This window comes from Ruegeria sp. HKCCSP351 (assembly GCF_017872535.1).
Classification (GTDB): Bacteria; Pseudomonadota; Alphaproteobacteria; order Rhodobacterales; family Rhodobacteraceae; genus Ruegeria.
In genome coordinates, this window is record NZ_JAEDOV010000004.1 from 224,853 (window position 1) to 282,523 (window position 57,671).

Annotated in this window: 53 protein-coding genes and 1 riboswitch (1 of these 54 only partly in view); of the genes, 26 read left to right on the plus strand and 27 right to left on the minus strand. The window is 57.3% G+C overall.

All coding sequences use genetic code 11. The features are described from left to right. Window positions 1–28 precede the first annotated feature (28 nt). The gene (locus I9182_RS10715; protein WP_209598218.1) at window positions 29–1,192 is read left to right on the plus strand and encodes a serine hydrolase; all 1,164 of its coding nucleotides are present in this window, start codon (window positions 29–31) and stop codon (window positions 1,190–1,192) included. 9 nt (window positions 1,193–1,201) lie between these two features. Further along, window positions 1,202–1,576 (plus strand): DUF2237 domain-containing protein, encoded by a 375-nt coding sequence (locus I9182_RS10720; protein ID WP_209505410.1) that lies wholly within the window; start codon window positions 1,202–1,204, stop codon window positions 1,574–1,576. Between the two features lie 28 nt (window positions 1,577–1,604). Here I9182_RS10720 and I9182_RS10725 read toward each other — a convergent pair whose 3' ends face one another. The 6 genes from I9182_RS10725 to rpsA form a co-directional block, all read right to left on the minus strand. Beyond that, window positions 1,605–3,260 (minus strand): Ig-like domain-containing protein, encoded by a 1,656-nt coding sequence (locus I9182_RS10725; RefSeq protein WP_209598219.1) that lies wholly within the window; start codon window positions 3,258–3,260, stop codon window positions 1,605–1,607. 689 nt (window positions 3,261–3,949) lie between these two features. After that, on the minus strand, window positions 3,950–5,197 hold the full coding sequence (gene trpB / locus I9182_RS10730) for a tryptophan synthase subunit beta (RefSeq protein WP_209505407.1): 1,248 nt from the start codon (window positions 5,195–5,197) through the stop codon (window positions 3,950–3,952). 98 nt (window positions 5,198–5,295) lie between these two features. After that, on the minus strand, window positions 5,296–5,940 hold the full coding sequence (locus I9182_RS10735; RefSeq protein WP_209598220.1) for a phosphoribosylanthranilate isomerase: 645 nt from the start codon (window positions 5,938–5,940) through the stop codon (window positions 5,296–5,298). Window positions 5,941–5,945: 5 nt separating this feature from the next. Then, entirely contained in the window at window positions 5,946–6,296 is a 351-nt protein-coding gene (locus I9182_RS10740) for a LapA family protein (RefSeq protein WP_209505811.1), read from the minus strand. 7 nt (window positions 6,297–6,303) lie between these two features. Further along, window positions 6,304–6,588 carry an integration host factor subunit beta gene (ihfB, locus tag I9182_RS10745; protein WP_050603110.1) on the minus strand — a complete coding sequence of 95 codons (285 nt, stop codon included), beginning with the start codon at window positions 6,586–6,588 and terminating at the stop codon, window positions 6,304–6,306. Window positions 6,589–6,858: 270 nt separating this feature from the next. After that, window positions 6,859–8,535, minus strand: coding sequence for a 30S ribosomal protein S1 (gene rpsA / locus I9182_RS10750; RefSeq protein WP_209505405.1), 1,677 nt, complete (start codon window positions 8,533–8,535; stop codon window positions 6,859–6,861). A gap of 633 nt (window positions 8,536–9,168) precedes the next feature. Here rpsA and I9182_RS10755 point away from each other — a divergent pair. Continuing rightward, a complete protein-coding gene (locus I9182_RS10755; RefSeq protein WP_209505404.1) occupies window positions 9,169–9,645 on the plus strand; it encodes a YHS domain-containing (seleno)protein in 477 nt (158 codons plus the stop codon). Window positions 9,646–9,669: 24 nt separating this feature from the next. Here the strand turns inward: I9182_RS10755 and cmk are convergent, their stop codons facing one another. The 10 genes from cmk to miaB all read right to left on the minus strand — a co-directional run bounded on the left by cmk (window position 9,670) and on the right by miaB (window position 20,152). Beyond that, window positions 9,670–10,287, minus strand: coding sequence for a (d)CMP kinase (gene cmk / locus I9182_RS10760; RefSeq protein ID WP_209505403.1), 618 nt, complete (start codon window positions 10,285–10,287; stop codon window positions 9,670–9,672). Continuing rightward, window positions 10,284–11,630 carry a 3-phosphoshikimate 1-carboxyvinyltransferase gene (gene aroA / locus I9182_RS10765; protein ID WP_209598221.1) on the minus strand — a complete coding sequence of 449 codons (1,347 nt, stop codon included), beginning with the start codon at window positions 11,628–11,630 and terminating at the stop codon, window positions 10,284–10,286. Before aroA ends, cmk begins: the two co-directional genes overlap by 4 nt. 68 nt (window positions 11,631–11,698) lie before the next feature. Beyond that, a complete protein-coding gene (locus tag I9182_RS10770) occupies window positions 11,699–12,409 on the minus strand; it encodes a tRNA (guanine(46)-N(7))-methyltransferase TrmB (protein WP_209505400.1) in 711 nt (236 codons plus the stop codon). A gap of 96 nt (window positions 12,410–12,505) precedes the next feature. Next, entirely contained in the window at window positions 12,506–13,687 is a 1,182-nt protein-coding gene (gene metK / locus I9182_RS10775; RefSeq protein WP_209598222.1) for a methionine adenosyltransferase, read from the minus strand. Between the two features lie 5 nt (window positions 13,688–13,692). Next, window positions 13,693–13,741: riboswitch (SAM-SAH riboswitch) on the minus strand. Window positions 13,742–13,771: 30 nt separating this feature from the next. After that, window positions 13,772–15,286, minus strand: coding sequence for an apolipoprotein N-acyltransferase (gene lnt, locus I9182_RS10780; protein ID WP_209598223.1), 1,515 nt, complete (start codon window positions 15,284–15,286; stop codon window positions 13,772–13,774). Next, window positions 15,283–16,170: a hemolysin family protein gene (locus I9182_RS10785; RefSeq protein WP_209598310.1), complete on the minus strand. Its 888-nt coding sequence runs from the start codon at window positions 16,168–16,170 to the stop codon at window positions 15,283–15,285. The genes lnt and I9182_RS10785 overlap by 4 nt, the downstream gene beginning before the upstream one ends. 35 nt (window positions 16,171–16,205) lie before the next feature. Further along, window positions 16,206–16,700, minus strand: a complete 495-nt coding sequence (gene ybeY, locus I9182_RS10790) for an rRNA maturation RNase YbeY (protein ID WP_209505391.1) — start codon at window positions 16,698–16,700, stop codon at window positions 16,206–16,208. A 36-nt stretch (window positions 16,701–16,736) separates the two neighbouring features. Beyond that, window positions 16,737–17,759, minus strand: a complete 1,023-nt coding sequence (locus I9182_RS10795) for a PhoH family protein (protein ID WP_209598224.1) — start codon at window positions 17,757–17,759, stop codon at window positions 16,737–16,739. A gap of 136 nt (window positions 17,760–17,895) precedes the next feature. Continuing rightward, window positions 17,896–18,795 carry an outer membrane beta-barrel protein gene (locus I9182_RS10800; protein WP_245222588.1) on the minus strand — a complete coding sequence of 300 codons (900 nt, stop codon included), beginning with the start codon at window positions 18,793–18,795 and terminating at the stop codon, window positions 17,896–17,898. Window positions 18,796–18,832: 37 nt separating this feature from the next. Then, window positions 18,833–20,152, minus strand: a complete 1,320-nt coding sequence (gene miaB / locus I9182_RS10805; RefSeq protein WP_209598225.1) for a tRNA (N6-isopentenyl adenosine(37)-C2)-methylthiotransferase MiaB — start codon at window positions 20,150–20,152, stop codon at window positions 18,833–18,835. Between the two features lie 122 nt (window positions 20,153–20,274). Between miaB and I9182_RS10810 the strand changes: the two genes are divergently transcribed. After that, complete coding sequence (locus I9182_RS10810) at window positions 20,275–21,138, plus strand: hypothetical protein (RefSeq protein ID WP_209505377.1); 864 nt, start codon at window positions 20,275–20,277, stop codon at window positions 21,136–21,138. Window positions 21,139–21,144: 6 nt separating this feature from the next. On the opposite strand, the gene I9182_RS10815 is transcribed toward I9182_RS10810, so the two are convergent. Next, window positions 21,145–21,942, minus strand: a complete 798-nt coding sequence (locus I9182_RS10815; RefSeq protein ID WP_209598226.1) for a phytanoyl-CoA dioxygenase family protein — start codon at window positions 21,940–21,942, stop codon at window positions 21,145–21,147. A gap of 83 nt (window positions 21,943–22,025) precedes the next feature. On the opposite strand from I9182_RS10815, the gene I9182_RS10820 reads away from it, so the two are divergent. Next, complete coding sequence (locus I9182_RS10820) at window positions 22,026–22,949, plus strand: LysR family transcriptional regulator (RefSeq protein WP_209598227.1); 924 nt, start codon at window positions 22,026–22,028, stop codon at window positions 22,947–22,949. On the opposite strand, the gene irrA is transcribed toward I9182_RS10820, so the two are convergent. Beyond that, window positions 22,927–23,343 carry an iron response transcriptional regulator IrrA gene (gene irrA, locus I9182_RS10825; RefSeq protein ID WP_209598312.1) on the minus strand — a complete coding sequence of 139 codons (417 nt, stop codon included), beginning with the start codon at window positions 23,341–23,343 and terminating at the stop codon, window positions 22,927–22,929. The genes I9182_RS10820 and irrA overlap by 23 nt on opposite strands. A gap of 188 nt (window positions 23,344–23,531) precedes the next feature. Between irrA and fabA the strand changes: the two genes are divergently transcribed. The 4 genes from fabA to I9182_RS10845 are packed head-to-tail and all read left to right on the plus strand — an operon-like array spanning window position 23,532 to window position 26,337. Then, the gene (gene fabA / locus I9182_RS10830; RefSeq protein ID WP_209598228.1) at window positions 23,532–24,041 is read left to right on the plus strand and encodes a bifunctional 3-hydroxydecanoyl-ACP dehydratase/trans-2-decenoyl-ACP isomerase; all 510 of its coding nucleotides are present in this window, start codon (window positions 23,532–23,534) and stop codon (window positions 24,039–24,041) included. A gap of 31 nt (window positions 24,042–24,072) precedes the next feature. Further along, the gene (fabB, locus tag I9182_RS10835) at window positions 24,073–25,302 is read left to right on the plus strand and encodes a beta-ketoacyl-ACP synthase I (protein ID WP_209598229.1); all 1,230 of its coding nucleotides are present in this window, start codon (window positions 24,073–24,075) and stop codon (window positions 25,300–25,302) included. A 5-nt stretch (window positions 25,303–25,307) separates the two neighbouring features. Next, window positions 25,308–26,099, plus strand: a complete 792-nt coding sequence (locus I9182_RS10840) for an enoyl-ACP reductase (protein WP_209505367.1) — start codon at window positions 25,308–25,310, stop codon at window positions 26,097–26,099. A 58-nt stretch (window positions 26,100–26,157) separates the two neighbouring features. After that, window positions 26,158–26,337: a hypothetical protein gene (locus I9182_RS10845; RefSeq protein ID WP_209505365.1), complete on the plus strand. Its 180-nt coding sequence runs from the start codon at window positions 26,158–26,160 to the stop codon at window positions 26,335–26,337. Window positions 26,338–26,370: 33 nt separating this feature from the next. Here I9182_RS10845 and I9182_RS10850 read toward each other — a convergent pair whose 3' ends face one another. After that, window positions 26,371–26,799, minus strand: a complete 429-nt coding sequence (locus I9182_RS10850; RefSeq protein ID WP_209505363.1) for a peptidylprolyl isomerase — start codon at window positions 26,797–26,799, stop codon at window positions 26,371–26,373. Between the two features lie 126 nt (window positions 26,800–26,925). On the opposite strand from I9182_RS10850, the gene I9182_RS10855 reads away from it, so the two are divergent. The 9 genes from I9182_RS10855 (at window position 26,926) to I9182_RS10895 (ending at window position 35,109) form a co-directional block, all read left to right on the plus strand. After that, window positions 26,926–27,612, plus strand: a complete 687-nt coding sequence (locus I9182_RS10855; protein ID WP_209598230.1) for a haloacid dehalogenase type II — start codon at window positions 26,926–26,928, stop codon at window positions 27,610–27,612. After that, window positions 27,612–28,442: an alpha/beta hydrolase gene (locus I9182_RS10860; protein ID WP_209598231.1), complete on the plus strand. Its 831-nt coding sequence runs from the start codon at window positions 27,612–27,614 to the stop codon at window positions 28,440–28,442. The genes I9182_RS10855 and I9182_RS10860 overlap by 1 nt, the downstream gene beginning before the upstream one ends. After that, on the plus strand, window positions 28,439–29,413 hold the full coding sequence (locus I9182_RS10865) for a threonine/serine dehydratase (protein ID WP_209598232.1): 975 nt from the start codon (window positions 28,439–28,441) through the stop codon (window positions 29,411–29,413). The genes I9182_RS10860 and I9182_RS10865 overlap by 4 nt, the downstream gene beginning before the upstream one ends. Window positions 29,414–29,473: 60 nt before the next feature. Next, the gene (gene pcaD / locus I9182_RS10870) at window positions 29,474–30,262 is read left to right on the plus strand and encodes a 3-oxoadipate enol-lactonase (RefSeq protein ID WP_209598233.1); all 789 of its coding nucleotides are present in this window, start codon (window positions 29,474–29,476) and stop codon (window positions 30,260–30,262) included. A gap of 12 nt (window positions 30,263–30,274) precedes the next feature. Beyond that, window positions 30,275–30,991, plus strand: coding sequence for an alpha/beta fold hydrolase (locus I9182_RS10875; RefSeq protein ID WP_209598234.1), 717 nt, complete (start codon window positions 30,275–30,277; stop codon window positions 30,989–30,991). An 86-nt stretch (window positions 30,992–31,077) separates the two neighbouring features. After that, entirely contained in the window at window positions 31,078–32,277 is a 1,200-nt protein-coding gene (locus I9182_RS10880) for a TCR/Tet family MFS transporter (RefSeq protein WP_209598235.1), read from the plus strand. An 82-nt stretch (window positions 32,278–32,359) separates the two neighbouring features. Further along, the gene (locus tag I9182_RS10885) at window positions 32,360–33,454 is read left to right on the plus strand and encodes a Zn-dependent alcohol dehydrogenase (protein ID WP_209598236.1); all 1,095 of its coding nucleotides are present in this window, start codon (window positions 32,360–32,362) and stop codon (window positions 33,452–33,454) included. Window positions 33,455–33,477: 23 nt separating this feature from the next. Beyond that, a complete protein-coding gene (locus I9182_RS10890; protein ID WP_209598237.1) occupies window positions 33,478–34,710 on the plus strand; it encodes a mandelate racemase/muconate lactonizing enzyme family protein in 1,233 nt (410 codons plus the stop codon). 111 nt (window positions 34,711–34,821) lie between these two features. Continuing rightward, window positions 34,822–35,109 (plus strand): metalloregulator ArsR/SmtB family transcription factor, encoded by a 288-nt coding sequence (locus tag I9182_RS10895; protein ID WP_209505346.1) that lies wholly within the window; start codon window positions 34,822–34,824, stop codon window positions 35,107–35,109. Between the two features lie 6 nt (window positions 35,110–35,115). Here I9182_RS10895 and I9182_RS10900 read toward each other — a convergent pair whose 3' ends face one another. Next, window positions 35,116–38,169 carry a cyclic nucleotide-binding domain-containing protein gene (locus tag I9182_RS10900; protein ID WP_348540397.1) on the minus strand — a complete coding sequence of 1,018 codons (3,054 nt, stop codon included), beginning with the start codon at window positions 38,167–38,169 and terminating at the stop codon, window positions 35,116–35,118. Window positions 38,170–38,326: 157 nt separating this feature from the next. On the opposite strand from I9182_RS10900, the gene I9182_RS10905 reads away from it, so the two are divergent. After that, entirely contained in the window at window positions 38,327–38,719 is a 393-nt protein-coding gene (locus I9182_RS10905; protein ID WP_209598238.1) for a DUF3307 domain-containing protein, read from the plus strand. A gap of 179 nt (window positions 38,720–38,898) precedes the next feature. On the opposite strand, the gene I9182_RS10910 is transcribed toward I9182_RS10905, so the two are convergent. The 6 genes from I9182_RS10910 to I9182_RS10935 all read right to left on the minus strand — a co-directional run bounded on the left by I9182_RS10910 (window position 38,899) and on the right by I9182_RS10935 (window position 46,033). Next, on the minus strand, window positions 38,899–40,203 hold the full coding sequence (locus tag I9182_RS10910) for an FAD-dependent oxidoreductase (RefSeq protein WP_209598239.1): 1,305 nt from the start codon (window positions 40,201–40,203) through the stop codon (window positions 38,899–38,901). Further along, window positions 40,200–40,874: a TetR/AcrR family transcriptional regulator gene (locus I9182_RS10915; protein ID WP_209505343.1), complete on the minus strand. Its 675-nt coding sequence runs from the start codon at window positions 40,872–40,874 to the stop codon at window positions 40,200–40,202. The genes I9182_RS10910 and I9182_RS10915 overlap by 4 nt, the downstream gene beginning before the upstream one ends. Then, window positions 40,875–42,413 (minus strand): trimethylamine methyltransferase family protein, encoded by a 1,539-nt coding sequence (locus I9182_RS10920; RefSeq protein ID WP_209505342.1) that lies wholly within the window; start codon window positions 42,411–42,413, stop codon window positions 40,875–40,877. It lies immediately after the preceding gene. Between the two features lie 2 nt (window positions 42,414–42,415). After that, a complete protein-coding gene (locus tag I9182_RS10925) occupies window positions 42,416–44,818 on the minus strand; it encodes an FAD-dependent oxidoreductase (protein WP_209598240.1) in 2,403 nt (800 codons plus the stop codon). A gap of 110 nt (window positions 44,819–44,928) precedes the next feature. Beyond that, window positions 44,929–45,558: a glutathione S-transferase gene (locus I9182_RS10930; protein ID WP_209598241.1), complete on the minus strand. Its 630-nt coding sequence runs from the start codon at window positions 45,556–45,558 to the stop codon at window positions 44,929–44,931. Between the two features lie 19 nt (window positions 45,559–45,577). Further along, window positions 45,578–46,033, minus strand: a complete 456-nt coding sequence (locus I9182_RS10935; protein ID WP_245220535.1) for a class I SAM-dependent methyltransferase — start codon at window positions 46,031–46,033, stop codon at window positions 45,578–45,580. Between the two features lie 275 nt (window positions 46,034–46,308). Here I9182_RS10935 and I9182_RS10940 point away from each other — a divergent pair, with 275 nt between their 5' ends. Genes I9182_RS10940 through I9182_RS10960 form a run of 5 tightly spaced genes read left to right on the plus strand, consistent with a single transcriptional unit; the run spans window position 46,309 to window position 53,533 of the window. Next, a complete protein-coding gene (locus tag I9182_RS10940) occupies window positions 46,309–48,081 on the plus strand; it encodes an ABC transporter ATP-binding protein (RefSeq protein WP_209505337.1) in 1,773 nt (590 codons plus the stop codon). Beyond that, window positions 48,074–49,987: an ABC transporter substrate-binding protein gene (locus I9182_RS10945; RefSeq protein WP_209598242.1), complete on the plus strand. Its 1,914-nt coding sequence runs from the start codon at window positions 48,074–48,076 to the stop codon at window positions 49,985–49,987. Before I9182_RS10940 ends, I9182_RS10945 begins: the two co-directional genes overlap by 8 nt. A 14-nt stretch (window positions 49,988–50,001) precedes the next feature. Beyond that, window positions 50,002–51,030, plus strand: a complete 1,029-nt coding sequence (locus tag I9182_RS10950) for an ABC transporter permease (RefSeq protein ID WP_209505333.1) — start codon at window positions 50,002–50,004, stop codon at window positions 51,028–51,030. Then, complete coding sequence (locus I9182_RS10955) at window positions 51,027–52,181, plus strand: ABC transporter permease (RefSeq protein ID WP_209598243.1); 1,155 nt, start codon at window positions 51,027–51,029, stop codon at window positions 52,179–52,181. The genes I9182_RS10950 and I9182_RS10955 overlap by 4 nt, the downstream gene beginning before the upstream one ends. Further along, complete coding sequence (locus I9182_RS10960) at window positions 52,178–53,533, plus strand: CoA transferase (protein ID WP_209598244.1); 1,356 nt, start codon at window positions 52,178–52,180, stop codon at window positions 53,531–53,533. Before I9182_RS10955 ends, I9182_RS10960 begins: the two co-directional genes overlap by 4 nt. 88 nt (window positions 53,534–53,621) lie before the next feature. Here the strand turns inward: I9182_RS10960 and I9182_RS10965 are convergent, their stop codons facing one another. Then, the gene (locus I9182_RS10965) at window positions 53,622–56,003 is read right to left on the minus strand and encodes a mechanosensitive ion channel family protein (RefSeq protein ID WP_209598245.1); all 2,382 of its coding nucleotides are present in this window, start codon (window positions 56,001–56,003) and stop codon (window positions 53,622–53,624) included. Between the two features lie 391 nt (window positions 56,004–56,394). Here I9182_RS10965 and I9182_RS10970 point away from each other — a divergent pair, with 391 nt between their 5' ends. Together I9182_RS10970 and I9182_RS10975 are read left to right on the plus strand one after the other, a co-directional pair. Continuing rightward, complete coding sequence (locus I9182_RS10970) at window positions 56,395–57,609, plus strand: glycosyltransferase (RefSeq protein ID WP_209505325.1); 1,215 nt, start codon at window positions 56,395–56,397, stop codon at window positions 57,607–57,609. Then, window positions 57,606–57,671: the 5' end (the start) of a glycosyltransferase family 4 protein gene (locus I9182_RS10975; RefSeq protein ID WP_209598314.1), read on the plus strand. It continues 1,182 nt past the right edge of the window; the window shows 66 of its 1,248 coding nt (coding positions 1–66); the start codon lies at window positions 57,606–57,608; its stop codon lies beyond the right edge, outside the window. Before I9182_RS10970 ends, I9182_RS10975 begins: the two co-directional genes overlap by 4 nt.

The following is a 57,671-nucleotide window of genomic DNA, read 5'->3' on the forward strand; positions in this document are numbered from 1 at the left end:
AATACCGGCCAACTAGGGAGGCAATGCGATGAAATCCATATTGAAGTGGGTGCTGCGCATCGTACTGGCGCTGGTTCTGGCCACCACTGCCGTCGGGCTGTGGAAGCGCGAAGAGTTGCAGCGCCTATTGGCCGTAAACTCGTTATTTTCGGAAGAGAAGATCGTTCACAATTTCTCGCATATGGACGAGGCTTTTCTGACCGTAAACCTGCCGCGCGGAGACGCGCCAACCTGGGACCTGCCTTATGGCGAAGGATTCGACTTGCCGGAAGGAACCGACAGCTGGATCGATGAACGATCGGTCACGTCGTTGCTGGTCATGCAGAACGGCAAGATCAGATTCGAGGAATATTATCTTGGCACCGGGCCGGATGACCGGAGGATTTCCTGGTCGGTCGCCAAAAGCTATCTTTCGGCGCTTTTCGGTATCCTGCTGCAAGAGGGCGCAATCGGGTCGTTGGATGACCCGGTCGTCAAATATGCGCCCAAACTGAAAGGCAGCGCGTATGAAACCGCGTCGATCCGCAACGTGCTGAACATGGCAAGCGGCGTGACGTTTGATGAAGATTATCTCGACCCAAATTCCGACATCAATCGGATGGGGCGTGTGGTTGCCCTGGGTGGTGAGCTGGACGATTTCGCAGCCTCGCTGCAAGACAGCTTTGCGACGCCGGGTGAAACCTGGCAATACGTGTCGATCGACACCCATGTTCTGGGCATGGTGATACGCGGTGCGACCGGGCGGAACGTGGCAGACCTTCTGACGGAAAAGATCCTTCAACCGTTGGGGCTGGAGCGGGACGGATACTACATCACTGATGGTGCAGGGGTCGCTTTTGTTTTGGGGGGCCTCAACTTTACCACACGTGATTTCGCCCGGTTCGGACAAATGATCCTGCAGGACGGCATCGCGAATGGAAAACAACTGGTTCCTGCCGAATGGATTTTCGAAGCCACCCAACCCAGCGCACCGACCGCACAAGGAGAGATCGGGTACGGGTATCAATGGTGGATTCCCCGCGGCGCGCATGAAGGAGAGTTTCTGGCCCGTGGCGTCTATGGGCAATACATGTATTTCAACCAGCCCAGGGGCGTTCTGATTGTGTCCACTGGTGCAGACAGGCTGTTCCGTGAACCCGGCGTGAATGATCTTAACATCGAAATGTTCCGCAAGATTGCGGAAAGTCTGTAAGATGCCATTATGCAGAAACAAGAAAGTATCAATGTACTGGGTGGCGTTCTGGCCCCGTGCTCTCGCGACCCTTTGACAGGGTTCTTCCGGGATGGCGCGTGCAATACCTGCCCCGAGGATCAGGGCAGTCATACCGTCTGCGCCGTGATGACGGCCGAGTTTCTGGCATTCTCAAAATATGTCGGCAATGATCTGAGCACGGCACGACCCGAATTCGACTTTCCAGGCCTTCGCCCCGGCGACAGTTGGTGTTTATGCGCCAGCCGATTTTTGCAAGCTCATGACGAAGGATGTGCACCGCAGGTTCATCTGGAGGCGACACATCAACGCGCGCTTGAGATCGTACCACTCGACATTTTGCTTCAAAATAAGGCAAAGACCTAAAGGACCCCCTAAGGGGCGCATGGCTGATTCAGAATGCCATTTGCCAGATCAGGCTGACACTGTAGTTTTCAAAACCGCTTTCGCCGATACCGTCATAGAACAGGTTTGCAGCCAGAAGGCTGTCGTTTTCCAGCCGGTAATCAAAACCCAGATCAGCGCGGGCGCGGGCGGTATCCCCTATCGGTGTCACGCCAGGAACAGTGCCTGAGCCGGATGTTGTACTCCAAATACCAGACAGACCACCGGTCAGCATCATCTGACCACGCGACACCTGGATTGGGTGACTGAAATCCATACCCAGCCGTGCAGTGGTCAGGCTGAAATCCTGCTGTGGGATCAGGTTGCCCAGACTATCGGTATAAGCCTCCTGATCGTCGCTGGCATAGCTAACATCCAGCAGCGGCATAAGCGTCAGGTCACCGCGCTTGAACTCTCCGGTTACGCGCGACTGGATCAGCCAGCGTTCACTATCGAAACTGTCGGTATAGGTGCCCAGTGGAGAAATATCGTTATCAGCCTGACCGTACAGAACGCGCCCTTCGAAAAACACCGGCTGGCTGGGCAGTTTGGCGACGACATAAGGTCCGACCAGCCACCCTGTGCCATCCACGCTGGCCGGGCCGTTTTCGGTTTCGGCATAGTCGATCTGCAACATGGCGCCGATCAGAAGGTTCGAGTTCACCCAGCCATGCGCCCCCACCACGGCCAAGGCATAAGAACTGTCGTAATCGTTTTGAGAGCTCCAGTTCCCGGACAGATTGAACCAGACCGGGTGGGTTGGGTCACTTGCAAATTTCAGAAACCCCGATCCTTGCGTTACCGACGAGTCCAGCGCACCTGATCCTGATTGCTGAAGAAACTGCGTCAGCTCTGGCTGATTGGTCACGAGGCTGTTGGCCCGGGCGTTCTGAAAGGCCTGCACCAGTCGCTGTGTGTCCGTTACACCCTGTTGTGTGCTGACCCTGTTGGACGCAAGGTTCAGGTTCCCGGCGGCATCCGAAAAAACGCCTGCGGGAATAAACAGCTCAATTGTACCGTTATTTTGCGCAGTCAACGTCGCAACATAATTGGATCCCGATCCTGTCAGGCTTGCGGACGCATTGGTAACCGACAAGTCGCCCACCGTGAAATCTGTGCTGGGTTCACTCAGTGTGATCACCGCTTGGAACGTACCGTTCCCGATTGTTGTCAGCGCACCAATTGAGGCCGTCGGCTGCGTCGTGTCTGCCAAAGTCCTAGTGTTGATAATCTGGGTATTCGTGACGCCCGACAGCGCTATTTCATAAAGGTAAAGCGACCCTCCGACGGTTTCGCGCGCGGTGAACATGACCCCAAGATAGCCATCAGCGGCGTAAGTGGAATCGGCTCCATTCTGGCTGAGTATCGTCGCGCCAATATATCCAAGATTGGCCAATCCTGCTGGCGTAATAGCAGGTTGAGTCAAAACACCATTGTTGAAATAGAACGATCCTCCCGGGCCTTCTCCCGAGCCGCCCAACGACATGAACGCTGTCGCAGTACTTTGGAGATTGGAAAAGAAAATCTGCCCGCCGTTAGGTGTTGCGACTGTCTGGGACGGAAACGAAGGGTTGCCAAACGCCAGACCCTCTTTGACGCTTCCCATCAAAAGCGCGGAAACCAAAAGACCCAGGCACGACAGCCTCGTAATTGCGGACCAAACCATATTACCTCCTACAGCACCGCGTGGGTGCCAAACACCAGAGTGCCCGGGGTTAAAATCGCATCCCAAGCAGCGTCATCCTTGCCCCATCTTCGCAGAGACATCCCCAGAACCGGCGGCAAATCGCCGGTTAATGAGAAGTTAATTCAATTGGAAGACGCTGTATAGAACGCGGCAGGAATCAACTGGGGCGTGCGGGACACGTCGTGTTGTTAGAACAACCGGGTTTTGACCAAGGCTAACTCTCAAACAGCTTGAAACACCCAGTATTTACGGTGTCGTCTCGCGGAGAAAGAAACCTAAGGCAGGCTACGCTGGAAACTCGTCTGCAAAGACAGAAGGGACATAATCGCTGAAATTTCAGCAATTTTACAACAGTGTGGCTCCACTTGCCGCACTGACCACCATTTGGAAACCTTCGAGCGCAAGTGGAACAGGGCGATATCGCTTGTGGGCGATTCTTTGACCGGGCTCCGGCGGGTCCAAAAGGATCGCTTGCGAGGGCGAGCATACAGTGACAAAACCGGATGCCACGCCGGGTAGGAGCAACAATCCATCTGCGCCCGGTGAAACAGAAATTGGATCCGAAAGCCATTTCGGAGCGGCACTACAATCAAGGGTGGACCGACGGGTTTTCCCGGCAGCTTGATTGATCGAAATTGTAAACCGGGGCATGTGGCCCCGGTTCGAAATCAACCGACAGTGCGACCCTCGGTGTCAGACATATCGAAGTTCAGGTATTTTGCGACGGTCTGAACATCCTTGTCACCGCGTCCACACATATTCATGCAAATCAGGTGGTCCTTGGGCAACTCTGGCGCGATCTTCATGACATGCGCCAGAGCGTGGCTGGGTTCCAGTGCGGGAATGATACCCTCGGTGGCACAGCACAGCTGGAATGCCTCAAGCGCTTCCTTGTCGGTAATCGAGACGTAAGTCGCGCGACCGACCTCATGCAACCAGGAATGTTCGGGCCCGATACCCGGATAGTCCAGACCAGCCGAAATCGAATAGCCTTCCAGAATCTGCCCGTCATCATCCTGCAACAGATAGGTCCGGTTGCCATGCAGAACGCCCGGGCGACCGCCTGTCAGCGAGGCACAATGCTCCATCTTTTCGTTTACACCTTTACCGCCGGCCTCAACACCGATGATGTTGACGGCCTTGTCATCAAGGAAAGGATAGAACAGGCCCATCGCGTTCGAGCCGCCACCGATAGCTGCAATGATCGTATCCGGCAGACGGCCTTCGGCCTTCATCATCTGCTCTTTGGCTTCCTTGCCGATGATCGACTGGAAATCACGCACCATCGCCGGGTATGGGTGCGGACCGGCCACTGTGCCGATGCAGTAAAACGTATCGCGCACATTGGTCACCCAGTCGCGCAGCGCGTCATTCATCGCGTCTTTCAGCGTACCACGACCCGAAGTGACCGGGATCACCTCGGCCCCCAGTAGGCGCATACGAAACACGTTCGGGGCCTGACGTTGCACGTCGTGGGCACCCATATAAACGATGCATTTCAGACCAAATTTCGCACAGACCGTGGCTGTCGCGACACCGTGCTGCCCTGCCCCGGTCTCGGCAATGATCCGGGTCTTGCCCATGCGGCGCGCCAGAATGATCTGGCCCAGCACGTTGTTGATCTTGTGTGCGCCGGTGTGGTTCAGTTCATCACGTTTCAGATAGATCTTCGCCCCGCCCAGATGCTCGGTCAGGCGTTCCGCGAAATACAGAGGCGAGGGGCGGCCCACATAGTTGGCCCACAGATCATCCATCTCGGCCCAGAAGGTCGGATCATCCTTGGCTTTGTTGTATTCCTCTTCCAGTGACAGGATCAGCGGCATCAGCGTTTCGCTGACAAAGCGCCCGCCGAAGATGCCAAATCGCCCTTGCTCGTCAGGGCCGGACATGAAGGAATTGAAAAGATCGTTGGCCATGGGTGTCTCCCTCGTCGTACCTGTCTGTCATAGGTGGTCGTAGCGGGATTTGCCATGACAAAACGCACCATGTCGCCCCCTTGCAGCGGCAAACAAAATCAGCGTGTCGCGTCGATAAATGCCTGTATCAATACAGCGTCCTTTACGCCCGGTGCGCTTTCAACACCGGACGCCACATCGACTTGCCGCGCACCCGTCATGCGGATCGCCTCAGCGACATTGTCTGGGTTCAGACCACCGGACAACATCCACGGCCTGCGCCAGTATTTGCGACCTGCCAGCAGCCGCCAGTCAAAAGGAAGACCGTTGCCGCCGGGAAGTTCCGAATTCTTCGGCGGCTTTGCATCGATCAGAAGCTGGTCTGCAACTTCGGAATACAGATCAATCGCAGCCAGGTCCTCGGCCTCGGCAACACCGATCGCCTTGATGACGGGCAGGCCATAGCGCTGCTTGATCTCTGCCACACGCTCGGGACTCTCTCCACCGTGAAGCTGCAACATATCCAGCGGAACACCCGCGACAATCTCATCAAGCTGCGCGTCCGAGAAATTCACGGCCAGAGCGACCTTGGCGACGCCGATTGGTATTTCGGCGGCCAACGCCGCGGCTTGCGGTATCGGCGCGTAACGGGGCGATTTGGGAAAGAAGTTGAACCCGACGTAGCGCGCGCCAGCTTCAACCGCAGCGCGCACATGTTCTGGGGCGGTCAAACCGCAGATCTTGACGGACACAACGGTAGACATAAGCCTCAGCTGGCCTCGTCGAGCAGGGCCAGAATATCATCCTTACCCTCGTTCTGCTTTTTCTTGAGCTTCTTGACTTCGCGTTCAAGCTTGCGGACCTCGCCCTTTTTCACGGTCGCATCGCGGCGGTGTTTATGTTCCCGCAGCCATTCCCACATGAAACCGATGATCAAACCGGCGACAACGCCACCGAGAACGACCAGAAAAAGCGGTAAAGAGGTACTGACGTTAAAGCCCAGAAGCTCGGCCAGAGCATCGGGCATCAGTTTCAGTTCCACAGACTGAACATTTGCCAGGGAAACGGAAATCAGAACGATCCCGAGAGTCCCAAGAAAAGCATATCGAAGGTAACGCATCATGAGGTCAGGCTTTACCGTTCAAACGATCCCTGAGCAACTTACCAGTTTTGAAAAATGGTACACATTTTTCTTCGACCTGAACGGTTTCACCGGTACGGGGGTTGCGCCCAACGCGGGCATCCCGCTTTTTCACCGAAAAGGCACCAAAGCCGCGCAGCTCGACCCGGTCGCCGCGCGCCATGGCATCGGTGACTTCTTCGAACACGGTGTTCACAATCCGCTCGACATCACGCTGATAGAGATGCGGGTTTTCGTCAGCGATTTTCTGAATCAGTTCTGAACGGATCATTCGTGATACCCTCCCAGGCAGCCGGTGTGACAGGTCTACTGTTTTGACAGTATAGGAAAAAACCCAGAACGGGGGAACGGATACTCTGCGTGTTGAGGCTTTATTTTGCCATATTCTCACGCGAAATTTTGCCCGACAGACTGATTTACACACTTCAAGCGCGAACATAATCGAGTTTAAGCAGCGTGTTTGGAACACGTTGATTCGCAACAAAAACGGCCCCGCACTTCCATGCGGGGCCGTAAATCATACTTGGGATGCGCCCCGGGCTTAGTCGCCCGACTTCAGCGCTGCACCCAGAATGTCGCCCAGCGACGCGCCCGAGTCGGAAGAACCGTACTGTTCCACGGCTTCTTTCTCTTCTGCGATCTCGCGTGCCTTGATCGACAGACCCAGACGGCGGGTCTTGCTGTCGACATTGGTTACGCGGACATCAACCTTGTCACCGACCGAGAAACGCTCGGGGCGCTGTTCGGAACGGTCACGCGACAAGTCGGAACGACGGATGAACGACTTCATGCCTTCGTACTCAACCTCGATGCCGCCATCTTCGATTGCGGTCACTTCGACAGTGATGACCGAGCCACGCTTCACGCCGCCAACGGCTTCTGCGAACTTGTCACCACCCAAAGCTTTGATCGACAAGGAGATACGCTCTTTCTCGACATCCACTTCCGAGACAACGGCCGAAACCATGTCGCCTTTGCGGTAGTTCTGGATCGCATCCTCGCCACGCTCGTCCCAGGACAGGTCCGACAGGTGAACCATGCCGTCGATGTCGCCCTCGAGGCCAATGAACAGACCAAATTCGGTGATGTTCTTGACTTCGCCTTCGACTTCGGTGCCCTCGGGGTGTGTTTCTGCAAACACTTCCCATGGGTTGCGCTGTGTCTGTTTCAGGCCCAGAGACACGCGACGCTTGGCGCCGTCGATTTCCAGAACCATGACGTCGACTTCCTGGCTGGTCGAAACGATCTTGCCGGGGTGGACGTTTTTCTTGGTCCAGGACATCTCGGACACGTGCACCAGACCTTCCACACCGGCTTCCAGCTCGACGAATGCGCCGTAGTCGGTGATGTTGGTGACGCGACCCTGATGAACCGAGCCCAGCGGGTATTTGGCAGCAACCAGATCCCACGGATCTTCCTGAAGCTGCTTCATGCCCAGGCTGATGCGGTGGGTGTCTTTGTTGATCTTGATGACCTGAACCTTGATGGTTTCGCCGATCGTCAGGATCTCGGACGGGTGGTTCACACGACGCCATGCCATGTCGGTGACGTGCAGCAGGCCGTCAACGCCGCCCAGGTCAACAAATGCACCGTATTCGGTGATGTTCTTGACGACACCCTCGACGGTCTGACCTTCGGACAGGTTGCCGATGACTTCGGCACGCTGTTCGGCACGCGATTCTTCCAAGATGGCGCGGCGCGACACAACGATGTTGCCACGGCGGCGGTCCATTTTCAGAATCTGGAACGGCTGCTTCAGACCCATCAGCGGGCCAGCGTCGCGCACGGGGCGCACGTCAACCTGCGAGCCGGGCAGGAACGCAACTGCGCCACCCAGATCGACGGTGAAGCCACCCTTGACGCGGCCAAAGATTGCACCTTCGACGCGCTGGTCGTCGGCATATGCTTTTTCCAGACGGTCCCATGCCTCTTCACGGCGGGCCATCTCGCGCGAGATGACAGCTTCGCCACGGGCGTTTTCTGCGGCGCGCAGGTAAACTTCGACCTCGTCGCCGACAGCGATTTCAGGGGCTTCGCCGGGATTTGCGAATTCTTTCAGATCAACGCGGCCTTCCATTTTGTAGCCTACGTCGATGATGGCTTGGCCGGCTTCGATCGCCAGAACCTTGCCTTTGACAACAGAACCCTCTTCGGGTGTGTCCATTTCGAAGCTTTCATTCAGGAGGGCTTCGAATTCCTCCATGGATGCGTTAGCCATGTGGCGTTCATTTCCTTTACAGTACGTTTTTGCTGGCCGAGCGGTTGTCTCCGCCGGTCTTGTTTCATGATGCCGTCTGGCGTGACCCGGTGCGCCCCTGAGCAAACAAACACAAAGGGCCGAGGTAACCCGGCCCTGCTCAGAAACGTCATCCGGACGTTGACCGCCCTTGTATCGACAGCGCGCGTATAGGCTGAATCTTGAACCGGTGCAAGTGCAAAGCCTATGGTGCGCGGCAGCGCGCGCAGGAACTCTTGCCTAACGCTGATCCCCCCGAGCGTCATAGCAACCTGAACAATAGCGGGTTCTGACTGAAATGGCTTGCACGGTTCGCGTCGGGTCTTCTTTAGGCGGTTTCTCGGTATTGGGACGCGGGACCACATGGTTGTGTCTTCGAGTGCAGCGCAAGGGTGAAGTGTCTTGAAACACCGCGCGGGACCCGGCACTCAGCTGCCTGTGTCACGAGATGTATCGTGGAGAATTGGAGTGAGAACAGCAATCCATTCGACCGTTTGTACGATCTGCAACATTTGGCGACGTATCTGAGATTAAACGTTCGGCATTCTTTCCCTAATTTTGCCTTGTCGGTCGACAAAGCGGTCGACCCGAAACCAGAACCAAAGGGAAAATATCATGAAATCTCTCATCTTTACCGCCATGGCAACTGCAATTGCCCTGTCCACCCCAGCCTTTGCTGCTGACGAAATCAACGTGTCCAACGGCATTTCAGCCGCCGGTGCGCCGCTGGCCGCCCATGGGGTTGATCTGGTTGCACTGGTCAATGATGGCAACCCGGTCGAAGGCTTCGCCACTCACTCGTCAACTTATGACGGAGCCTCCTACTATTTCACGTCCGCCGCGAACCGAGAAGCGTTCGAAGCAAACCCTGCTGCATACCTGCCGCAGCACGGTGGCTTCTGTTCGTTCGGTGTATCGGTCGGCAAGAAGTTTGACGGTGACCCGGATCAATACCTTGTCGCAGACGGAAAACTGTTTCTTTTCCTGAATGCAGAAACCCGGGCAGCCTTCTTGAAGGATGTTGGCGCCACCGCAAAAACCGCGGATGACCAATGGGCGAATATCAAAAGCGTCGCCGTGGGCGAGCTGTAAGACCTGACCCGTTTGCCCGCGGCGTTAGCGCGTCGCGGGCAGTTTCACGTTGATCACCTCAACGGCTTTGGCCAACGCCGCCTCGATACTCAGATCGGTGGTGTCCAACTGCACAGCATCTTCAGCGGGTTTCATCGGAGCTGTGCTACGCTCAGCATCCCGCGCGTCGCGTTCTCTGACATCAGCCAGAACCTGTTCACGGGTTACGTCAGCGCCTTTTGCACTAAGCTCCAGAAAACGACGCTCGGCGCGCACTTCTGCACTGGCTGTAACAAACAGCTTCACTTCGGCATCCGGACAAATCACCGTGCCAATATCACGACCGTCCAGAACGGCCCCACCTGCCCTGCGGGAAAACGCGCGCTGAAAATCGACCAAGGCTGCGCGAACCTCTGGAAGAACCGCCACTTTGGAAGCTGCCTGTGCAATCTCGGCGGTGCGCAGATCCCCTTGTTCAAGTTCTTCCGCTGTCAGGGCCTGCGCGGCTTCTAGCGCGTCAACCCCTTCCAGGGTTCGCCTTCCGACAGCGCGATACAGCAAACCCGTGTCCAGATGGGCAAAGCCGAAATGCGTCGCCACAGCCTTGGATATTGTGCCCTTGCCCGCAGCCGCTGGTCCGTCAATGGCAACCGTGAAACTCACGTGCGCTCTACCTTTGCACCCAATGACGCCATCAAAGGTTCAAATATCGGGAACGACGTCGCGATCGGGCCGCCATCATCCACACTCACGGGGCTCTGTGCCCCCATACCCATCACCATGAACGACATGGCAATGCGGTGATCCAGAAAGCTTTCGCAGGTGCCGCCGCCTGGAACGTTGCCGATGCCCAGCCCTTCAACCGACCACCAATCGTCACCCTCGTTGACCGTGACGCCGTTGGCCCGCAGACCGCGCGCCATGGCATCGATGCGGTCGCTTTCCTTCACCCGGAGTTCCTTTACTCCGCCCATCATCGTGGTGCCCGTGGCGTTTGCAGCAACCACGGACAAAACGGGATATTCGTCGATCATCGAGGCCGCGCGTTCTGGCGGCACGTCAATGCCCTTCATGTTTGGCGAGTATTTCGCGCGCAGATCGGCAACCGGCTCGCCGCCCTCTTCGCGCTCGTTTTCATAGGTCAGATCAGCGCCCATCTCACGCAGGGTCGTAAAGAGGCCCGCGCGTGTGGGGTTCAAACCGATCCCCGGCACCAAAACATCGGATCCAGGTGTGATCAGTGCCGCGCAAACCGGAAAAGCCGCGCTGGACGGATCGCGCGGTACAGCGATGACCTGCGGCTTCAGCTCCGGACGACCGGTCAGAGAGATAACACGGCCTTCGTCGGTATCCTCGACGGTGATCTCGGCGCCAAATCCAGCTAGCATCCGTTCGGAATGGTCGCGCGTGGCCTCTTTCTCGATCACAACGGTCTTTCCGGGGGCATTCAGACCCGCCAGCAGAACGGCGGATTTCACCTGCGCCGACGGCACCGGAACTTCGTATCGCACAGGGGTAGGGTCCGCCGCGCCAACGATGGTCATCGGCAAGCGCCCGCCGGACCGTCCAACCGATTCTGCCCCAAACAGGGCCAGAGGATCAGTCACCCGGGCCATGGGGCGTTTGTTCAGACTGGCATCACCAGTAAATGTCGCAGTGATCGGAGAGGTCGCCATCGCCCCCATGATCAAGCGCACACCGGTTCCCGAGTTGCCACAGTCGATCACTTGGCCCGGTTCGGCGAAGCCACCGACACCCACGCCGTGCACTGTCCATTCCCCGTTTCCGTGATCTGTGACCTCGGCGCCGAAGGCACGCATCGCCTTGGCGGTATCCAGAACGTCTTCGCCCTCGAGCAAACCCGAAATCCGGGTTTCACCCACGGCCATCGCGCCAAGGATCAGCGACCGGTGCGAAATCGACTTGTCGCCGGGCACCTCTGCCGTGCCGGTCAGCGGGCCGCAGGGATGCGAGGTCATCGGGATGGGCGTGCCGTGTCCGGACATGAGGGCTCCTTTTGCGCTATCAGTGCTCAAGCCGATTAGCGAATTGACGCCCGTTGGTCCAGCGGCAATCAGCCTTTGCGTCGGAAGGTCAGGTAATGAGGTGTCCGACCCTCGCGCAGCGCCTTCTGTTCGTATCGCGTCGAGATCCAGTCGTCCCACGGTTCACGCCAGTCAGAAGGACGTTCCGCCAGCCATTCAAACCCGGTGCGCGGAACCTCTTCCAATGTCTGACGCACGTAATCGGGAATGTCAGTTGCAACCCGGAAGATCGCCCCGGGTTTCAGCACCTTTGCCAGTGGCTCAAGATGTTCCGGCGTCACAAAACGGCGGCGATGATGCCGCGTTTTAGGCCAGGGATCGGGGTATAGCAGGAACGCGCGCGAAATGCAGGCCTCTGGCAGCACGTCGAACAGGTCGCGCGCATCTCCGGGGTGCACGGCAAGGTTGTCTACACCTGCCTGACGGATTTTGCCCAGCAGCATGGCAACACCGTTGATGTAAGGCTCGGCCCCGATGATGCCAATGCCAGGATTGTTTTGCGCCTGGTGCACTAAATGCTCACCACCGCCAAAGCCGACTTCCAACCAAACCGACCTGCCGCCGAATAGACCGTCCAGGTCTAGCGGCCTGCGTTCAGGGTTAGTGTCCCAGTCCACAGCGCCGGGCGACAAGGCCACCAGATCTTCGTTCAGATAGGTCTTTTGACTGGGCTTCAGGGTCTTGCCCTTGAAGCGGCCATAAAAGTTTCTGCGCGGGCGTTGTGGGGTCTCGGTGCTCATGACGGTGGCCATACTGCGCAGCGGAGTACGTTGCAAGAGCGTGCACTGCCCCAAAGAAAAAGCGCGCCCATGAAGGCGCGCTTTGGATTTTTCAGATCAAACTGCGGATTTCAGCGCGTCGACCAGATCAGTGCGTTCCCAGCTAAAACCGCCATCTGCATCCGGTTCGCGGCCAAAGTGACCGTAAGCCGCTGTACGCTGGTAGATCGGCTTGTTCAGTTGAAGGTGCTGGCGAATGCCACGCGGCGTCAGATCCATGATCTGACCAACTGCTTTTTCGATCGCCGCATCTGCAATCTGACCCGTGCCATGCGTGTCTGCGTAAATCGAAAGCGGCTTCGATACGCCAATGGCATAGCTCAACTGAATAGTACAGCGCTCGGCCATACCTGCGGCTACGACGTTTTTCGCCAGGTAGCGCGCAGCATAGGCCGCCGAACGGTCAACCTTGGTCGGGTCTTTGCCCGAGAAAGCACCGCCACCATGCGGGGCTGCGCCACCATAGGTATCCACGATGATCTTACGACCGGTCAGACCCGCGTCGCCATCCGGCCCGCCAATAACGAATTTGCCGGTCGGGTTGACGTGCCATTCGGTTTCGGCCGACAGCCAGCCTTCGGGCAGAGTTTCACGGATATAGGGTTCAACGATGGCGCGGATATCATCCGACGTCAGAGCCTCGTCCAGATGCTGCGTCGACAGAACAATCGAGCTGACGCCGACCGGTTTGCCGTCTTGATAAACGACAGACAACTGAGATTTCGCATCCGGCCCCAGTGCAGGCTCGGTGCCGTTCTTGCGCACTTCGGCCAGACGCCGCAGGATTGCGTGCGAATACTGGATCGGTGCAGGCATAAGCGCAGGCGTTTCTGTTGTGGCAAAGCCAAACATGATACCCTGGTCGCCAGCGCCTTCGTCCTTGTTGTCTGCGGCATCCACACCCTGCGCGATATGGGCGGATTGTTCGTGCAGAAGGTTCGTCACCTCGACGGTTTCGTGGTGGAACTTGTCCTGCTCGTATCCGATGTCTTTCACGCACTCGCGCGCAATTTCGTCGATGCGGCCCATGTAGTCGTGCAGTTTGTCCTTGTCCGACAGACCAACTTCGCCACCGATGACGATGCGGTTGGTCGTGGCAAAGGTTTCGCAAGCCACGCGCGCCTCAGGCTCTTCGTTCAGAAATGCATCAAGGACAGCATCCGAGATACGGTCACAGACCTTATCCGGGTGCCCTTCAGAAACGGATTCCGAAGTAAAAGTATAGTTCTGTCGGGACATAAATGTGCTCCATTAAGGTTTCTCCGCCACGCCAGGAAGCCGTTGTGGCAGACCACAGACGCATACGCCTGCCCAAAGTTGGGGTCAATCTCTAATTGCCCGGTCGCCGCGGATACCAAACAGCGCCATTGCCAAAATAAACAGTAGGACAACAACGACCGGACTGTCCCCGATACGAGCATAAGTCGTGCGACGGTGTGGTTGCGGCAGCACGGCGTCCACATATCCCGCCTCACCCAGAGCCAATGACGCAGTCACCCGACCCAATGGGTCAATCACGGCCGATACACCGGTATTGGCCGAACGGATCATCGGCAAGCCCTGCTCGATTGCCCTCATCCGGGCTTGCACCAGGTGTTGAAACGGTCCCGACCGCGTACCAAACCAGGCGTCATTTGTGATCTGCAATAAGAAGTCAGCCCGACCCGGCGCGCCATTCACATCTTGCGGAAAAATGGCTTCGTAGCAAATCAGGGGCAATGCGTTTCCAAGCTTACCGAGGTCCAACCGGGAGGGGCCCGGCCCCGCGCTGAACCCGTGCCCGGTTGTGGCCGCCAGACCACTGACCCCGAAACGCCCCATCAGATCACCCAACGGGACGTATTCACCGAAAGGCGCCAAGTGGTGTTTGTCATACAACCCTGCTTGACGCCCGGTTTCATCCAGATAGACCAGCGAGTTGAAGATCCTCGAGCCTTCTGCACGCTGAATCCCCAATATCACCGGCACACCCTGCGCGGCATCCGCAACAGTCGACAGAAACGGTTGCGCGCTACCCAACCACGCTGGAACTGCGGTCTCGGGCCAGACAATCAGGTCGGGTCTAGGAAAAGCTGCGGTATATTCAACCTGACGCGCGAAAAACAAAGGCGCATATGCCGGATCCCATTTTTGGTGCTGAGGGGCATTCGGCTGGACCACGCGAACCAGATGCGAACTACCCTGAACGACGGGTCGCATCGACCCATAAGTAATCGCCATCACCGCCATCGCAACTGTAAAACCCAGGGTCCGCGCCAAACCGTTCAAGGGTTTGTCCTGCACCAATGCCGCGCCAATTGGTAACGTTGCGGCAAAGGTCAGCGCGTTCAACCCATACGGCCCAACCAGAGACAGCACCTGAGCCACCGGTGTATCCACCCAGATCTGCGCGGCGCCAGCCCATGGAAAGCCAGTCAGCACATATCCACGCGCCACCTCGGCCAGGGACAAGACTGCAACCAGTAATATGCCCTGACGAATGGGCGTCGCACCAATTCTGCGCGACAGGCCAAAGGCGGCAGCCCAGAACAAGGCCAGTCCGCCCGCCAAGAACACCAACGCAAACGGGGCCATCCAGGCATGGCGTTCAGCATCCACCTGGAACGGTTCAATGATCCAGCCGAGGGCATGGGCAAAATAGCCGGTCGCGAAGGCCCAGCCGACCCAGGCCGCCCGGCCTCGGGTTTCGCTGGTAAGGAAGATCGGCACAATCAGGACCAGAGCCAAAACGGTTGCGCCCCAATACAGATGAGGCGCCTGACCAAAAGCGCCTACCCCGCCAAGGGCGGCGGCGGCCAGCAATCTCAACGATAATGGCCATCCCCGCACTGGGGTCATGCAGCAACGCCCGGCAGCATGACGCGCAGCCGTTTGATACGGCGTGGATCGGCTTCGATCACTTCGAATTCCGGGCCCTCTGGGTGAATGACAACCTCACCCCGCGCCGGAACGCGGCCAGAGAGCATAAAGACAAGCCCGCCCAGAGTATCGATTTCCTCTTCGTCGACGTCTTCATGACTGGTCAGAGACCGGCCAATCTCGGCCTCGAAGTCTTCGAGCGGCACACGCGCCTGTACCACATAGCATCCGGGCTTTTCCTGCACCCAAAGCTGGTCTTCATCCGCATCGTGCTCGTCAGCGATTTCACCGACGACCTGCTCGATCAAGTCTTCGATCGTCAGCAGACCATCAACGCCGCCATATTCATCAATCACCAATGCCATGTGACGCCGCTCGGTTTGCATCTTGGTCAACAAGACGCCGATCGGCATGGATGGCGGCACGAACAAAAGCGTCCGAAGCATAGAGGTCAGATCAAACTCTTTACCCCCACCGTTGAAACCGTGGGTCAGGGCAAAATCCTTGAGATGAACAAAGCCAAGCGGTGTATCCAAGGTTCCCTCATAGACCGGAATCCTCGACATACCACTGCTCCGGAAAACATCCGCCAGTTCATCTTTTGTGATCGTTGAAGGTACCGAGACGATTTCAGCGGTGGGGATGGCAACATCCTCAACGCGCATCCGGCGCAGGTTAATCATCCCGCGTGGCTGCGCCACAGCCGCGTTTTGTCCGTTCACCGTCTGGTCCGGTTGAGTATCTTCGCTCGAAAACACATCAAGGATTCGAGAAAACAGACCGGTTTTCTCTTCCGTTTCAGTACTGCTGTCCTGAGGTTGCGCGCTTTGCGCCGCCCTAGAACTGCCTTCTATATCGCCCATTACCTTGTTCCAACTGATCGGGTCTTGAACCCACATTATACCTTATATGGGTCATCAATACCCAATTTGCCAAGTATCTTGACCTCAATCCCTTCCATCAAGGTGGCATCGGGGTCACGAATGTGATCATAACCCAGCAAATGCAACGTTCCGTGAACAAGCAAATGGGTCACGTGATCATTCATTGCCTTGTTGGCCTCAGCCGCCTCGCGGACGCAGGTGTCATAGGAAATCGCAATATCACCCAGAACAATCTCACCGGTAAAATCAGGCTCTGGCAGGCGTGGTGTTTGCCCTGGCTCGTCCGGAGCCAGGTCTTCCGCAGGCCAGCTCAACACATTGGTGGGCGTCGGTTTGCCGCGAAATTCTGCGTTCAGTTCTGAAATCCGCGCGTCGTTGCACGCCAATATACTGACTTCGCACTGTTCCGGCGCCAGTCCGCAATGGGCCAGAACGGCGTCAATCGACTTTTGTGACAAGACCTCCAGGTCTTGCCACCTTTCGTCTTCGAAAATGAGATCCAGGGTCATCTTCCCGCGCAACAGCCTCGTTAACGGGCTATGTGCTCACGTGGTTTCACAGCCCGCATCGGCCTCATACGCCTCGATGATCGCGGCGACAAGCGGGTGACGCACCACGTCTTTTGAGGTGAAGTAGTTGAAACTGATATTCGGGATCGTTTTCAACAACCTCTCAGCATCCGCCAGGCCCGATTGAACGCCACGCGGCAAATCGACCTGTGACCGGTCGCCGGTGATGACCATGCGGCTTCCTTCACCCAGACGGGTCAGAAACATCTTCATCTGCATCGTGGTGGCGTTTTGCGCTTCATCCAGAACAACAAATGCGTTGGCCAGCGTACGACCACGCATAAAGGCCAGCGGAGCGATTTCGATTCGTTTCTCTTCGATCAGTTTGGCCAACTGTTTTCCGGGCAGAAAATCGTTCAACGCGTCATAAAGCGGTTGCATGTAAGGGTCGACCTTGTCCTTCATGTCACCCGGCAAATAACCCAGTTTTTCGCCCGCCTCGACCGCCGGACGGCTCAGGATGATTCGATCCACATGTCCGCCGATGAACATCGAAACCCCGACCGCCACTGCCAGATAGGTCTTACCCGTCCCCGCGGGACCAATTCCAAAGGCCAGCTCATTGTTGAACAGTGACTGGACATAGGCTTTCTGGGCGTCGGTGCGCGGTTCAACCAGCTTCTTGCGGGTCTTGATCTCGACCGAACCGCCCTTGAACATTTCAAGCTGGTCGCCATCCCGGCTTCCGGTTCCCTGTTCCGAAACACCCATCCTCAACTCGCGATCGACGTCTGCGGCCTCAACCTCGCGCCCACCTTCAAGCCGTGTATACAGCGATTGAAGTACCTCAACCGCCTGTTTCTGAGCATCTTCATCGCCCATCACAACAAGCTGATTGCCGCGGCGCACAATCTGGACCGAAAGCTTTGTTTCGATCTCGGCCAGATTGCGGTCATATTCACCGCACAGGTCAATCAGCAATCGGTTGTCGGGAAATTCTACGAACGCCTCGTGTTGGGGCATTTCATCTTGCGGTGGGGTCAGGGCACCGATGGCCAATCCGCTCTCCTGTCTTGGCTGTTCACCCCGAGCGTAGACAACAAATCTTGGTAGGCGCAAGCCACAGTTTCAAAAATAAATGCTGAGATGTCATAACAGCCGATTTAATGGTGATCGGTTGCCGATTGGATGTACATCAGAAGGTGTAATTCAGCCCGATTCTCAAGCCGCTGTATTTTGGTGTGGACTTAGTGGAGAAGCCAGAACTGAACTGGACGTCCTTTGATTGGAACTGGACATATTCATATTCGCCCGTAATCGACCAATTGCCCGACAACTTATGCTCGGCCCCTATGCTTGCCGAATAGCCGTTCCGCCGATCTGACACCGAGAAATTCTGAACCGAAGTGCCCGATGCAATACTGTTGGTTGTTTCCACATCGCCCCACAGATATCCGACACTGAAGAAATACAGAATTCGTCCGCTGCGGTTTGTCAGACCATTGCGAAATCGGACTGCCAGAACATCCGATATCTCTGTTCCGCCTTGCACATTGACGCCGCCGATCCGCCTGCTGACAGTGTCGTCTAGGGATCCGAATTCATACCCGACTTCAAAGCCATAGACGTAGTCGCGCCCACCTGCAGCTGGTAAGACACCACGCCAGCCGCCCCGGAGGCCCCCGTATGTTCCGGATAAATCCTGATCACCGATATCAAACTGTCCGCCGGGCGTTGTCAGGCCAAACCGATCGTCCCCGCCAGAGCCATAACCGCCGGTAAGTCCCAGGTAAAAAGCGCGGACATCGCTGCTGAATCTTTTCGGGCTGACCACTTCCGGATCGCTTATGTCACCTTTCAAATCACCGGCCATGGATACGCCGGCAATCAGTGTAACAGCGGCAGTTAGCGTCAGTGTTTTCAACCTGCTCAGGCTCCCAAAGCTCTTGATAGTCGACACTCGTACCTCCCTCATCCCGTTTTCCGGGACCGGCATATCGCCGATTTGCAGACGCAGATCCTTGCGCCCAAAAAACCATGGCTCCTCTCGGAGCATAGTTCCAAGCAATAAATCAAGGGTAAATTTTGGAAACAAACACCAACTATGGTGTCCAGGAGGTGTTTGCACCGATCTACAGCAATTCGCCCGCCAGAGAATTCGCCCCCGAGGCAGTGATCCGGACCTCTCTCAAGTCACCCGTGGTGATCTCTGGTCCTTTTACGTGTACCGAATGCAGATATTCAGACTTTCCAACCATCTGCCCGGACAAGCGACCCGGTTTTTCAAAAAGAACGCGGACAGTGCGTCCGACCATACCGTCCTGAATCTCCCGCTGATGGCGCGTGATCAAGGCCTGAAGCCGCTGCAACCGTTCATCTGCCGCTGCCGGATCGACCTGAGCCCGTTCAGCCGCCGGGGTTCCCGGACGTGTGGAGTATTTGAAGGAATAGGCGTAGCCGTATTTGACCTCTTCGACCAAATCCATCGTGGCCTGAAAATCATCTTCGGTTTCTTCGGGGAAACCAACGATGAAGTCCCCCGACATCACGATATCAGGCCGCGCCGCACGAATGCGTTCGACCAGCCGTAGGTAGCTTTCTGCCGTGTGGCTGCGGTTCATCCGCTTGAGGATACGGTCCGAACCCGACTGAACCGGCAGGTGCAGATAGGGCATCAGCTTGTCACAGGTGCCATGTGCCTCGATCAGATCGTCGGCCATGTCGTTCGGGTGCGAGGTGGTAAAGCGGATACGTTCCAGCCCGTCGACCTTGTTCAGCTCCCAGATCAAACCAGCAAGCGTCATGTCACCATTCGCCCCGGCACCGTGATAGGCGTTGACATTTTGGCCCAGCAACGTGATCTCCCGCACCCCGCGCTCGACCAGATCATGGGCTTCGCGAATGATGCGATCCGCTGGGCGGCTGACTTCAGCACCGCGTGTATAAGGAACCACGCAGAAGGCGCAGAATTTATCGCAGCCCTCCTGAACAGTCAGAAACGCCGTCGGGCCACGCTTGGCCTTGGGGCGGTTTTTCAGTTTTTCGAACTTATCCTCTTCGGGGAAATCCGTGTCCAACGCCTTTTCACCCGCTCGGGTCTTTGCCTCCATCTCGGGCAGGCGGTGATAGCTTTGCGGTCCGACCACCAGATCAACCAGAGGCTGGCGGCGCATGATCTCTTCGCCTTCCGCCTGAGCGACACAGCCCGCCACGCCGATTTTCAGATCAGGCTTCTCGGCCTTCAGGCCCTTGAAGCGCCCAAGTTCGGAATACACTTTCTCTGCCGCTTTCTCACGGATGTGGCAGGTGTTCAGCAGAATCATATCCGCATCATCAGGTGTCTGGGTTTCAACATAGCCCTGCCCGCCCAGCGCCTCGGACATGCGTTCGCTGTCATAGACATTCATCTGACAGCCATAGGTCTTGATAAACAGCTTCTTCGGTTCGGACATAAGACGGGCCTTTGCATTCGCTGGACCGGCGTCGTCTATATGCTTCGAACGCCGCTTGCAATGCAGGCGCAATTACCCGAATTTGGCGGAACTTTCCAGCAAGACAAAACCGAAAACAGCCGATGCAATACGATTCCCTAAACCATTTCCTGAAAGCCGGGCAGCCCGCAATGGCGCAAGGCCCCGTTGCTATGGTCTTTGCCGAGGACGAGGTCGAGTTGGAAAGTACTCTGCATCACCATTTGAAGCTTGGGTTCAAATCCGTTATCGCCTTCATGCCTCAGGAGTTCCGACTGGAGCCCGCGTTGACCGACCGGGTGCATCGGGTCACCTTGAAATGCGTTCCCCGAACGGTGGTTTTCGATACCCTGAACAGAATAATTCAGGCCGCGCCCGGCATCTGGATGTACTACTGCTACAACGCCGAATACCTGTTCTTTCCGTTTTGCGAAACGCGCAGCATTGCTGAGATGCTGGCCTTTCACAGCGAAGAACGCCGCAACGCGATGCTGAGCTACGTCATCGACCTTTATGCCGAGGACCTGACCGCTTTTCCCAACGGCGCCGCTCCCGAACAGGCTTTGTTCGACAAAACGGGTTACTATGCCCAATCACGCCACGACCCTGACGGCCAACCGCTGGACCGGCAGGTTGACCTGTCAGGTGGCTTGCGCTGGCGGTTCGAGGATCACATTCCCTATGAACGCCGTCGCATCGACCGCATCGCCCTGTTCAAGGCGCAAAAGGGCCTGATCCTGAAATCCGACCACACGTTCAATGAGCCGGAATACAATACCTATTCCTGCCCTTGGCATCACAACATGACCGCAGCTATTTGTTCCTTCCGCGCTGCGAAGGCGCTCAAAACAAATGCCGGGTCGACTTTTGACATTCCAAATTTTAGCTGGCGCAACTCCGTACCTTTTGAATGGCACTCGCGGCAGCTGCTGGATCTGGGTCTGATCGAATCAGGCCAATGGTTCTGAAGCGCCTCAGCGCTGAAACAGGACCGGAAACCAGTCTTCACGAAGACGCTGCCCCGGTGTCATGCCATGGCCGGGAAAAGGTGGAGAGGTTCTGCCTGGACGCTCTACATACCGCGCGTCATCGCCGACCAGCCGCAGAGAAAAGGCGCGGCGACGGCTGTCTGACTGGTTGCCCCGCGCACCGTGAAGGGTGCGATAATTGAAGGCAACGGCGTCACCGGGGTCCATTTCGAATTCGACGACCTTCATGCCCTCAGCATCCGGGTCCGGCACGGGGATGTACTGCCCTTCATCAGGGAAAAAACCTTCCTCTGAAACCCAGCGGGTTGGCAGCACCTCTTTTTCCCACCGGTGAGAGCCTGCGACGCAGCGCAACGTCGCCTGCCTGACCGGATCCAGCGGAGACCAGAAGCTGATGGTTTGCTGACCTTCAACGAAGTAATATGGGCCATCCTGATGCCAGGGCGTGGCCATGGATGTCCCGGGCTCTTTGACCAATACGTGGTCATGAAATACCTGAACACTTTTCGACTGCATCAGATCCGCGGCGACCTCGGCCGCAGGCGAGTTTTCGATCACCTCGCGGAACTGCGGAATGCGGGTCCAGTTGCAGTAATCGTCAAAGAACAGACCCGTTTGACCCTCTTTCTTGTTTTCTGATGCATACGGGCCAGGCTCTGCCATATTCGCGGCAATGCCGTCGCGCAGTTGATCCACATAATCTGCAAAAAGGCCTTTGATCAGAACGGCGCCATCATCCTGATACGTTGTGATCATCTCTTGGGTAACAAGAGGGTGAGGCATCTGGGTCTCCATTCGTTTTTCAATCTTTTGCGTTGAAGGCGTGTTCTGTTCAAATTATATCTTTCGAAGCTATAATTAACTTCATGTTATACATTTCACTGCGTCAGTACGAATATGTTTGCGCAGTCGGGCGCCACGGCAGCCTGTCCGCCGCCGCACAATACCTGAATGTTTCACAACCAGCACTGTCCACCGCCCTGACGCGTGTCGAAGCACATTTGGGATACCCGCTGTTTATCCGCCGCCGAGGTTCGGCCATGGCGCTGACACCTCAGGGGCGAAAATTCATCGATCAGGCCGAGACCCTGCTGAAAGACGCAGCCCAAATCGAGGCATCAGAAACTCCGTCGCCAGGCACGACACGTCTAAGACTGGGGTGTTTTACGGACCTCGCGCCCTTCCTGCTGGCACCCGCCCTGCACCATTTGCGCGATGCTTTTCCAAACATCGCTATCACTTATTTTGCCGCCTCCTTCGAAGGGCTGTTGAACAGATTGATTGATGGCCAGATCGATGTTGCAATCACTTACGAGCTGACAATGGACGCGGGGTTCACACGCGCAAAACTGTTCGACAGTCGGCCAAAGGCCCTTATGCCCCCGGATCATCCGTTGGCGACAGCGGGCACGGTCTCGCTGGCTGACTTGGCCGCTCAACCGTTGATCCTGTCAACAGAAGGCTTGTCGGCACAACACATCCTCAGTCTCTTTCGGCGCAACGGTCTGCACCCGACTGTCGCCCATAAGGCGGCATCGATCGAGATTCAGCGCAGTCTTGCTGCCCATGGCGAAGGGATCGGGATCAGCTATACCAGCCCGCTCAACCCGGTCAGTTATGACAATAAACGTCTTGTCAGTGTTCCGATCAGCGATCAGGACGCAACTGAATCCGTTGTTCTTGCGCGCCACGGAACAGGGCCCGCTGACGCGACCATTGATCAGGTTGAACGCTTGTTGTTGGCAAGTTTGAAAGGTGGTCTTGGCGCTACTTTTTGCGAAGGCGAATGACAACGTCGACCGAGGCAATCTCGACACCCTCGGGCGCTTCGGGCAGGCGCTGGATCACCAATTGGTCCGATGGCGCATCACTCAGGCGCGCCTCGTCTTCCCAATAAAAATGAGGGTGGTCATGCGTGTTCGTGTCGAAATAGCTTTTTGACCCGTCCACAGTAATTTCCTGCAGAACACCAGCGTCGCAAAACGCGCGCAGGGTATTGTATACCGTCGCCAGGGACACAGCGTCACCATTCGCCTTGGCCGATTCAAACAGGCTCTCGGCGGTGACGTGACGATGGCGGCCATCGCCCACCAGAAGCTCGGCCAACGCCACACGCTGACGCGTCGGACGCAGGCCGGCGTTCACCAGCCAACCCGTTGCTATTTCGCCGCTCTGCGGTGTCATTGATCCAATACCCATAGTCACTTCCATTATATATAGGAGCGCATGGTTGGCAATTTCAAATGAAATTCATTCGCAAAGAACGCGGCATACACAACATGATGTGGCCGCTGCTCTTGCAGGACCTTGCAAACGGGTGCTAGACGAGGCCAGATATAACGAACGGACCCACGGCAGGAGAGGCGGCAAGAATGGCCCAGTTCCCAAGCAGTTTTGACAAAGACGATCTGCTGAAATGCGCCCGCGGCGAATTATTTGGCCCCGGCAATGCACAATTGCCCGCCCCGCCAATGCTGATGATGGACCGGATCACCGACATCTCGGATGATGGTGGCCTGCATGGCAAAGGACATGTGCTGGCCGAATTCGATATCACCCCTGACCTTTGGTTCTTTGACTGCCATTTTCCCGGTAACCCGATTATGCCGGGTTGCCTGGGCCTTGACGGTCTATGGCAGCTGACCGGTTTCAACCTGGGTTGGCGTGGCTGGCAAGGGCGCGGCATGGCCGTCGGCGTGGGCGAAGTGAAACTGACCGGTATGGTTCGTCCCGACCGCAAGATGCTAACGTATAAAATCGATTTCAAAAAGGCGATTCAGACCCGTCGCCTGACCATGGGTGTGGCAGATGGAATCGTCGAAGCCGATGGCGAGATGATCTATGATGTCAAAGATATGAAGGTCGTTCTGTCCGAGGCCTGAGCCTGACCGACCCGAAATAAGGAGTGCGCACATGCGTCGAGTAGTCGTCACCGGTCTGGGGGTAGTGTCTTCGATCGGGAATAATGCCCAAGAGGTTCTGGCCTCGCTCAAAGCAGGTAAATCCGGGATCGAAGCCAGCGAACAGATGGCGGAACATGGGTTTCGCAGTCAGATCGCGGGAACGCTCAAGATTGACGTGGCTGAACACGTAGACAAACGCACCCTGCGCTTCATGGGTCCCGGGGCCGCCTATGCACATATCGCCATGAGCCAGGCGATTGCCGATTCCGGGCTGACCGAAGACCAGATCGTTAATCCCCGCACCGGACTGGTTGCGGGCTCTGGCGGCCCGTCGACAAGCGCGATGCTGACGGCGCATCAGACCGTTCTGAAGACAGGCGCGACCAAGCGGATCGGTCCGTTCGCTGTGCCGAAATGCATGTGCTCGACAATCTCGGCAAACCTGGCGACCGCATTCAAGATCAAGGGTATCAACTATTCGATCACCTCGGCCTGCTCGACCTCGCTGCATTGCATCGGCAACGCGGCCGAACAGATCATGCTGGGCAAGCAGGACGTCATGTTCGCTGGCGGCGGCGAGGAACTGGACTGGACACTTTCGTGCCTGTTCGATGCAATGGGCGCGATGTCGTCAAAATATAACGACGCTCCCGAGAAAGCCTCGCGCGCGTTTGACGAAAACCGTGACGGGTTTGTGATTTCCGGTGGCGGCGGCATCCTCGTTCTGGAGGAGTTGGAGCACGCTCTGGCCCGCGGCGCAAAGATTTATGCAGAAGTCACCGGCTATGCTGCTACCTCGGATGGCCACGACATGGTGGCCCCTTCGGGTGAAGGCGGCGAGCGCGCAATGCGGCTGGCGCTGGACACACTGCCCGAACGTCGCAAAGTTGGCTATATCAACGCACATGGGACCTCGACACCTGTCGGTGACGTGGGTGAAGTAGAGGCTGTGCGCCGAATCTTCGGTGAAGGTAACGTGCCACCGATTTCCTCGACCAAATCAATGACTGGCCACGCGCAAGGCGCGGCAGGAGCGCTAGAGGCGATCTTCTGCCTGCTCATGCTGGACAATGATTTCATTACGCCGTCGATCAATGTCGACACACTCGCCCAAGGCATCCTGCCCGGTGAAATTGCAACTGAAGTGGTTGAAAACGCAGGACTGGACAGTGTCATGACCAACAGCTTCGGCTTTGGCGGCACCAACGGGTCCATGATTCTGTCTAAGTATAACGGGTGAATGTGATGTCGGATCTTCTCAAAGGTAAGCGCGGCCTGATCATGGGCGTGGCCAATGACCGCTCAATCGCGTGGGGCATTGCCAAGGCCATGCACGAGGCGGGTGCAGAACTGGCCTTCACCTATCAGGGCGAGGCGTTCGGCAAGCGGCTGGAACCTCTCGCTCAAAGCTTGGGCAGCGATTTCATGGTGGATGCTGATGTGACCGACGACGAGTCACTGGATCGCGCCTTTGGTGAGCTGGCCAAGCGTTGGCCCACCATCGACTTTGTTGTTCATGCTATTGCGTATTCGGACAAGTCCGAGCTAACAGGTCGGTTTCTGAATACCACGCGGGCCAACTTCAAACACTCGATGGACGTGTCGGCCTATTCTTTCATCGAGGTAGCACGCCGCGCCTATCCGATGATGAAGGACAATGGGGGCTCGCTGCTGACGCTGACTTATCAGGGATCAAACCGCGTAGTACCGAACTACAACGTCATGGGTGTTGCCAAGGCTGCGCTGGAATCGGCGACCCGTTATCTGGCCAATGACCTTGGCCCGGATGGTATTCGCGTGAACGCAATCTCACCGGGGCCAATGAAAACCCTTGCCGGTGCGGCCATTGGCGGTGCGCGCAGGACATATAAGTTCTGCGATCAGAATGCGCCGATGCGTTCGAATGCCACACTGGAAGCTGTTGGCGGAACCGCAGTTTACCTGACATCTGATGCGGGAGCCTGCACGTCCGGCGAAATCATCCGCGTTGATGGGGGTTTCCACGTTCTGGGCATGCCGCAGCCCGATTTCATGTGACCATATCTTTCCCTGCCGCCGCCAAGATTTCACCATCTTTGGGCGGCAGGACTTCGATATGAGCAAGCTAGATCAAATCATTGCAAACAACGCACGATCAGTGCAAAGCCGGAAGAAATCCGGCTTCCTCAGCCAGCGGGCCAGAGTGCTGCTGCTCGGGCTGACATCATTGCTGCTGGTGTTTGTCTTTTTCACCCAGCCACAGGTACGTGAAGCTGTCGAAGCTTTGATCGGCTGAAGTCCGGGCAGGCGTTCCAACCCGAACTATGTCTCAATTGATCGAGACGACTTCAATCTCAAACACCAGATCCTGACCGGCCAACGGATGATTCCCATCCAGGGTCACAGTCGCTTCGTTGGCGTCCACAACTGTCACAGGTACGGCCTGACCGTCTGGTGTCTGCATCTGCAGTTGAGTGCCCGGATCCAGCGGAATATCCTCGGGAATACCCTCACGTGGGATTTCCTGACGCATCGCAGGATTGATCGGGCCGTAGGCGTCGGTACAGGCAATCTCGACCCGTTTTTTGTCACCTGCGGACAAACCGGGCATGGCACTGTCCAGACCGGGAATGATCTGGCCCGATCCAACCACGAACTCCAACGGATCACGCCCATCCGAGCTGTCAAAGACTTTGCCATCCAACAATGTCCCTGTGTAATGGATGCGAACCGTGTCGCCTTGCTTGATTTCGGTCATAGTGGTCTCCGGCCGTTTTTAGGGGTTAAGCGGCCAACCCTAGAGATTGACACAAAGTTGTAAACCCTTGGCCCTTCCCCCCCCTTTCGCGTTGTGCCAACCTGCGCGCAATCAGAGGAGGGTCATATGGCAATCACGACCTGCGTGTTCGACGCCTACGGAACGCTGTTTGACGTGGCGGCCGCCGCCCGGCAGGCGGCAGGCGAGCCGGGGTTCGAAGCCCTGAAAGACAAATGGCCCGAAGTCGCGGGGCATTGGCGCCTGAAGCAATTGCAATACACATGGCTGCGTGCTGTGGCTGATGCCCATGCGGATTTCTGGGATGTCACGCAGGACGGGTTGGACTGGGCGCTGGAAGCTGCCGGCCTTCAGGGCAACCCTGAACTGCGCCAACGCCTGCTGGACCTTTATTGGGAGTTGCAGGCCTATCCCGAAGTTCCTGCGATGCTGAAAGCCCTCAAGGGTGGTGGGATGCGGACTGCCATCCTGTCCAACGGATCACCACCCATGCTGGACGGCGCTGTTCAATCCGCCGGGATCGGCGATGTGCTTGATGACGTGCTGTCGGTCGAAAGCGTTGGGGTCTTCAAACCCCATTCCCGTGTTTATGATCTGGTTCAGAACAGGTTTGACTGTGCCCGCGACGAAGTCTTGTTCGTCAGTTCAAACGGCTGGGATGCTGCAGGGGCCAGCGGTTATGGTTTTGTCACCGCCTGGGTCAATCGGATTGGGGAACCAATGGACCGGCTACCGTGGACGCCAGCGCATGTACTGTCTGACTTGACCACCATTCCCAAGCTGGCTGGTCTTTGATGTCAGACTTTACGACTTCGGACGGCAGGCGCATCTATTTCGAAGACCATGGATCGGGCACGCCGCTTTTGTGTCTGGCCGGATTGACCAGAAACAGCCGGGATTTCTCGTATTTCGCAACACATGCCACTGAACTGCGCATGATAACGATGGATTACAGGGGGCGCGGTCGCTCGGACTACGACCCCGATTTCATGAACTACAACGTCTTTCGTGAATCCCATGACGCGATTGAACTGCTGGATGTTCTGGGCATCGAAAAAGCGGTCATTCTTGGCACTTCGCGGGGCGGGCTGATTGCCATAGCATTGGCGGCAAGCCACCCCGAACGTTTGGCCGGTGTGATCCTAAACGATGTGGGGCCGGTCATCGAGACGTCAGGCATCGCCAAGATCATGGCCTATGTGGGCGCACAACCCACCGCGAAAACCTATGACGAAGCTGCTGTTGTCCTGAAACATGTGATGGAGCCGCAATTCCCGAAAGTTCCGCTGGAAATTTGGCGCAAACAGGCCGAAATTCAATACGAACAACAGGGGGACGGCCTAGCGCTGCGCTATGACCCGGCCCTGCGCAAAGCGCTTCTGGAACAGGCCGCGAGCGGTGCCATACCCGATTACTGGTTGTATTTTGAAGCGCTGCGCAACATTCCCTGCGGCGCGATCAGGGGCGCGAACTCGGACGTTCTGAGCGCAGAAACACTGGCTGAGATGCACCGGCGGCATCCCGGTCTGATCTCGGCCGAAGTGCCGGATCGCGGGCATGTTCCGTTCTTGAATGAGCCTCAATCTCTGGATGTCATCAAAAAGGTATTGAAGAACGCTGCATGAGCACAATTGAAATGATCGAAGCCGCGGCCAAACGGCTTAAGGGACATGTCCGCGAGACACCAATTCTGTCGTCGCCATTTCTTGACGCGATCGCCGGGCGCCGGATTTGGGTCAAGCCGGAATGCCTGCAACATACGGGCAGTTTCAAGTTTCGGGGGGCTTGGTCTGCCATATCCGCGCTGGACGAAGACACACGCCAGCGCGGCGTGATTGCCTATTCCTCGGGCAACCACGCGCAGGGCGTTGCGATGGCGGCGTCGAATCACGGTATTGCTTCGGTCATTGTCATGCCGTCGGACGCGCCGCACCTGAAAATCGAAAATACCCGTGCGCTTGGGGGTGAGGTCGTTCTTTACGACCGCGCAAACGAAAGCCGCGAAGAGATCGGGGAAACCATCGCCGCCGAACGCGGGCTGACCCTGATCCGGCCATATGACGAGCCTCAGGTGATTGCCGGGCAAGGTACCACCGGCTTGGAAATCGCCAGACAGGCAGCGGAACTTGGGGTTTCTCAGGCGGATGTTCTGGTCTGTTGCGGTGGTGGCGGCCTCACCTCTGGCATTGCGCTGGCGCTTGAAAAACACGCCCCCGACCTAAGGGTACGCCCGTGCGAACCGGAAGGGTTTGATGACGTCAAACGGTCACTGGCGACGGGACGGATTCAGAACAACAACGCGGCATCAGGCAATATTTGCGATGCCATCCTGACACCGCAACCCGGCGACATCACCTTTCCCATCCTAAACCGTTTTTGCGGGCCCGGTATTTCGGTGACCGAAGACGAGGCCCTGCGCGCTATGGCACTTGCTTTCCTGCGCCTCAAGATCGTGCTGGAGCCCGGCGGCGCAGTTGCATTGGCCTCGGCCCTGTTCCGGGGTGACGAGATCGAGGGCGACGACGTGATCGTGGTCACTTCGGGTGGTAATGTCGATCCGGATATTTTTGCCAGGGCGTTGGAATTCCTGACCTGACAGGCACCCCAAACCTGTGCAAGTTGCACCTGGAACGCCGGGGCTGCAAGGACCTGAGTCATGATGATCGCTGATCTGGGCGACGTGAAACTGAATTATCGTGTCGATGGTGCGGCGGATGGCGCGCCACTGGTTTTTGCCAACTCATTGGGAACAAACCTGCACCTGTGGGACGCCGTGTTACCGCACTTGCCCAAGGGGTTGCGCATCATCCGGTATGACAAACGCGGACATGGGCAATCCTCGATTCCACCGGCGCCTTATTCTATGGGCGCCCTCATTCGTGATGCCGAGGCACTGCTGGATCACCTGAAGGTTCGCGACTGCGTTTTTGTCGGCCTGTCCATTGGCGGCATGATTGCACAGGGGCTGGCCGTCAAACGTATGGATCAGATACGTGCGCTGGTTCTGTCGAACACCGCTGCCAAAATTGCCACATCCGCAGTTTGGCAGGATAGGATCGACGCCGTGCGTCGCGGTGGGATCGAAGCACTAGCGGACGCCACGATGGAACGCTGGTTTTCCCGTGATTTCTGCGCGGCGCAAGACCACCTGCCATGGCGCGACATGATGGTCAGCCAACCGCTTGACGGGTATCTGGGCTGTTGCGCCGCCATAGCCGGGACCGACTTCTACACACCCACAAGCGGCCTGCGCCTGCCCACGCTTGGCATCGCCGGAAGCGCAGACGGCTCGACCCCGCCCGATCTGGTGCGCGAAACCGTCAACCTGATCCCCGGATCGCGATTCGAACTGATCCGCAGGGCCGGCCATTTGCCCTGTGTCGAGAAACCCGCAGAATACGCAGCAATCCTAACTCGGTTTCTGATCGATATCGGGCATATCTGAAGGAGAACAGCGATGGCGTCTTTCCTGTTGGTCCACGGCTCCTGCCACGGTGCCTGGTGCTGGCGCGATCTGATCCCCGCGCTGGAGGCTTTGGGACACTCTGCCCGGGCCATAGACTTGCCCAGTCATGGGGCGGATCCAACGCCGGTGTCCGAGGTGACACTGGACACTTGCCGCGATGCCGTTCTGAACGCCTGCACACCCGATACGATTGTCGTGGGTCACTCGTGGGGCGGCTATCCGATCAGCGCCGCAGCCGAGGCTCGGCCGGACGCCATGCGCGCTCTGATCTTTCTGTGCGCCTACGTGCCTCACGATGGGCTTTCGCTGGCAGACATGCGCAGACGCGGGCCACGGCAAACCATAGCACACGCAGTGGAAAAATCCGCAGACGGTCTGTCCTACACCGTGTCGGTAGACGCCATCCCCAAGCTATTCTATCACGATTGTCCGGACGATATTCTGCCCTTTGCCTATGCACGCTTGTGCCCACAGGCCATTCGCCCCCAGGAAACACCACTGCCGGTCAGCACCAATTTCAACGAAGTACCCAAGGCCTATATCCGCACCACGGATGACCGAACGATCCCCACGGAATATCAGGCGGACATGTGCGCGTTCATCCCCGAGGAGCTGCGACGAACCATCGACAGTTCGCATTCTCCGTTTTTCTCGCATCCACAGGAACTGGCTGGACTGCTTACCGAATTGGCAAACAAATTCGGGTGATACCGCAGATTGTACGTAAAACTCTGTCTTTCCACATTCGGTGACTGTGCCTAGGGTGCCACGAACAGATCACCTGCCCGAGTCCCATGCGCCTGCCATCACTCTTCATACTCAGCATCGTCATGATCGACGCAATGGGCATTGGTCTGGTGATGCCAATCATGCCGCAACTGATTGTTGATGTGCAGGGCAGCTCGCTTGCCAATGCGGCAATCTGGGGCGGAGTGCTGAGTACCGCTTTTGCGGCGATGCAATTCATCTTTGGTCCAATCCTTGGAAACCTGTCCGACGCCTATGGCCGCAGAACCGTGCTGCTGGTGTCGCTGTTCGTCATGGCGCTTGATTATATGGTCATGGCCGTGGCGGGCAGTATCTGGCTGTTGCTGGCCGGTCGTATTGTCGGCGGTATTACCGCAGCCACGCATTCCACCGCCGCCGCGTTCATGGCGGATATTTCCGATCCCAAGGACAAGGCCGCAAACTTTGGCCTGTTGGGGGCTGCCTTTGGCGTGGGTTTTGTCCTCGGCCCGGTGATCGGCGGATTGCTCAGCGAATATGGAACCCGTGCCCCGTTTTGGGCGGCGGCAGGGTTGGTGGCACTGATCTTTGTCATCGGCTGTTTCGTGATGCCAGAAACCGTAACCGACAAGACCCGGCGCGCCTTCAACTTGCGCCGCGCCAACCCGGTGAATTCGCTGCGCGCCATTGCTGCGCTTCCTGGTATCCGACCATTGTTATGGGTCTACTTCCTGTATTCGGTCTCAATCTACGTCTACCCCGCCATCTGGTCCTTTTTCACCACCGAACGGTTCGGCTGGTCCCCTCAGATGATCGGCCTGTCACTGGGCGTCTATGGGATCGGCATGGCCGTTGTGCAGGGCGGTCTGATCCGTCCCGCAATCCGATTATGCGGAGAACGGGGAGCCATCATCTACGGGATGGGTTTTGAGATCCTCAGTTTCGCAATTTTGGCCTTTCTGACCAACGGGTTCATTGCGCTTTTGTTCATCCCAATCACCGCAATCGGGGCAATCACGACACCAGCACTTCAGGCAATGATGTCCAAAGCGACACCGGATTCGCAGCAAGGAGAGTTGCAAGGCGTGTTGGCCGCACTCCACGCGCTTTCGATGGTAATCTCGCCTCTGGTCATGACCAGCGTATTTGCGCAATTCATTCGGACCGACACACCGCTGTACCTGCCGGGTGCTCCGTTCCTGCTGGCACTGGCGCTGATGCTGGCCGGGTTTGTGTTGTTTCGCCGGTCCCCGCCTGTCGTGGCTTAACAACGACACACACATGACGGTTTCTGCCTTGCGATCAACGCTTTCCCACGCCACCGTGGGGCCAACGGTAATGAGGGAAATTATGCAAACAATCAAAGCCGCAGTCTGCCGGGCATTCGGCGAACCCCTGGTTATCGAAGAGGTTCAGCTAGCACCCCCCGGCACGGGCGAAGTCGAAGTGACGCTGGATGCAGTGGCCATCTGCCATTCAGACATATCCTATGCCGAGGGTGCCTGGGGAGGCTTCCTGCCCGCCGTTTACGGCCACGAAGCCGCAGGTGTGATCTCCGCAGTTGGAGAGGCCGCCGGGGACTTCAGGATTGGCGAGCCCGTGGTTGTGACCCTGATCCGCGCGTGCGGGTCCTGCCCCACCTGTGCCGGAGGGCACCCGACAAATTGCGAAACTTCGTACGACACCGTCAAAGGCCCGCTGAAAACGGCTGAGGGCGAACCGCTGGAGCAGGCCATGGCCTGCGGCGCTTTTGCCGAAAAGGTCGTGGTGAGCCATCGGCAGATCGTCAGGATACCCGAAAGCCTGCCCAAAGACCTGGCCAGCCTTCTGTCTTGCGGGGTGATCACCGGGGTCGGTGCTGCGGTCAACGCCGCCAATTTGCGTCCGGGTCAGGATGTTGTGGTCATCGGCGCTGGTGGTGTTGGCCTGAACGCCATTCAGGGCGCACGGATTGCAGGCGCACGGCGGATCGTGGCCGTGGACATGACAGAAGAAAAACTGGAAATCGCGAAGGAGTTCGGCGCGACCCATGGCGTATTGGCCAGCCTGAAAGAGCCCTGGAAAGCAGCGTTCAAAGCCCTTGGCGGGCGCGGGGCCGATGCGGTTCTGATTACGGTCGGCGCAATCGCCGCCTATGATCAGGCCCCTCGCTATCTTGGCCGCGGCGGCAAGGCCATCATGATCGGAATGCCGCATTCGGGCGGCATGGCCAGCTATGAACCGGTTGTTCTGGCAGCCCTGGGGCAGGGTGTTGTCGGCTCGAAAATGGGTGATGTGGTTATTCAGCGGGACATCCCATGGATGATTGACCTTTATGAGCAGGGTCGGTTGAAACTGGACGAGTTGATCTCGGGCCGCTGGTCGCTGGACCAGATCAACGAGGCCATTGCCGATACCAAAACCGGATCTGCCAAGCGCAACGTGATCCTGTTCGACAGAACCTGATCCCCCGGCTCGGAGGAACTGAGATGAAACTGCAGGATCTCGACATCATCGTCACTGCCCCACCCGCTCCGGGTTGGGGGGGGCGATACTGGATATTGGTCAAACTGACGACAGATACCGGCATCACCGGTTGGGGCGAATGCTATGCCTCGTCCATCGGACCCGAGGCGATGCGCCACGTCATCCGGGATGTGTTCGAACGGCACATGCTGGGCGAGAACCCCGAAAACATCGAGCTCATGTTCCGTCGCGTCTATTCCAGCGGTTTCACGCAGCGCCCCGACCTGACGGTAATGGGCGCATTCTCGGGGTTGGAGATCGCCTGTTGGGATATTCTTGGCAAGGATCGCGACCGCCCGGTTTATGCGCTGCTGGGCGGCAAGGTGAACGAACGAATTCGTGCCTACACGTACCTCTACCCTTTGCCGCATCACAATTTGACCGACTTCTGGACCTCTCCCGAACAAGCGGGCGAAACCGCTGCTGAAATGGTGCGGCGCGGCTATACCGCTGTGAAATTCGACCCGGCAGGCCCCTATACGATCCGTGGCGGCCACATGCCTGCGATGAGTGACATTTCCATGTCCGTCGCCTTTTGTAAGGCAATTCGCGATGCGGTGGGGGACAAGGCCGACCTGCTGTTTGGCACACACGGTCAGTTCAACACGGCTGGAGCCATCCGGCTGGGGCAGGCGCTGGAACCATACCAGCCCCTATGGTTCGAAGAACCCACGCCACCTGATATGATCGAGGACATGGCCCGTGTCGCCCGCAACGTCCGTATCCCCATCGCCACCGGAGAACGCATGACAACCAAGGCCGAGTTCGGAGCCGTTCTGCGCGCCGGGGCTGCGGAAATCCTGCAACCGGCGCTGGGGCGAGCCGGTGGAATCTGGGAGATGAAGAAAGTCGCCGCCATAGCTGAGATATTCAATGCTCAGATGGCGCCACATCTTTATGCAGGACCGGTCGAATGGGCCGCCAATGCCCACCTGGCCGCGTCGATCCCGAACCTGCTGTTGCTGGAAACCATCGAAACACCGTTCCATAATCAGCTTATCAAAGGCTCCATTCAGGTAGAGAATGGCTTCGTGATCGCTCCGACCGGTCCGGGCCTTGGGATCGACATCGACGAAGATCTGGCGCGCGCGCATCCGTATGAAGGTCGGGGCTTGCATCTGCAAATGCAGGAAGAGCCCTGCGATTATGTGAACGGCAATGCTTTTCAGGGCGGTGCCCCTGCAACCGAGGGGTGACAACACAGACGTGTTTGAGGCATATTAACCCAAGATTAATGGTACAACGGTCAGAACGTGACACTCCTAGAAACCGAACCTCAGGCACACACCTCGGACACACCATCAGAAATGAAAGAAAATGCAGCCCGCGCGGCGGCATTTCTCAAGACACTGGCGCATGAAGGGCGCCTGATGATCCTGTGTCACCTTGGGAATGGTGAGAAATCCGTAGGCCAGCTTGAAGACTTGCTGCAATTGCGGCAAGCCGCCGTCAGCCAGATGTTGGCCCGCTTGCGGGAAGAAGGGTTTGTCACCACCCGAAGGGATGGCAAAACGATCTATTATTCGCTGCGCGATGGGAATGCAGCGCAGATGATCGGTCTGCTGTACGAACTGTTTTGCGAGCCTACCAGCTGATCACGCCTAGTTGGACACGTAACCGGCGATCACCTGCATCAGTTTGAACGCGGTTGCCGCATCGTTTTCCACAACGGCCAGGAACTCTTCCTCACCGATCCGAAGGCAGGACAGTTCCGTTTCGGCCACCATACTCAGCGCGCGTGGTTCTTTGCGGATCAGACCAAGTTCGCCCACCAATGCGCCCGGCCCCACGGTGGTTATCAATTGATCGGGGCCATCTTCCTGTGGCAGGTAAAGGCCTGCCTCTCCCTCCAGTACCACATAAGCGCCATCGGTCGGCTGATCATCTTTCAGGAAAACCACCTGACCGGGCTTGGCATCGAACCATTGTGCGCCAAAAGCCAGAAGGCGCAATTGCCGCCGGTCCAGCCCCGAAAACAAGGGGGTCTGCTCCAGCGCGCGAAGTTTCCGCGCCAGGTCTGCTGAAGATGCGCTGTCCTTTCCCACGTCTACCGGTCCTCCGTCCGAGACGACACGACCTTGCCGGATTTCCACGAACATGTCGAATACGTCCGGGTTTTCGAACTGGTCATTGAGGTAGAACACCGTGGCATCCGGCAACAACTCGCGCAGCTTCTTGTAGACCGACACCTGCGTTTTCATGTCGTAACTGGCCAATGCCTGCTCCAGGATCAGGATATCTGGCTTCTTGATTGTCGCGCGGGTAAACGCCAGCGGTTCGGCAAAGACCGCCGGAAGGCCCTGCCCCCCCAAGGCAACCGGAATGTCATAAATCAGCTCGACCACCAAGGGGCGCGCACCGTTCTCCTCCAACACGTCGACAATGACTTTGCGGGCCTCGTCCGATCGCGCGCCACCTATCTGGCTGACCTTGCCGAACAGCGCGTTTTCCATGACCGTCAATCCGGGTGCAAACTCTTCCGGGTCCAGCGGAACAAAAGCGTCCTTGAGGCTTTCCAACAGCTTGTCCGAATGACTCTGCCTCAGTTCCAGAATGCGGTCCTTCAACTCATCCGTGAAAGCCGGTCCAATCTGTTCAGCCGAGACGACGAAAGGCACAGCCAACATACTGGCCAGCTGTTCGTCATCCAGCCCTGACGTTCCCTCTTTGCGGGTTTGTTCAACCAGCTCCACGGCTGCCTCATAGGTCTTTGCATCAAGACCCAGCTTGCGGAACAGCGGATGGTCGGTTCCGTCGAGCCCGAAGATCTGGCGCAGCATCTCGATCACGTCACGGGTCAGGGCGATCAGTGTCTCATCCAGCCCCAGCTCTCGCAACTGCATGAGGAACACCTTCTGCCGGGCAAGCAAGGCCTGTGTCACCGGCACGCGGGGCGTCGCAAAAAGCAGGTTCTCGGCAACAGGCAGCGCCGGGTTGTAAACATTCCGGTCGAAGATGAGCGCTTGCTGTTCAAGACCCGCGTCCTGGACCGCCTTCCGCACAAGCGGGCGAAGCTCGACCAGTTTCCTTGCCAGTTCGCAGTGCTCCGTCGCAACAAAGCTTTGTTCAGCACCACGCCGGAACAGGGCAGCCCCAGACCCCATTCCATCAATCAGTTGCAACCACCAGTCACGCAGCGCCACCGCGTCCTGTAGCCCGGCCAGCGACGGGTCAAGCCATTCCGCCCTGAACGGATCCATGCTGTTTCCAGCCCGCAAGGTCTCGGCAAAATCTGGGTCATCTGTGGATTCAGCCAAAGGTTTGAACCGCATCGGCATCATCACGTTGTCACCCAACGTTCCCTGAAACATCACCGGGCGGGACGTTGCATACCCGATACGTGCGGCCACAACGCCCTGATGCAGGTCTGCCAGGTTCAGATCCCCAACCTGAACCGTACCGGCAGCGGGCAAAATCTCGCGTGTCAGTAACTCCCCCATGGCGCGCCGGTCCTCTTCGCTGGGTGCGGCGATACCAATCGTTTTGCCGCCGGGGAAAGTCAGATTCAGATCATCCAGCACCTGATTGCCGTCCATGTCGCGAACCGAGACGTGCTTTAGCGCTATATCGCCGCTGAGGTGGGGGCGCTCTGCTGGTTCGCCCTCGAACAGCGTTTCGTCCTTCAATCCGGCCGGATCGAAACGGTCAACGACGATATCCCAGCGCAACGACATGTCCTGAGTTTGGTTGTAATAGGTCAGCAGCTCTTTCCAGGGTGAGCTCAGATCCTTGTACGCCGCCAGCGCCGCAACCAACGCCCCCAAAGAAACCGAGCCCTGCAACACCAGAAGGCCACCGATCAGGTAGAACATGAATGGTGTCAGCTGCGAGATGAAGTTGTTTATGAATTTCATAAAGAACTTCTTCTGGTAAATATCAAAGCGGATCGCAAAAAGCCGCCCCAACTGATCAGAGATCATAGCCCGGCGATAACGCCAGCCGCCATTGCTGCGAAGGGTGGACGCCCCTGCCGCGTTTTCTCCGATCTGGGCAGCCAACGACCGTACTTCCTGAATACGTTTCTTGTTCAACAGGTTGATCTGACGTTGCAATTTTGGGATTAACCAGGCCTGCACCGGGATCAGGGCGACTGCGGCCAGTCCGAACCAAAAGCTTTGCAAGAACAGGAAAGAAAGGATGGTGATCATCTGACCGGCTTGCAGAACCGGTTGGCTGATCGCATCGCCCATCAGACCACCCATCGGTTCACTCTCGGCTGTGATCATCGAAACCATTTCGCCCTGGCTGACCCGCTCGAAATAGGGTTGCGGAAAAAGGAGCGCGCGGCTGACCAGCTGATATCGGAACCGCCGCAGCATGCGTTCGCTCAGCACACCCTTCATGGTGTTGATGCGCATTTTCATCAGCCCGTGCGCCAACACGGCAGCAAGGAAAGCAAAACACAAAATAATCAGGAAATTCGTCTGTGAAAGTGTATAACCCCAGACATCCACTTCGGCAGTTGTCGAACCGATTGCGTCGTTGATAATGCGCTTGGGCAATTCCAGCGTAAGATAGAGCAACGGAAACAACGTTGCCGTCACAGCCAGCAGAACTAGCTGGTCGCGCTTTGAGTATTTCCAGATAAAGCGGAAAATCGTGCGTTCTATGGAACCTGCCCCTACTGCTGGCTGATAACGCGGCCCGGATGCCACGCACCCGGATTCAACGGTTTGAATTTACTGCCATACTGACACGATATGCAATTTTTTTCCCACCTGAGAATTTTCTTGATCTTATGTGAACTAGTTCATTTACGCATGGCAGGGTTATTGCCTACAGTTGGTACAGAGCGATATCGGGAGGGTTCTTTTGACTGCCAGTATTGGCGCGGTGTTACTTATGCTTTGCCTTTTTCAGGTCAAGCATATGTTCGCTGACTACTACCTCCAGACACCGAAAATGCTCTCTGGCAGAGGTGAGTATTTTCACCTGGGACGCGCGCAGCACGCAGCAGTACATGTTGCGGGCTCTGTCATCGTGTTTGCCGTGTTTGGCGCTCCGGTATTGTTCATCCTGATTGTCGGACTTCTTGAATGGGTGATTCATTTCAATATCGATTTCTTGAAAGCAAGCTATTCAGACAAGAAACAGCTTGAGCCGACACAGGCCGCGTTCTGGCGTGCGGCTGGGTTAGACCAGTGCCTGCACAATCTGACTTATGTGGCGATGGTCTGGGCCTGGGTGACTTTCGCAGCAGCGTAGCCCGCCAGAATATACCACCCGTTGCACCGATAAGATCGACCGATCACACCCAGAACTTCTGAACAGCAGACAACCGACAGCGGCGCGCCCGGATGTCATGCGCCGAACATCGTGTCGGTCATAGCACGAGGCAAGCTGTTAACCTGCCCCGCTCGACTTTGATCGATGCCAAAACCCGATTAGCCCAGAACCGAAAAACTGCTTTCCTCATTGATCGGGCGCTTGCGTGAGTAAAAGCCCACGTCGATGGTGCGTTTGATATAAGGCAGTTCGAATTGCAGCGGTTCCGCGTCGTGATCCGCTCCGCCTTCGCAATACGCGATCAGTGCCGCCATCATCTTACCTGCAATCGGCGCATTCTTATACTGATTCCCGCTGGACCCACAGGCCATGTAAAACCCCGGCAGGCTGGATTTGTCATAGATCGGAATCCAGTCGGTTGAGGCATCATAAAGGTCGACCACACCCCGCGTTTTCGATGGGATGCCAAGGGAGGGCACGCGCTGCGCATATCGCATGGCCTGCGTGGTCCATTGATTGGTGAATTCACGATTGTAGTTCACATCGTCTTCGCACCACTGATGCGGATCGCATTCCGGGTCCTCAGATCCCACAAGGATGTGATTGCCGTGTTCCGGGCGGCAATAGCAGGCAATGTCGCTGTCCGAGACGATGGTTCCGTCGTTTTCAAAGTCGAACCCTTCCGGGGCAGGGACATGCACGACCTCTTGCCGCAGGGGGCGGGTTTTGATGGTCATGTCATCCAGAACGCCTGCCATCCCATTGATGATAGCCGAGCCCGGCCCGGCCACGTTCACGACAACCCTTGCGCGGATTTCTTCGCCTGAAGCAAGTTTTACACCGGAAACACGTCCATCCTCGGTCAGGATCTCGGTTACTTCGGCACTGGTGCGAACCTCAGCTCCGTGCTGTTTGGCAGCATCCATCAGGTTTTGCGCCGACAAGGCCGGGTCGGTGACGTACCCCGCCTGAGGCCAGTACACTCCACCCGACATCTTTCGCCCGTTGGACTGGCCGAATTCCGGGTCATCCATACGGCGTGCCGGGGCAAAGCTGTCCAGCGAATAAACCGGCAGGCGTTCAACCACTTTATCCCCCGACCATTCTTCGAACGGGCAATCCAGTTCTGATGAATTGCGCATGTGCTTTTCCAGCATCCCGTTCGCCTCGGTCTTCATAACCAGGCAGCCGGTTTCCCTGAACTGAGCCAGATTGGCCCCCTCTGGCAGGTCAAGATAGTCAGCCCAGTCGCGCCAGTAATGATAGCCTTCCCAGGCAAACGCCGTTCCGTCGAAGGTGGAATAGTGCATCCGGATTATCGCGCAGGACCCGGCGGTTGAACCGTGCCCAACCAGTGCGTTACGATCCAGAGACAGGGTTTTCCAGCCCGCCTTGGACATTTCGAACGCAATGGCCGCGCCGATCACACCTGTGCCAATGATGATTGCGTCTGGTTGACTCATGTCGGGTCTCCTTTCCAGTAGCGCCGGGAATATGCGCTGAATTCTTCAACTTCTTCGGGTTTCGGTTCGACGCCCGTAAAGGCGTATAGGTAATGCGGCACCATCGAGATCCGCGTCTCGAAGGGTTCGTTCAATTGTGCAAGGTCATATCCGATCTGCATGTAATACAGCACGCGCGCACGCGTTTCGGACTCGATTTCGGAATAGCCGTATCTGGCGAACATCGCGTGCAAAGCTTCAAGCCGCCGAGTGTCAGACTGATCCAGCGCACGGCGTACTTTGCCCGATTTACGCGCCCAGTCGCGCACGGCAAAGTCCAATGCGGTGTCAAACAAATCCGTGTTGACCACACAACGATGTACGTTGCAGACCGCGCCAGTTATCGTTTCGGCTGGCGCTTCGGCCTGTTTTACAAGTGCAACTGTATTGGTCGCCTGCCACCGCGCCAGCAGTGCATCCAAAAGTTCCTGTCTGGACTTGAAGTACCAGTAGAAGGATGAACGTGACACGGCCATCCGCTCGGCCAGGTTCAGGACCTTGATCTGGTCCACCCCGTCCGAAATCAGCACGTCCATCGCCACGTTCAGCCAATCGTCGCGGGTCACCTTGATATTGCCGATCAGGGGCTCGGCTTCGGGATCATCGCGGTGAAGGATAGGTTTGTTGTTCATTCAACTCTCCGGTGGCGCCCCGCCCTCTGCGGTGCGGCGTGCAATAAAGTCCTGCAAGGCACCAAATCGATCATTGTCTATGGCGGGGGCCTTGAAATCGTTCAGGATACCCTTCCAAACCCCCGTTGCACGGTGGTTGGCATCCGTCGATCCACGCTCGGTCCATGTGCCGAAATTGGCGTAGTCATGGACATGCGGTTGATAGAACTCGGTGGTGTAGCGCTCCATCGTCTGGGGGCAAGCAAAGAAATGACCACCGGGCGCGACCTCACTTAAAGCGGTATCAAAGCCAATTTCGGCGGACCCCGCCTGCGCGCCCGCGCAAAGCTCGGCCACCATGTTCAGCACCTCGGCATCACAGACCAGCTTTTCGAAGGAAACGGTCAATCCCCCTTCCAGCCAGCCCGCTGAATGAATGATCACGGTCGCCCCGGCCATCAGGCAGCCCCAAAGGCCAAACTGGTTTTCATTCGCCGCTTGCACGTCGTTGCTGTTTGACGCCGACCCTGCCGCCGACCGCCAGGGCAGGCCCAGATAACGCGCCAGTTGGCCTGCGGCCAGTGACGCCTGAAAATGTGAGGGCGTCCCGAATGCCGGCGCGCCGGATTTCATGTCCACATTGCTGGTGAACGTGCCATAACAGACCGGAGCGCCCGGTCTGGCCAGCTGCGTCAAAGTTAGCGCAGCAAGCGCCTCGGCATGGGACAGGGTGATTGCCCCGGCCACGGTGATCGGCGCCATCGCCCCCATCAGAGTGAACGGTGTTATGATCGACATCTGACCGTGGCGCGCAAAGTCAATCAGCCCTTGCGCCATGGGAATGTCCAACGTGCGCGGGCTGTTTGTGTTAATGATCGTGTAGCAATGCGCATTGCCCCTGAACTCATCATCCGACAGACCTCGCGCCATGGACAGCATCTCAAAGCAATCCATGACCTGCGGCGTGCCGCGCGAGAAGAAGAACGGGAACTTGTCCGTCAGTTCAACCTGCGCCTGTGTCGTGAAGTAGTGGCGCAAGTGTGTCGGCACGTCCTGAGGTTCAACCTGAGGCGAGATCATCTGGAACACATCGAAATGATGAGTGAGCTTCAGAAACTCCAGATAATCCTGACCCGTCGCCGGGCGACGGCCACGTTCCAGATCGGTTGCGTTCGGTGCGCCTGCCCCTGGTTGAAAAACCAGCGATCCCAGTTCCAGAGTAAAATCCCGATGCCGTGAACCGGCGCGACAAGCGATAGATTTGGGGGCCGAGGAAACAGCAGCCTCAACCATCTCGCGCCCGATAAAGACCATTTCACTGTCTTCATCCATGCGCGCACCACCCTGCTTGAACAGCTTGCGTGCCTCGGGAAGCAAGGTCTTTACACCCAACTCCTCGAGCGTACGCAATGCTGTCTCGTGCATGTTCGCGATCTGGTCAGCCGGGAACACCTCCATCAAAGGGAAAGGGTTCCTGAGCTGGCGATAGTTCACGTCGCGGCTGGGCTGCGGGGCAGCCTCGCCCCCTCGCCTTCGGCGTCGTCGGTCCGGAGCCGTCATGATCAGCCCCGCATCGCTTTGCCCTGAGGGTCGTAAGGCGACGGTGCAATTACCCGCGCCGGACATTCCACACCCACCACATGGACAGACAGTTCCGTACCCGGGTCCACCTTGTCACGGTCAATCAAGGCCATCGCCAACGACTTGCCGATGTGGTGCCCATAACCGCCTGAGGTCACAAAACCCACGCGTTCGCCGCTGGCCCAGACCGGTTCATACCCGCTGGCGTCGGCGTCCAACGCATCGATTTCCAGTGTTACCTGCACCTGCGCCGGGCCATTGCCATCCCATTCGGCCAAAGCAGCCTCCTTGCCGACGAAATCCTTTTCCCAGTCGATCCAGCGATCCATGCCGGTCATACCGGGTGTGTAAGCCTGCGTGAACTCTGCCGACCAGATGCCAAAGCTCTTCTCAAGCCGCGTTGACAGCATCGCATTGAAACCGCACTCGCGGATTCCCTCTTCTGCACCAGCTTCCAGCAAAATGCGGCGCAGTTTGATGTGATCGCCATAGCGGCAGTTGATTTCATACCCTTTTTCGCCGGTCACCGACATGCGCGCAACACGCGCCCGGACAAGGCCGATATCGAAATCACCGCAGCCCATGAATTTCAGGCCCGAGATATCCTGTTCGGCCAGTTTCTCGACCACCACCTGCGATTTCGGTCCAACCACGGCGAACCCGCAATACTCCTCTCCCAAGTCACGGACGGTGACCCCTTCCATCATATGATCGTTGAACCATCGCATATGCCACGCGCGCAGGTAATAGCTGCCCATGATCCACCATGTCCCGTCGCCCCAGTTCAACACGGTCAGATCGCCTTTGAGCCGCCCGTCCTCGCCCAGCATTGGTGCCAGCTTGGCACGACCCGGGGCGGGTAGTTTGGACGCCATAACGTTATCCAGCCATGCTTCAGCATTTGGACCGAAAACCTCAAAGCGGGAAAAGCCCGTGATATCCATCAGGCCCACGCCCTCGCGGATGGTTCTGCATTCAGCGGCCACGATGTCGTGCGCGTTCGAACGTTTGAGCGTTGGCGTTTCCTCAAACCCTTTGGGTGCGAAATACAGCGGCACCTCCAGATCCCAGCTGACACCCCATTTGCAACCGGCCTCGGTCATCGCGTCATGCGCCGGGGCCATCTTCAGCGGGCGACCCGCAGGCAGTTGCTCGTTCGGATAGGTCATCACGAAGCGGCGCGAATAGAACTGGCCAGTGGTTTCACGGATATACCGCTTGTTCTGTGCGAAATCACCATAGCGCGCCACATCCATCGGCCAGGCATCGGCCTCGGGCTCACCATGGATCATCCATTCGGCCAGCGTTTTGCCAACACCCCCACCTTGCAGGAAGCCCGCCATCACAGCACAGGCCGTCCAATATCCCCGTTTGCCCGGAACCGGACCAACCAGCGGGTTACCATCCGGTGAGAACGTAAACGCACCATTGACCCATGTCTTGATGCCCACATTCTGGATCGACGGATACCGCTCAAAGCCCAGCGTCAGTTCGTTCTCGATCCGGTCAAGCTGTTCCTGAAACAGTTCCTCGCCATAGTTCCACGGCGCGCCATCCATCGCCCAGTGTTCATGATCGACCTCGTAGATTCCCACCAGAACACCCTTCTGGTCCTGCCGCATATAAGTGAATCCTTCGAGGTCGACAGTCATCGGCATCTCGAAATCCGCCTGCGCAACTTCTGGCACCGTGTCCGTGATCAGATAGTGATGCTTCAACGGCGAGACTGGCAGCTCTACCCCTGCCATGCGCCCAACCTGCTTGGCCCAGAGCCCGGCCGCGTTGACCACATGTTCACAGGTGATCGTGCCCTTATCAGTCACCACCTGCCAGCCATCTGCCGTCTGGATCAGCTCTTCGACCTTGGTTTCCTCGTAGTACTCGGCACCACGTTTCCTGGCCGCAGTCGCATAAGCCTGAACTGTGCCTGTCGTATCGATATACCCTTCGCGATCTGCCCACATCGCGCCCAAAACACCGTCGGTTGACATGATCGGGCAGCGTCTCTGTGCCTCTTGCGGGGTCAGCAACTCGCAGTCGTCAATACCGATGGACTGGAAGATCCGGTAATTGGCTTGCAACCATTCCCAGCGTTCAGGCGTACCGGCCAAAGTCAGGCCACCGGTCATATGCAATCCGATGTTCTGGCCCGATTCCTTTTCGATCTCACTCAGCAGGTCGATTGTGTAGGCCTGCAACGAGGCCATGTTCGGATCCGCGTTCAGGGCATGGATGCCGCCCGCTGCGTGCCATGACGATCCCGATGCCAGCCGCCGCCTCTCAAGCATGACCACATCGGACCAGCCGAATTTGGCCAGATGATACAGAACCGAGGCACCAACGACGCCCCCTCCAATGACCACTACGCGATATTGGGATTTCATCCCGACCTCCCTGAACAGAATCTGGGTAGACGCTAGTGGCACTGTTCAGTTCTGTCTAGACAATTCTGTACAGTACGGAATGCGAGAACTCTGCCGCATGCTTTGAAAACCTAAAGCTGCGCGCTTGGGCGGGCTTTCACGATTTCAAACCAGACCTGCGTTCTTGTATTTCCTTCCGGTATCCGCATCTTGATGACGCGCGCGAAATCGACAAATACAAAAGTCGATATGTCCGCCAGAGTAAATACATCGCCCGCGACATACACGCTTTGATTCAGCCGCGCCTCCAGCAGTTCAAAAAACGACGCAACCCGTTCGCGCCCACGCTGCGCCAGTTTGGGGATCTGCGCATGATTAACCGTGCCGGGGATAGCACGGTCTTTGAATGCCGGATGGCTGTTGCGCAAAGCCTCAGCGATGGGCGCACCGCCCTGCTGCTCGGCAATTGCGTTCCACATCAGGACCAACCCTTTTTCATCAGCGGTCCGACCCATCAAGGGCGGTTCGGGGAAACGCGCTTCAAGATACGCGGCAATGCCAAGATTTTCGGTCAGGACTGCGCCGTCGTCCGTTACCAGAACCGGGATTGTGGCCCGGGGGTTCACCGCACGAAACTCAGCGCTCAATTGCGCGCCCTCAGCAATCGAGATTTCGTGCGTTTCGATGTTCAACCCTTTTTCCGCGATGAACATGCGGGCACGGCGCGGGTTTGGGGCCGTCGAGCAATCGTAGAATATCATGCGGGCCCCTGCTCTCTGGTCAGCGCCGATAGATGAAACAGCGCCCTTCGACGGCACCCTCGGGCAACGGCATTTCCTCCAGCCGCTCGAAATACATCCGGTCGCTTGATACCATTAGTCCACCCGGTGCCAGCAAGGGCTCGATCAGCGGGGAAACAAGCCGTGCAAAGATGTCGTTCTTTTCGCGATTATGCCCCCCAAGATCTGCATGGATCAGACTTGTTGTCGGTCCAAACCTGTCGACCGCCGCTGGCAGCGTCTCGCGCACATCTCCCAAGATCACCCGATCTTCGGGCGGGGTTGAATCGGGGTGCGAAGCCACCGCGCGTTCGAACACAAAGACAGGGCGTCCATCGATATGCTGCACAAGATGATGATAGGTGCGCCCATTGCCCAGACCCAGTTCAAACACCGGGCCAGCCATGCCTGCCGTTTGCGCAATCGCGTGATCCAGGCAGGCGCGTTGTGACACCATACGATCGATAAACAAGTCCAGACGGCTTTGATTCTTGGACACCGGCAAATATCTCCTTGATACCAATCGAAAGCATAGATGCCCCCGACACCGCCTTAGATGACAAATTCTCAAGACTTTGTGTAGCGACGAAGCCCAAAGTTTCACATTTTCGCGACATTTCAGCCCAAGAACGGGTTTGACTAGACATACGGAACCGCGCGACACTGACGAAAAAATCACGGGGAGTTGAAACGACCGATGTCACCAAGCGGCCAAACGGTTGGAAAGCCTGCATGAGCGCGTTGTTGTGCGTCAGAGACCTCAGCATCGGCTTTGGTGCGGGCAGTTCCGTGGTCACGGATGTGAATTTCGATGTCAAACCAGGGGAAACCTTGGCGCTGGTCGGTGAATCGGGATCGGGTAAAACCATCACGTGCCGGGCCGTCTTGCGGATTCTGCCGCGAACGGCCCAGATACGCAGCGGCACGATAACTTTGAATGATTCCAAGGGCACATGTAACCTGACAGCGGTCACCGAGCGGGAAATGCGCGGCATTCGTGGCAATCGCGTTTCGATGATCTTTCAGGAGCCTATGCGATCACTGTCACCTCTGCACAAGATTGGGAATCAGGTCAGTGAAGTCCTGTGGCTGCATCGCGGGCTATCTGAGTCTGAGGCGCGCAAAAAGGTCCTGACGCAGTTCGAGCGCGTGGGCTTTCCAGATCCACAGCGTGCCTATGACTCCTACCCATTCGAACTGTCGGGCGGAATGCGCCAACGCGCCATGATTGCGATGGCCATGGTATCCAAACCCGAGTTGCTGATCGCGGACGAGCCCACCACCGCGCTGGATGTGACCACGCAAGCGCAGGTTTTGGGGCTGATCAAGGAATTGCAGCGCGAGACCGGCATGGCGCTTATTCTGGTGACCCATGATCTGGGCGTGGTTGCCAACATGGCAGAACAGGTTGTGGTCATGCACAAGGGCCGCATCATGGAGGCTGGCCCGGCCGCACCAATCCTGACCTCCCCCGCGCATCCATATACCAAACAACTGTTTGATGCGGCACCGGAAATTCCGGATCAGGATGCTGTGGGCATACCGATGCCGGACGACGATCTGATCCTTCAGATGAAGGGCGTCTCAAAGACCTACACGATGCGGTCCAGCAAAGGGTGGCAAGCCGACAAGGAAATCTATGCTTGCAAAGGGGTCGATCTGAATTTGGCACGCGGCAAGACGCTGGCCATAGTCGGTGAAAGCGGATCAGGTAAAACAACAGCCGCGCGGATTGCATTGGGTGCAGAACTGCCCGATCCCGGCGGAGAAGTCCTGTTTCGCACCGCGCCGAATACCGATCCCATCACGGTGCACAACATGACCCGCGCCCAGCGCACCGCGTTTCAGCGCAATGCCCAGATGGTGTTTCAGGATCCCTACAGCTCGCTCAGCCCGCGGATGCGCATTCAGGACGCGATGACCGAGCCGTTGGAAATTCACCGTATCGGAACTACGGCCGAGCAGCGCGACAAAGCCGCCGAGATGTTGCAGCGCGTCGGCCTGACAGCCGACATGCTGAAACGCTATCCACACGCCTTTTCAGGGGGTCAGCGGCAACGTCTGTCGGTGGCCCGCGCCATGATGCTCGACCCGCAGCTCATCGTGTGTGACGAACCCACCTCGGCGCTGGATGTATCGGTGCAAGAGCAGATTCTGACGCTGTTGGAAAAATTGCAGGAAAGCCTGAACCTGTCCTATCTGTTCATCTCGCACGATCTGGCTGTGGTCGCGCGGATCGCCGACGAAGTTGCCGTGATGCGTCGAGGCCTGATCGTCGAGCAAGCACCACCCGAAACTCTTTTCTACAATCCGCGCCACCCCTACACCAAAGCGCTGATTGCCGCTCAACCCGAACCCGACATCAATCGCCCGATCGACCTGAAAGTGGTTTCCTTGGGCGCCGGCGCGCCGGACAGTTGGGATGAAGCCTTTCGTTTCTCGGACACCGTGATACCCTCATTGGTGGAATTGGAACCGGGCCATAAGGTACGTTGCCATGTTTAAGACCACTCGCCCCCTGATCCTGGCCGCTTCGCTGGCGCTCATCGGGATGCTGCCCGCCACGGCAGAGACAATCCCCACACCTCAGGAAAGCGCGTTCTGGAACTCGGAAGTAGAAGCGGGCAATCTGCCGCCCGTTCAAGAGCGCCTGCCCAAGGACCCGTTGGTAGTCGATCTGGAAGCAAAGGGCCGCGAGTTCGGCAAACAGGGCGGCACCCTGCGCACCATGATCACGCGGTCCAAAGATATCCGCCAGATGGTTGTCTATGGTTATGCCCGGCTGGTCGGTTTCGACCAGAACTATGAGATTATCCCCGATTTGCTGGCGTCGTTTGAAAACGAAGACGGCCGCAAGTTCACCCTGAAACTGCGCGAAGGGCACAAATGGTCCGACGGCTCTCCGTTTACGTCGGAAGATTTCCGCTATTGGTGGGAAGACGTTGCCAATAACAAATTGCTCAGCCCGTCAGGCCCGCCGGATTTTCTGATTGTCGAAGGCAAACCACCAACAGTTACCTTCCCGGATGAAACCACGGTGATTTTCGAATGGGATAATCCCAACCCCGGTTTTCTACAATCGCTGGCTCAGGCAAGACCGCCGTTTATCTATCGTCCTGCAGCTTTCCTGAAACGATATCACGAGAAATATGCCGACCCCGAGGAACTTGCCTTTCTGGTCGACGATGCCCGGGTCAAAAGCTGGGCTGCGCTACACAACAAACTCGACAACCTGTACAAGTTCGACAATCACGAATTGCCCACGTTGCAACCCTGGCTGAATGCAAGTTCCGGCAAGAAAATCCGCCACAATTTCGTACGTAACCCCTATTACCACCGCATTGACAGCAAAGGGGTTCAACTTCCCTATATCGATGTGGTCGAGATGGAGATCGTTGCCCCCGGTCTGGTCGCTGCCAAAACCAATGCAGGGGAAAGCGACCTGCAAGGCCGGGGTCTGGATTTCCGCGACGCTTCGATCCTAAAAAAAGGCGAGGCGCAAGGCGGCTACAAGACATTGCTATGGAAAACCGGCGTTGCGTCGCAAATCGCGATTTATCCGAACCTCAATTTCGAGGATGACGTCTGGCGCGACGTGTTGCGTGACGTCCGTGTGCGGCGTGCCCTGTCCCTTGCCATCGACCGCGAGACAATCAACCAGGCTTTGTATTTCAAGCTGGCGCATCCCGGCGCAATGTCGGTTCTGCCTGCCTCGCCCTTTTACGATGAAAAGAATGCCACCGCCTGGGCTCAGTACGATGTCGGGCAGGCCAATGCATTGTTGGATGAGGTCGGCCTGACCCAGCGCGACAAGAACGGTATCCGCCTGCTACCGGACGGGCGCCCAATGGAGCTGGTGATCGAAACCGCTGGCGAGCGGCAAGAGGTTGAAAACGCCCTTCAGATCGTTACTGACACCTGGCGCGAGATCGGGGTCAAGCTGGTCATGCGCCCGTTGGATCGCGATATCCTGCGCAACCGGGTGTTTGCCGGCAACTCGATGGCATCGGTCTGGTATGGATGGGATGACGGTATCCCGCAAGCGCACACGTCACCGGCGTACCTGGCACCAACCGATCAGGTCTTCCTGGCCTGGCCGAAATGGGGCCAGTTTTACCAGACAGGTGGCGAGGCCGGAGAAGCGCCCGACATGCCTGAGGCAAAGCGTCTGATGCAACTGGCTCATGACTGGGAGGTCGCCACAACGGATGACGAACGCAAGGAAGTCTGGACTGAAATGCTGAGAATCCACGCCGACCAGCTTTATGCCATCGGTATCCTGAACGGAGCACCCCAACCCATTGTCGTGTCGAACCGTCTGCGCAACGTGCCAGAACAGGCCATGTGGGCATGGGAGCCCGGTGCGCATTTCGGCGTTCACCGCCCGGACGAGTTCTTTTTCGCCGACTAAACAGGAGCAGCTAAATGGTCATGCTGCGCTATGCGGTGTATCGCTTTTTTACGATGCTGCTGACATTGTTGGTGGTGTCGGTCCTGATTTTCATAATCATCAACCTGCCGCCCGGTGATTACCTAAGCAACCAGATTGCCGAGCTTCAGGCCTCGGGCCAGTCAGCGGGCGTCGCCAAGGCCGAGTTTCTGCGCGCCGAGTACGCTTTGGATCGCCCTATGTGGGAACAGTACCTGATCTGGATTGGCTTCTGGCCGGGACCGCACGGATTTTCAGGTCTGATCCAAGGCAATTACGGTTGGTCCTTTGAGTTCGACCGGCCTGTATCGGAGATCGTGGGCGACACGCTTTGGTTGACGGTCGTCGTCAACCTGGCCGCGATCCTGTTTGTATATGCCGTCGCCCTTCCCTTAGGTGTTATTGCTGCGGCGCGATCACGGACATGGATTGATTATACCTCGGCCTTTGTGGGTTATCTGGGGCTGGCGACCCCCAACTTTTTGCTGGCCCTGATCCTGTTCTACTACGGGCATCGGTATTTCAACCTGCCTATCGGCGGCCTGATGGACCCGCAATTCGAAGGTCAGCCGCTGAGTTGGGACAAGATAAAATCCATTCTCATCCACCTGATCGTTCCGACTTTTGTTATCGGAACCTCGGGCGCATCGGCGATGATGCAGCGCCTGCGGGCAAATATGCTCGATGAACTGGGGAAGCCCTATGTCGAAACGGCCATTGCCAAGGGCATGGCACCGTCGCGGATGCTGACTAAATATCCGTTGCGCGTGGCATTCAACCCGTTCGTTGCGGATATCGGTAACCTTCTGCCATCAATGGTGTCTGGATCGGTTCTGGTTTCAGTTGTTCTGGGCTTGCAAACCATCGGGCCGACTTTGCTGACAGCACTGAAAACGCAGGACCAATTCCTGTCCGCGTTTATCCTGATGTTTGTCGCGCTATTGACGCTTATCGGCACGATGATCTCGGATATTCTGCTGGTCATGCTGGATCCCCGCATACGGTATGAGGGGCGCGAAGCATGACCGATACTCCTGACAACCGCTACGTCGATGACGCGCCCTTTGATCCGCAGGCGTCGATACAGCAACTGGAACGCGCCGATCTGGATGCCCCCAACTGGGTGTTGGTCTGGCGCAAGTTCCGCACGCATAAGCTGGGCCTGATCTCAGGCATTTTCCTGCTTATGTGCTACCTGATGCTGCCCTTTGCAGGTTTCATCGCGCCTTATGGCCCGAATGACCGGAACGGAGAGCATCTGTATGCGCCACCGCAATCGGTGAACTGGTTTTACGACGGCGCTTTTATCGGCCCCCATGTTTTTCCAATCGTCGCCGAGGCGGATCTGGAAACCTTCCAATGGAAGTTCGTCCCAGACACTGACGACCCGCGCCCGATCCGGTTCTTTTGTGAAGGGTCCGAATATCGACTTGCAGGTCTTATCAAGACAGACAGGCATCTTTTCTGTGCGCCGGATGGTGCCACCTTGTTCCTTTGGGGGTCCGACAGGCTGGGTCGCGATATCTTCAGCCGCATCCTCTACGGGGCGCAGCTATCGCTGACCGTGGGCCTGATAGGTATTTCGGTATCATTCTTTCTGGGTATCCTGTTCGGTTCGATGGCGGGTTATTTCGGGGGGCGCATCGATTGGGTCATCAACCGGGTCATCGAAATCCTGCGTTCACTGCCGGAACTGCCGCTGTGGCTGGCACTGTCTGCCGCCGTGCCATCGAACTGGAGCCCGGTTGCCGTATTCTTCATCATTTCGATCATCCTCGGCATCCTCGACTGGCCCGGGCTGGCGCGTTCGGTCCGTGCCAAGTTCCTGTCACTGCGCGAGGAAGAATACGTACGCGCCGCAGAAATGATGGGCGCAAGCTCGGGCCGGGTGATCCGTAAGCACTTGTTGCCGAATTTCATGTCTCATTTGATTGCATCAGCCACCCTGTCGATCCCGGCAATGATCCTTGGGGAAACCGCGCTGAGCTTTCTTGGCCTGGGCCTTCGTGCACCAGCGGTCAGTTGGGGTGTGATGCTGAATGACGCGCAGAACCTCGCATCGATCGAGATCTACCCCTGGACGGCAATCCCGATGCTGCCGATTATCGTGATCGTACTGGCCTTTAACTTTCTAGGTGACGGATTGCGCGACAGTCTGGACCCGTATCAGCAATGAGCCTTCTTGCCACCCTTCCCGCCGCCGACCGATATCGCAGGATCGGCACTGGCGCTCTGCCAAGTGCTTTTGCCGTTTCCGAACTGGCGACGGCCAGCTTTGCAGCCGTTGGGCAGGAAATGGCCCGGCTTTTGCAGGCGCTGAACCTGACCCAGAAAGCCCCCGAGATCGCCGTCGACCATCGGCTGGCATCGTTGTGGTTCGGCTATTCCTTCAAGCCCGACGGCTGGGAAATGCCAAACCTGTGGGATTCGGTCGCGGGGGATTACAGGGCGTCAGATGGCTGGATCAGGCTACACACCAACCTGCCGCGCCATCGCGCGGCAGCGATGAAGGTTCTTGGCACCCCGCCAGAGCGTGAAGCTGTGACAAAAGCCGTCAGAACCCGGGCCATATCCGATTTGGAAACCGATATTGTGGCCGAAGGCGGTGTGGCCGCTGCCATGCGCAGCCGGACCGAGTGGCTTGAACATCCGCAGGGCCGCGCTGTATCGCGCGATCCGTTGATTGGTTGGCAAGGCCCCCGGTACGTCAAGCTACGCGAGAGGCCGCAGGCAACCCCTGCAAGACCTCTTGCCGGGTTGCGGGTTCTTGACCTGACGCGCGTTCTGGCAGGTCCGGTATCGACACGCACATTGGCCGGTTTCGGGGCCGAGGTTTTGCGGATCGATCCGCCCGGTTGGGACGAACCCGGCGTGATCCCTGACATTTCACTAGGCAAACACTGTGCTTATCTCGATCTGAAATCGACCAACGACATGGAAAGGCTGCAAGAACTTCTGCCCCAAGCGGATGTATTCGTTCATGGGTACCGGCCCGGCGCTTTGGACGCACTTGGCCTGACCCGCGCCAAGCGCGATGAACTGGCACCGAACAGGGTCGAGGTGACGCTGAATGCCTATGGCTGGCAAGGCCCCTGGTCGACCCGGCGCGGGTTTGACAGCCTTGTCCAGATGAGCGCGGGAATCGCGCATGCGGGCATGGAGTGGGCTGACGCCGACAAACCGACGCCATTGCCGGTACAAGCTTTGGACCACGCAACCGGCTACCTGATGGCCGCCGCCGTTCTTTCTGCTCTGGCCGAGGCCGCGTCGGGCAATTCCATCATGCATGCTCATCTGTCCCTTGCCCGCACCGCCGAGCTTTTGGCGGTTCTCGGCAAAGACGACGTCGAGGCAGAGACCATTACTCCGACGCCCACGGATTACTCCCCTGCGACAGAAGCTTCGGGCTGGGGACCAGGGCACCGCCTCAGATCAGCCCTCAGTCTCGGTGACACTGTGCTACAATGGGATTTACCCGCGTCGAAACTGGGCACATCCAAACCTGTCTGGCCCTTCACTTCCAACTGACCCAACCGCCGCGCGAAACGCGCAGCCGGACCTCACGCTGTCGGTGGCACCTCATCCGAGGCGCAATTCAGAGCGGCGGAAGGCCTTGCTAACGGTCGTCGCCGCCCGGTCCGATATCGTCCAGATAATCCTCGTCAATCGCAGCCTGAACAGCCCCCGTTACGGCTTCACGCTGTTTTGGTGTCAGGTCTTCCGCCTCTTTCCCATCTGCCAATCTTACAGTGACTTCGCGATGTGCAAACTTGATCCCTTCGCGCGCGAACAACTCGCGTATGTCCTGATAGACCTTTTTGCGAACCAGCCACTGATCGCCCGGTTTCGTCATGAACTTGACCCGGATGATCATCGCCGAATCTTGCATCTCGATCACGCCCTGCGACTTCAGCGGCTGGATGAAATTGTCTCCGATTACAGGATCGGTCAACAACTCCTGTCCCAGTTTCTTGATCAGTTTGCGGACCTTCTCGACATCGGTGTCATAGGTCACGCGCAGCGGCAGCTTCATGATTACCCAATCGCGCGAGTAGTTGGTCAGCACTTTGATCTCGCCAAAGGGAATGGTGTTCAGCGCACCCAGATGGTGGCGCAGTTGCATGGACCTGACCGAGATTTTCTCGACCGTGCCTTTCACATCCCCAATGTCGATATATTCTCCTTTCCGGAACGCATCATCCAACAAGAAGAATGCGCCGGAAAAAATGTCGCGCACCAGCGTTTGTGACCCGAACCCCACTGCCAAACCAACCACACCGGCACCCGCAAACAGCGGGCTGACGTTAATACCCAGTTCCATCAGGACTATCAGAACGATTGTAACCACGACAACGGCCAAAATTGCGCCCCGGAAAAGCGGCAACAACGTTGCCAGACGGCTTTGCCCGCCTTCGCCACCTTCGTCGCCCAGTTCAACCTCGGTGCCATCGTCGGATTCTTCAGCGATTTTGCTGTCGATCCAAATCCGAAAGAAGTGAAACAGGATGTACCCGATGAACAGGACAACCATCACATCCAGCGCACGTTCAACCGGCAGATCCTCGCTCCAGTCCGCGTTCGGGTACCATATCACGACAAGCGCATAAGCCCCGAGCACGAAAGCCAGAATTCCGGCTACCCGGCGGGCCAGGTCTTCATAAGTCAGAAGATGCTGCTTCGGTTGTTCGGGCTCGGGTATATCCGTCGTCACGACGCCTTCATCCGCTGCGGCGGCTTCCCCGTTAATTTCGCTAATCATGCGCGAGCGGTCAAAATATCGCTCCAGCAGATAGTTCATTGCACCATAGGCCACGACCACGGACATGAAGATCATGTAGCTGCTTGCAATCAGCGGCAGCGGCGTCGGATGCTCCAGCGCCAGATCAACGGCCAGACGGAACCAGCTGAACACGACATAGATAATCAATGCCGGTGCCCAGCCAAAAGACACGAACCGCAACAGCCATGACACCTGTTCGGATGCCCGCCCACCCCGGATCGCGTTCGAGATTGCACGGGCGTTGAACAGGATCATCAGTATGTTGCCCAGCGCGCCCAGCATAGTCAGACTGCCATACACCATGGCGTAGACGTTGTAGTTCAGTCCAAAATCCGCGACCCAGGTAGAAAACAGAACGACCGAAATGTCATAGGTCGCCAGCACGGACGCCCAAATATACAGCCTGCGCGCATTCTTGTCCGAAAAGGGCGGTAATCGATATTGGCTCAGATAAGGTGACAGGACCATGCGCCAGAGGTCCGACACCGTGCGCGACAGGAAAAAGGCCGTAAAGATTGCCGTGATCGTGAACTGGACCGAGATATCCTCGGCCTCGCCAAAGATCAGATACCCGACGATCAAAGCCATGATCATGGCAAAGACCGTGGCTCCAATCCCCATCAGGAACCGGAACAGCAGGAACGGCATCTTTTCCCGATACCCCTGTGGTTCGTCCTTGATCCGCGCCACCACCCAGCGGCGCGCGAACCGCTTCCCGTATATCTCGATCGACAGCCACCGCCCAAGTAACAGGAACAGGATGTTCCAACCCAACACCTCGACATAGGTCTGAATTCGGCCATCCGGGCTGGTCTGGCGCAGGATGTATTGTACTTCAAAAATAGAATAGGGCAGCGCCTCGAGCCTCGATTGCATCGACTCACGGAACTTCGAGAACCGCTCTTGCGCCTTCATCAGTTGCGAACCGTCACCCATTGGGTTGCTCGAATCGCTGTCTGCGCCCTCCGAACCTGCATCCTTGCCACCTGCCGTTGTCACAACCTGACCGGCACTGTCGATGACAATGACACTCGCGCCCGCATCGCTGGCCGCGCGGATTGCAGCGGCCAGATCACTTTCCTTGTCGGCCTCGGACGAACTGCCCGACCCTGAAGGATATCCGGGAATCAAGGATGACTGCGCCAATGCACCAGTGGAAATGCTCAGGAAAATGGCCCAAAACGCCAAAAAAAATGCGGCCAGAAAGTTATTTCGCATTGGGTCGTGCATCCAGTTTTTGCCGATATTGGTCAGATTACAGAAGCGTTTCAGGCAGTTCAAACACTCGCATCGAACCGTCTCAATATCGTGTTTGGACGTGTTCTTGGCGCACTCTGATGAGCGCAGGTGTTTTCAATCTTTCAATAATTGAATATGACCAAGCAAAGGTTTCTGGTCGGCCTCGATTGTCTTCATCGTTCTCATTAGGCGATCTTGTCTGGCGGTGGTGCGATATGTCGCGAAACAGTCAATACGCTGTTGCCAAATCGCAATGCTTGAAACATTTGCAAGTGCGCAAATCCGCCTTTGGCAAGCGTGGGATTGAAATATACAGTAACGCTTGCGAACGCGCGGATTTCGCTCTGGGATCAAGAAGACGGGCAACACTATGAGCCTTGGCACAACCAATTCTAAACCGGACCGCGCGCCGCGTATCCTGTTTTACAGCCACGACACGTTCGGTCTGGGGCATTTGCGCCGGTCCCGCGCCTTGGCTGCGGCAATCACGCAGGCGGACCCAAGCGCCTCGGCGCTGATCCTGACGGGTTCGCCCGTGGCAGGCCGTTTTACCTTTCCCCGCCGCGTTGACCATGTGCGCCTGCCCGGTGTGACCAAGCGCGCGGACGGATCGTATGCCGCGCGTACAATCGGAATGGGGATCGACGAAGTAACCGAATTGCGCGCGGGATTGATCCAGACTGCGGTTCAGCAATTCGACCCCGACGTGTTGGTCGTCGACAAGGAACCGACAGGGTTCCGGGGTGAGCTGTTGCCGACACTGAACTACCTTGAACGCCATTGCGGAACGAAACTGGTTTTGGGTCTGCGTGATGTGCTGGACGAACCCGAAGTACTGGCTGCCGAGTGGGCGCGCAAAGAAGCCATCGAAGCGACCGAGCGGTTCTATCATGAGATTTGGGTTTATGGATCACAGTCGATCTATGACCCGACGCAAGGCTTGCCGCTAAGCGCGTCAGCGCGATCCCGCATTCACTGGACGGGATATCTGCGCCGCGATCTCGGCCCGGTCGGGGAACCGCCTCAGCAACCCTATATCCTGATCACACCCGGCGGCGGGGGCGATGGCAAGGCGTTGGTCAACCTCGTCTTGTCCGCCTACGAGAAAGACCCAGACCTGTCGCCGCGTGCTGTGCTGGTCTATGGCCCATTCCTGTCGGGTGAATTGAGGAATGAATTCGAAGCACGGGTTGCCGCATTGAATGGTCGTGTAACCGCGGTTGGATTTGAATCGCAGATCGAAACGCTGTTTGCCGGGGCCGAAGGCGTGGTCTGCATGGGCGGCTACAACACGTTTTGCGAGGTCCTGTCCTTTGACAAACGGGCCGTGATCGTTCCACGCACCACACCCCGTCTGGAACAATGGATTCGGGCCTCACGCGCAGAAGAGCTGGGGCTGGTCAAGATGCTGGACGAACAACGCGACAGCCTGACACCCGACGCAATGATCCGTGCCATCCGCAACCTGCCGCACCAATCTGTGCCGTCACAGGCCATCCAAAGCGGTTTACTGGACGGTTTGGACTATGTCACCGACCGCATTGACAGCCTGCTGACATGGGAACAGAAACGAGCCACTGGATGAACTCGGCCTCTCCCAATCTGGCGGTTGTGGTCAAAGGCTGGCCGCGACTGTCCGAAACATTT

Coding starts and splice junctions, on each gene's coding strand:
- I9182_RS10715 (WP_209598218.1), top strand. CDS start 29: ATGAAATCCATATTGAAGTGGGTGCTGCGCATCGTACTGGCGCTGGTT.
- I9182_RS10720 (WP_209505410.1), top strand. CDS start 1,202: ATGCAGAAACAAGAAAGTATCAATGTACTGGGTGGCGTTCTGGCCCCG.
- I9182_RS10725 (WP_209598219.1), bottom strand. CDS start 3,260: ATGGTTTGGTCCGCAATTACGAGGCTGTCGTGCCTGGGTCTTTTGGTT.
- trpB (WP_209505407.1), bottom strand. CDS start 5,197: ATGGCCAACGATCTTTTCAATTCCTTCATGTCCGGCCCTGACGAGCAA.
- I9182_RS10735 (WP_209598220.1), bottom strand. CDS start 5,940: ATGTCTACCGTTGTGTCCGTCAAGATCTGCGGTTTGACCGCCCCAGAA.
- I9182_RS10740 (WP_209505811.1), bottom strand. CDS start 6,296: ATGCGTTACCTTCGATATGCTTTTCTTGGGACTCTCGGGATCGTTCTG.
- ihfB (WP_050603110.1), bottom strand. CDS start 6,588: ATGATCCGTTCAGAACTGATTCAGAAAATCGCTGACGAAAACCCGCAT.
- rpsA (WP_209505405.1), bottom strand. CDS start 8,535: ATGGCTAACGCATCCATGGAGGAATTCGAAGCCCTCCTGAATGAAAGC.
- I9182_RS10755 (WP_209505404.1), top strand. CDS start 9,169: ATGAAATCTCTCATCTTTACCGCCATGGCAACTGCAATTGCCCTGTCC.
- aroA (WP_209598221.1), bottom strand. CDS start 11,630: ATGTCCGGACACGGCACGCCCATCCCGATGACCTCGCATCCCTGCGGC.
- I9182_RS10770 (WP_209505400.1), bottom strand. CDS start 12,409: ATGAGCACCGAGACCCCACAACGCCCGCGCAGAAACTTTTATGGCCGC.
- metK (WP_209598222.1), bottom strand. CDS start 13,687: ATGTCCCGACAGAACTATACTTTTACTTCGGAATCCGTTTCTGAAGGG.
- lnt (WP_209598223.1), bottom strand. CDS start 15,286: ATGACCCCAGTGCGGGGATGGCCATTATCGTTGAGATTGCTGGCCGCC.
- I9182_RS10785 (WP_209598310.1), bottom strand. CDS start 16,170: ATGGGCGATATAGAAGGCAGTTCTAGGGCGGCGCAAAGCGCGCAACCT.
- ybeY (WP_209505391.1), bottom strand. CDS start 16,700: ATGACCCTGGATCTCATTTTCGAAGACGAAAGGTGGCAAGACCTGGAG.
- miaB (WP_209598225.1), bottom strand. CDS start 20,152: ATGTCCGAACCGAAGAAGCTGTTTATCAAGACCTATGGCTGTCAGATG.
- I9182_RS10810 (WP_209505377.1), top strand. CDS start 20,275: ATGCAATACGATTCCCTAAACCATTTCCTGAAAGCCGGGCAGCCCGCA.
- I9182_RS10815 (WP_209598226.1), bottom strand. CDS start 21,942: ATGCCTCACCCTCTTGTTACCCAAGAGATGATCACAACGTATCAGGAT.
- I9182_RS10820 (WP_209598227.1), top strand. CDS start 22,026: ATGTTATACATTTCACTGCGTCAGTACGAATATGTTTGCGCAGTCGGG.
- irrA (WP_209598312.1), bottom strand. CDS start 23,343: ATGACACCGCAGAGCGGCGAAATAGCAACGGGTTGGCTGGTGAACGCC.
- fabA (WP_209598228.1), top strand. CDS start 23,532: ATGGCCCAGTTCCCAAGCAGTTTTGACAAAGACGATCTGCTGAAATGC.
- fabB (WP_209598229.1), top strand. CDS start 24,073: ATGCGTCGAGTAGTCGTCACCGGTCTGGGGGTAGTGTCTTCGATCGGG.
- I9182_RS10840 (WP_209505367.1), top strand. CDS start 25,308: ATGTCGGATCTTCTCAAAGGTAAGCGCGGCCTGATCATGGGCGTGGCC.
- I9182_RS10845 (WP_209505365.1), top strand. CDS start 26,158: ATGAGCAAGCTAGATCAAATCATTGCAAACAACGCACGATCAGTGCAA.
- I9182_RS10850 (WP_209505363.1), bottom strand. CDS start 26,799: ATGACCGAAATCAAGCAAGGCGACACGGTTCGCATCCATTACACAGGG.
- I9182_RS10855 (WP_209598230.1), top strand. CDS start 26,926: ATGGCAATCACGACCTGCGTGTTCGACGCCTACGGAACGCTGTTTGAC.
- I9182_RS10860 (WP_209598231.1), top strand. CDS start 27,612: ATGTCAGACTTTACGACTTCGGACGGCAGGCGCATCTATTTCGAAGAC.
- I9182_RS10865 (WP_209598232.1), top strand. CDS start 28,439: ATGAGCACAATTGAAATGATCGAAGCCGCGGCCAAACGGCTTAAGGGA.
- pcaD (WP_209598233.1), top strand. CDS start 29,474: ATGATGATCGCTGATCTGGGCGACGTGAAACTGAATTATCGTGTCGAT.
- I9182_RS10875 (WP_209598234.1), top strand. CDS start 30,275: ATGGCGTCTTTCCTGTTGGTCCACGGCTCCTGCCACGGTGCCTGGTGC.
- I9182_RS10880 (WP_209598235.1), top strand. CDS start 31,078: ATGCGCCTGCCATCACTCTTCATACTCAGCATCGTCATGATCGACGCA.
- I9182_RS10885 (WP_209598236.1), top strand. CDS start 32,360: ATGCAAACAATCAAAGCCGCAGTCTGCCGGGCATTCGGCGAACCCCTG.
- I9182_RS10890 (WP_209598237.1), top strand. CDS start 33,478: ATGAAACTGCAGGATCTCGACATCATCGTCACTGCCCCACCCGCTCCG.
- I9182_RS10895 (WP_209505346.1), top strand. CDS start 34,822: ATGAAAGAAAATGCAGCCCGCGCGGCGGCATTTCTCAAGACACTGGCG.
- I9182_RS10910 (WP_209598239.1), bottom strand. CDS start 40,203: ATGAGTCAACCAGACGCAATCATCATTGGCACAGGTGTGATCGGCGCG.
- I9182_RS10915 (WP_209505343.1), bottom strand. CDS start 40,874: ATGAACAACAAACCTATCCTTCACCGCGATGATCCCGAAGCCGAGCCC.
- I9182_RS10920 (WP_209505342.1), bottom strand. CDS start 42,413: ATGACGGCTCCGGACCGACGACGCCGAAGGCGAGGGGGCGAGGCTGCC.
- I9182_RS10925 (WP_209598240.1), bottom strand. CDS start 44,818: ATGAAATCCCAATATCGCGTAGTGGTCATTGGAGGGGGCGTCGTTGGT.
- I9182_RS10930 (WP_209598241.1), bottom strand. CDS start 45,558: ATGATATTCTACGATTGCTCGACGGCCCCAAACCCGCGCCGTGCCCGC.
- I9182_RS10935 (WP_245220535.1), bottom strand. CDS start 46,033: ATGGTGTCACAACGCGCCTGCCTGGATCACGCGATTGCGCAAACGGCA.
- I9182_RS10940 (WP_209505337.1), top strand. CDS start 46,309: ATGAGCGCGTTGTTGTGCGTCAGAGACCTCAGCATCGGCTTTGGTGCG.
- I9182_RS10945 (WP_209598242.1), top strand. CDS start 48,074: ATGTTTAAGACCACTCGCCCCCTGATCCTGGCCGCTTCGCTGGCGCTC.
- I9182_RS10950 (WP_209505333.1), top strand. CDS start 50,002: ATGGTCATGCTGCGCTATGCGGTGTATCGCTTTTTTACGATGCTGCTG.
- I9182_RS10955 (WP_209598243.1), top strand. CDS start 51,027: ATGACCGATACTCCTGACAACCGCTACGTCGATGACGCGCCCTTTGAT.
- I9182_RS10960 (WP_209598244.1), top strand. CDS start 52,178: ATGAGCCTTCTTGCCACCCTTCCCGCCGCCGACCGATATCGCAGGATC.
- I9182_RS10965 (WP_209598245.1), bottom strand. CDS start 56,003: ATGCGAAATAACTTTCTGGCCGCATTTTTTTTGGCGTTTTGGGCCATT.
- I9182_RS10970 (WP_209505325.1), top strand. CDS start 56,395: ATGAGCCTTGGCACAACCAATTCTAAACCGGACCGCGCGCCGCGTATC.